Raw genomic sequence first — 56,403 nt, 5'->3', positions numbered from 1 at the left:
AGTGCCCGCTGCGCGCACCCCCTTGCAAGATCGGCTGTCGGGCGTGCTTCACTTGACGGTGCCCTTTGGGTAGTTCTGGCCCTTCGACACGGAAGAGTGGATTGAGATGCTCCGCTACACGCTGATGCGCCTCGGGATCTTCGTGGGCTGCCTCGTGGTCGTCTGGGGCCTCGTCTACTCCGGTGTGGCCCCGCGCGGGCTCGGCGCCTCCAACGGCATCTGGGTGGTGCTGCTCGCCCTCGTGGTCTCGGCGCCGATCAGCTTCGTCGTGCTGCGCAAGGAGCGGGACCGGGCGTCCGTGCGGATCGTGCAGAAGGTGGACCGCGTCAAGGCCAACTTCGAGGCCAACCGCAGCCAGGAGGACGTCGCGGACGACGCGGCGCGGGCGCAGGGCTAGCATCCCGAGAGCCTCTTGTCGGGGTTTGTAAGGCAATGTCCGCTGTGTGCCTGTCAAAGTAAGGCTTTGGGGATCTCAAAGCTCCGGTGTTAAGGTCTCCGCATGAAGTCATCAGCCGCGCCCGTCATGCCTGAGGGCATGCCCGTGTGCCCGCTGCTGGTGGCGCGTCTGCACGTCGACCTCTGCTGGTGCGCGTCCGCGATCTGTCGCCCCTGACGTTCCGCGACCTCCGTCCCCACGTCAGCCCCCGTGCACCCCTTACCAGCATGTCCGTGTCGACGAACTACCCTGGTGCGGATTTGTCATTCGTCGTGGTCTTTCAACCGCTCACGGAGTGCGACGAGGTTGTTCAGGCGGATGGCGGCGTCGGGGTGGGCGGGGCCGAGGGCCGCCTCGGTGATCTCCAGTGCCCGCTCCGCCAGGGGCAGGGCCTCGGCATGACGTCCCATCTCGTCGAGCGTGACGGCCAGGTTGCCCAGGCGGATCGCTGTGTCGGGATGGTCGGGGCCGAGCGTCGTCTCGGTGATCCGCAGCGCGCGCTCCGCCAGGGGCAGCGCCTCGGCATGACGCCCCAGCTCACTCATGCTCCTGGCAAGGTTATCCAGACGGGTGGCTGTGGCGGGATGGTCGGGGCCGAGCGTCGCCTCGGTGATCCGCAGCGCCCGCTCCTCCAGCGGCAGGGCCTCGGCATGGCGCCCCAACTCGCCCAGCGTGACGGCCAGGTTGCCCAGGCGGATCGCTGTGTCGGGATGGTCGGGGCCGAGCGTCGTCTCGGTGATCCGCAGCGCCCGCTCCACTGGCGGCAGGGCCTCGGCATGGCGCCCCATCTCGTCGAGCGTGACGGCCAGGTTGCCCAGGCGGATCGCGGTGTCGGGATGGTCGGGGCCGAGCGTCGTCTCGGTGATCCGCAGCGCCCGCTCCACCAGCGGCAGCGCCTCAGCATGACGCCCCAGCTCACTCATGCTCCTGGCGAGGTTATCCAGACGGGTGGCTGTGTCGGGATGGTCGGGGCCGAGCCTCGCCTCGGTGATCCGCAGCGCCCGCTCCGCCAGCGGCAGGGCCTCGGCATGGCGCCCCAACTCGCCCAGCGTGACGGCCAGGTTGCCCAGTAGCGTGGTTGTGTCGGGATGGTGGGGGCCGAGCGTTGCCTCGGTGATCCGCAGCGCCCGCTCCACTGGCGGCAGGGCCTCGGCATGGCGCCCCAACTCGCCCAGCGTCATGGCCAGGTTGCCCAGTAGCGTGACTGTGTCGGGATGGTCGGGGCCGAGCGCCGCCTCCGTGATCCGCAGCGCCCCTTCCTCGAGCACACGGTTACGAACGTGGCCGGACATGCGCTGGTGCCGGTCGTCGTCGCGGCCCGTGAGGGGCTGCTCGACCGGGAGGCGTACGACAACGCGGGCAGCTCGCCGGTGGAGGAGCGGGAGCGGGTGGCCGTCGCCGCCTGAACCGGCGCGTGACCGGTACCGGACCGACGCCTGCCACGCGGACCGTACGCTAAGCCGCATGGGTGCCGTGAAGACCAAGCGGATGCCGCGTGCGGTCCGTGAGCAGCAGATGCTGGACGCCGCCGTGCAGATCTTCGGGCAACGGGGGTACATCGCGGCGTCGATGGACGACATCGCCGAACTGGCGGGCGTCTCCAAGCCGTTGGTGTACCTCTACCTCAACTCCAAGGACGACCTCTTCACGGCCTGCATCCGCCGCGAGGCGCAGGCGCTCTTCGACGCCGTCCGGGCCGGCGTACGGCGCGAGGTGCCGGCCGACCGCCGGCTCTGGGACGGGCTGCTGGCGTTCTTCACCCACACGGCCCAGCATCCCGACGGCTGGTCCGTGCTGCACCTCCAGGCCCGCACCCACGGCGCGGCGTTCGCCGCCGAGGTGACGGCGATGCGCGCGGACATCGTCGCCTTCGTCACCCAGCTGATCGCCGAGGCCGCCCGCGACGCCCACCAGGACCCTCGGCTGCCCGAGTCCGAGTTCGCCGGGCTCGCCCAGGCGCTGGTCGGCGCCGCCGAGTCACTCGCCGACTGGGCCAACACCACCCCGCACGTGACGGCCCGACAGGCGACGGCGACCCTGATGAACTTCGCCTGGTCGGGACTCGGCGAACTCCTGGCGGGGCGGCGCTGGGCACCGCCGGGGGACTGAGGCGGTCGCAGGTCAGTGCCCGTCGGCCGGGGCGAAGGGCTGTACGGCCCCGGTGAGGTGGAGCCGGTCACCCCGGCGCAGCTCGAAGCGCCCGCCCTCCGCGGCGTACTCCACCGTCCCCGGCAGCGGCAGCGGCACCGGTGCCCGGAACTCCGCCCGCACCGGCACCGCCTCGGGGGTGCCGTGCGCGGCCAGGCAGCGGGCCACCGTCCACATGCCGTGTGCGATGGGGCGCGGGAAGCCGAACAGGCGGGCGGTGAGCGGGTGCAGGTGGATGGGATTGAGTCACCGGAGACGGCGGCGTAGCGCCGCCCGATGCCGGCGCCGAACCGCCATTCCGCCCCGCCGGGCAACGGCTCGCGTCCCTGGGGCGCGGGCGCCGCCGAACGGCCGTGCGGCCCGTGACGGTTGGGCCGCGCTGAATCACCGAGGCCGGCAGTGCTGTCGTCGGGCGCCGCGCCTCCGTCGCGGCGTGCCGACCGGTCGTCGGACGCTGCCATCCCCTCGTCGCCCAACCCCACCGTCGTCCCCGGTGCCCACGTCGCCCGTGCGATGGCGTGCCAGATGCGTGCTTCGGGAATCCCAGACCAGCTCCCCGGCGACGCGGGCCTCGGTCACCACCGTCGCCTCCGTTCCGCGGCGGTGCGGGGCCAGGCCCGCGATCCGCACGGCGAGTTCGTACGTGCCGTCGACCGGGAGGGGCGTGTGGCGGCTGACGTCGATCGAGGTGTGTACCAGGCCGAGCAGCGGCAGCGGAAAGCCCCGGCCGCCCATCAGCCGCATGGTCAGTGGGAAGGCCAGGACGTGCGGATAGGTGAGGGGGAGCGCGTCCTCGCCGGTGGGGAAGCCGCAGACCCGCTCGTACGCGGCGAGCCGGTCCAGGTCGACGCGGACACCGGGCCGGACCAGCCGGGTGCGGGGGAAGTCGGCGTCGGAGCACGGGCGTTGGAAGGGGGAGCGGATGGCTCCGGTCATCAGAGGGAGGTGGTCAGACATGGTCATACCGGTTTCCTCGCCCCCTCCACCCTGCTTTACTCCTCAGTAACGTTACCGGAGGTAAGTTCAAGCGCCGCAAGGCCTCCGGTACTCCACATCCCCGGCGCCGGAACATCTTCGAACCCGCACAACCTCCCCACGTGGGAGCCGTACCATCTGCCACCTGACCGCCGGGGACGCCCCCAGCACGCCCCGCCGGTGAACGCCTCCGTACGCGCCGCGCGTACCTCATGCAGCGGAGCCGTACCGCGCTGCAGGCCTCAGGAGTTGCCATGCCCATCTCGTACTCTTCCTCGCCCGTACCGCATCAGACGTCGGCGTCGTCGCTCGAATACGACCCGGACGGCGGGCCGGTCCTCGTCGAGCCCGAGATACGGCGGCTGGACGGCGAGGTGCGGGAGGTGGCCGTACCGTCGCTGGTGCCGCCGGTGTCCCACGGCTCGCTGGCCGACCTGCCGTTCGAGAACGCGGCCGTGGCGCCGGACCGCCCCGTCCTCAGCCGCCGCGGCGACGACGGTAGTTGGACGGACGTGACGGCGGCGGAGTTCGCCGCGCAGGTTCTCGCCGTGGCGAAGGGCATGATCGCCGAGGGCCTGGTGCCGGGCGACCGTATCGCGATCATGGCGCAGACGTCGTACGAATGGACGCTCCTCGACTTCGCGGCCTGGGCGGCCGGGCTGGTGAGCGTCCCCGTCTACCCGACCTCGTCCGTCTTCCAGACCCGCTGGATCCTCCAGGACTCCGGCGCGGTCGCGCTGGCGACCGAGACGGCCGGCCAGGCGGCCGCGCTCGGGCCCGAACTCCCGCACCTGCCCGATCTGCGGCACCTGTGGGTCATCGAGAAGGGCCACGTGGACCGGCTCGCGGAGCTGGGGCAGCCGGTGCCGGACACGGAAGTCGACGTACGCCGCGGGATGCTGGGCCCGGACACCCTGGCGACCCTCGCCTACACCTCGGGCACCACGGGTCGCCCCAAGGGCTGCGCGCTGACCCACAGCAACTTCCTGGCGGAGGTCGACAACGCGATCGAACTCCTGTACCCGGTCTTCAAGGCGCGCACGAACGAGGAGGCGTCCACCCTCCTCTTCCTGCCGCTCTCCCATGTGTTCGGCCGGATGGTGGCCGTGGCCTGCGTGCGTGCCCGGGTGCGACTGGGGCACGCCCCCAGCCTGAAGGCGGAGGACCTGCTGGCCGACCTGGCGGCCTTCCGGCCGACCTTCCTGCTGGCCATCCCGTACATGCTGGAGAAGGTCTACAACAGCGCCCGCGCCACCGCCGAACGCGGCGGCAGAGCAGCGGCCTTCGACCGCGCGGCGAAGATCGCGCGCCGCTACGGCGAGGCCGCGGTGGCCCGGGCGAGCGGCACCGGCTCCGGCCCCGGCGCCTCCCTGAAGGCGTCCCGCGCCTTCTACGACCCGCTGGTCTACCGCCGGATCCGCAACGCCCTCGGCGGCAAGATCCGTTACGTCGTCTGCGGCGGCTCCCCGCTCGGCCGCGACCTGACCGCGTTCTACGCGGGCGCGGGCATCGACGTGTACGAGGGCTACGGGCTGTCCGAGACGACCGGTGCGGCGACCGTGACACCGCCGCTCAAACCCCGGCTCGGCACGGTCGGCTGGCCGCTGCCCGGCACCCGGGTGCGGATCGCGGCGGACGGCGAGATCCTGCTCGCCGGCGGCCAGGTCTTCCGCGGCTACTGGGACGCGCACGCGGGCGGAGTGGTCCCGGCGTCGCCGGACGGCTGGTTCCCGACGGGTGACATCGGCCGGCTGGACGACGACGGCTACCTCGTCATCACCGGCCGCAAGAAGGAGATCCTGATCACCGCGGGCGGCAAGAACATGGCCCCGGCACCGCTGGAGGACTGGCTCCGCTCGCACCCCCTGATCTCCCACTGCCTCGTCCTCGGCGACCGCCGCCCCTACATCACCGCGCTGATCACCCTCGACATCGACGGCATCACCCACTGGCGGCAGATGAACGGCAAGCACCCGGTGCCGCCCGAACTGCTCGTCGACGACGAGGACCTGCGGACGGTCCTGCAACGCGCGGTCGACGAGGCCAACAGACTCGTCTCGCGCCCCGAGTCCATCCGCCGCTTCACCGTCCTGCCGACCGACTTCACGGAGGGGGCCGGCCATCTGACCCCCTCGATGAAGCTCCGCCGGGAGGCGATCCTGCGGGACTTCGCAGGCGAGGTCGAGGCCCTCTACAGCGAGTGACCCAGGTCCCTTCCACCTTGTCCAGGACCGCGACCTCCGTTCCGTCCAGGCGGTCGCGGTCCGCGAAGACATCGATGCGCGTGATGCCGGTGGCGGTGACCGTGAGAGCGAGCAGGAAATCCATTTGCGGCCGGGCGGGTGGGGGCTTGTAGCGTGACCCGCATGTGTGGCATCGGGATCGGCATCGCAGTGATCGACCGCGGGCGCGACTAGCCGGCGGACTTTCGGCCGGGGGCAGCGCCTCGCGCACCTCCGTGATCACCCCTCGAAAGGAACCGCCGCCTCAGCGAGTCAGCGCCGGGCGGTGTCACTTCGTGCTGCCCGGCCTCACCCCGAAGCCGCGGAGATCCTGTTGCGCACCCCGCATCCCGGCCGCCATGAGCTGGGCCAGAACTTCCTGATCGACCCCACCACCATCGACACCCTGGTCCGGCTGGTCGCCGGCACCGAAGGCCCGATCATCGAGATCGGCACGGGCGACGGCGCCCTCACCCTGCCCCTGCAACGCCTGGGCCGCTCCCTGACCGGCGTGGAGATCGACGCCCGGCGGGCCGCCCGGCTGGCCCGCCGGGTGCAGCCCCCCACGTCGATCGTCCACGCCGACTTCCTGCGGTTCAGGCTGCCCACCGCGCCGTACGTCCTGGTCGGCAACCTGCCCTTCCACCAGACCACCGGCATGCTCCGCCGGATCCTGCACGCCCCCGGCTGGACCGAGGCGGTGCTGCTGGTGCAGTGGGAGGTGGCCCGCCGACGGGCGGGGGTCGGCGGCGCGACGATGATGACGGCCCAGTGGTGGCCGTGGTTCGCGTTCGGCCTGGCCGGCCGGGTCCCGGCGACGGCGTTCCGGCCCCGGCCGGGTGTCGACGGGGGAGTGCTGACCATGTCGCGCAGGGAGCGGCCGCTGCTCGCGTCCGCGGACCTGAAGCCCTACCAGGCGTTCGTGCGGCGCGTCTTCACGGCCCCCGGCCGAGGACTTCCGGCGATCGTCGCCGCGTCGCTGCCCCGCGCGTCCCGCCCCGAGGCCCAGCGCTGGCTACGCCACCAGCGCCTCCCCGCGAACGCCCTGCCCAGGCACCTCACCGCGGAGCAGTGGACACATCTGTACCGCCTGACATCCCGCCCGCTGTGATCCGGCGCCGCAAGGGCCTGCTCAGGCGTTTGTCCTCAGGCGTTCCCGTTCGGGCCTTTCTGCGGATTCCTCTCGGAATTCCCGGAGAATTCATCTTTGCGTAAAAGGCGAGATGCGCGGGAAAAGGCAGGAGCCCCGTCGCCGGATGGCGCGGGGCTCCTTGGGTATTGCACTCGATCCTGGATCAGAGGATCAGACCGGGGTGACGTTCTCCGCCTGCGGGCCCTTCGGGCCCTGGGTCACGTCGAAGGTCACGTGCTGGTTCTCCTCAAGGGACCGGAAGCCGGTCGCGTTGATCGCGGAGTAGTGGACGAAGACGTCGGGGCCGCCGCCTTCCTGGGCGATGAAACCAAAGCCCTTTTCGGCGTTGAACCACTTCACGGTTCCGGTAGCCATAAGCCCTCCTTGGGCCCAAAGGGTTGCCCTGCTCCAGAACCAGCAAGTGTGAAGATTGAGTTCTGCACAACTGCATATGTCCGAGAACGTCGAGAGCCCGCGGTCACATGCTCCGCAGGCTCTGTACTGCAAGGGAAACCAAACTGCAACTTGCGGCGAGCCTAGCACGCGGGCAGCCGAAAGCAATAGGGGCCAAGATCACGTCACCCGGATGTTTGAACGTCTTGTCGACGTTGACGTCAAGAGGGGGACCCCAGAAGGCTGCACCCTACCCCACTGGGTCTAGCCTCTCGATGTGGACATTTCTCGCACGCGGCCGCGCGTCGGTCACATCCAGTTCCTGAACTGCCTGCCCCTCTACTGGGGGCTCGCCAGAACGGGAACACTGCTGGACTTCGAGCTGACGAAGGACACCCCGGAGAAGCTCAGCGAGCAGTTGGTGCGGGGCGATCTCGACATCGGGCCGATCACCCTCGTGGAGTTCCTCAAGAACGCCGACGATCTCGTCGCCTTCCCGGACATCGCCGTCGGCTGCGACGGACCGGTGATGTCCTGCGTGATCGTCTCCCAGGTCCCGCTGGACCAGCTGGACGGCCGCCGGGTGGCCCTGGGCTCCACCTCGCGCACCTCCGTACGCCTCGCCCAGCTGCTGCTGGCGGACCGTTTCGGCGTGCAGCCCGACTACTACACCTGTCCGCCCGACCTCAGCCTGATGATGCAGGAGGCCGAGGCGGCCGTCCTCATCGGAGACACGGCCCTGCGGGCGAACCTGCTCGACGGGCCGAAGTACGGCCTCACCGTGCACGACCTCGGCGCGCTCTGGAAGGAGTGGACGGGGCTGCCGTTCGTCTTCGCCGTCTGGGCGGCCCGCCGGGACTACCTGGAACGCGAGCCCCTCATCACCCGCCAGGTGCACGAGGCCTTCCTCGCCTCCCGCAACCTCTCCCTGGAGGAGGTCACCAAGGTCGCCGAGCAGGCGGCTCGCTGGGAGGCCTTCGACGAGCGGGTCCTGGAGCAGTACTTCACCACCCTCGACTTCAGACTCGGCGACTCCCAGCTGGCGGCCGTGGCGGAGTTCGCCCGCCGGGTCGGACCGACGACCGGGTTTCCTTCGGATGTGAGGGTGGAGCTGCTGGGGCCCTGAGGGCGAAGGGGGCGAAGGGCGGAGGGTGGACCGGGTGCGGCCGTAGTGCGTCGATCCGGTCTCGCACGGGGGTGGCGCGGCCCTTGGCCGATACCCTGCGGGCAGTGGAGGCGTACGGGGGAGAGGGGGCGGCCATGCAGCCGCTCGGCGTCGACGAGCCCACGGCCATCGGGCCCTACCGGCTGCTCGGCCGGCTCGGTTCCGGCGGCATGGGCCGTGTGTATCTGGGCCGCAGCGCGGGGGGCCGTACGGTCGCGGTGAAGATCGTCCACCCGCATCTCGCACTCGACGAGGAGTTCCGCGCCCGCTTCCGCCGTGAGGTGGAGGCCGCGCGGCGGGTGGGCGGCGCGTGGACCGCGCCGGTGCTGGACGCCGATCCGCAGGCGCCGGTGCCGTGGGTGGCCACCGCGTACGCCGCCGGGCCGTCGCTCGCCGCGGCGGTCACGGACGGCGGTCCGCTGCCCGCACATTCGGTACGGGCACTGGGGGCGGGTCTCGCCGAGGCGCTGGCGGCGGTGCACGAACTGGGGCTGGTGCACCGGGACGTCAAGCCGTCCAACGTGCTTCTCACCCTGGACGGGCCGCTGCTGATCGACTTCGGGATCGCACGCGCCCTGGAGGGCACCGCGTCGCTCACCTCGACCGGGGTCTCGATCGGCTCGCCCGGTTACATGTCGCCGGAGCAGATCCTGGGCAAGGGCGTCAGTGGTGCGGCGGACGTCTTCTCGCTGGGTGCGGTGCTGGCGTACGCGGCCACCGGCGAGCCGCCCTTCCCCGGGGACTCCTCGGCCGCGCTCCTCTACAAGGTCGTGCACGAGGAGCCGCGACTCGACGCCCTGGAGGGGGAGCTGCGAGAGGTCGTCGAGGGGTGCCTGGCCAAGGAACCCGGCGCGCGGCCGGCCCCGGCGGAGGTGGCCCGGCGGTTCGCGCCGGAGGGGGCGGCCCGGCTGGTGGCGGCAGGCTGGCTGCCGGGGGCGCTGGTGGAGCAGGTGAGCCGGGGAGCCGTACGGCTGCTGAATCTGGAGGCGGCGAAGGATTCTTCGGGTTCTGCGTCCTCTCCGGGCACTTCGGGGCCGGTGGACTTCGGTGGCCCGGCGACCGGCGGGGGGCCGGGACCGGGGGGCGCCGGGGGTTCGGCTGGGGTCGCGGGGTCCGCCATCGGAGCGGGGCCCGGAGCCGTCGGGGGCCCGGGTGTCGACGCCGGTTCCGCCGTCCGTGGGGGCTCCGCCGTGGGCGTGGGTGCTGCCGTGGGGGCGTTCGGGCCGCCGCCGGTGATGCCGGGAGCGGTGCCAGATGCGCGTGCGGCGGAACCGGAGGACAGAGGTCCGGACTCGGGCAGGCGGCCCGGCAAGGTCACCGTGAGCGTCGCCGCGACGGCCGCGCCGGAGGCCGGCGGGCGGGGCCGGCGAGTGAGCTGCACGGTGGTGCTCGCCGTCGCCGGTGCCTTCGCGGCCGTGACGGTCGGCTCGGTCCTCCTTCTCGACCTGCTGCCCGGCGGACGCCCGGACGGCGCGGACAGCCCCGGCAACGACGCCGCCTCTCCCGCCCCCACCGCCGGCACGAGCGGCCCGTCCGACATACCGGCCCGCTACCTCGGCACCTGGGAGGGCCAAGGGACCGCCCTCGACGGCAATTTGCCCGCGGGCACCTTCCGGGTCACCGTGCAGCGGGCCGAGGTGGGCGAGGAGCTGGGCCGGCTCCGGCAGACCGACCAACTGGGCGGCGTCTGTGTCGACGTACTGACACTGAAGCAGGTGACGGAGAAACAGCTCGTCGCCGAGTCGGTCGGTGTGAAGGACAACCACGGCGGCTGCAACCAGGAGCCCACGACGGTCCGCCTCGTCCCCGTCGGCGACGACCTGAAGTACGAGTCGGACAGCGCGGGTTCGGGGAATCCGGAAGCGCGGATGTCGAAGCTGCGGTAAGACTCCGGCGGGTCGGGCGGGCGAGTGGCGAGTGGGGTGAGCGGGGTTGGGTGAGGGGCTGGTGGTCGCCGCCGCCCTGGGCTGGGGCGTGGTGGCGGGCGCGCTGCTGCCGCGAGCCGCGTACCGCTTCTGCGTGCCGCCCGACGAGGCGTGGCGGGACCGGTGTCCGGACGGGCATCCGGTCCAGGGGTGGATCGGACGGGCGCGGTGCGGTGAGTGCGAGGGCGGTCGGTACGGCTCCGGCGGGCCGTTCCTCGTTCTGGTCACCGCCCTTCTGTGCGCCTCCCTCGCCGCCGTCACCGGCCCCCGGCCCGAACTCGGCGTCTGGCTGCTGGCCACGCCCGCCGGTGTGCTGCTCGCGGTCGTCGACGTGCGGGTGCGGCGGCTGCCCGACCCGGTGACGCTGCCGCTCGCGGCCGGCACCCTCGCCCTGCTCGGGGTGGCCGCGCTGGTGCCCGGACACGCCGGTGACTGGGGCACCGCCCTGCTGGGCGCCCTGGCTCTCGGCGGCTTCTACCTCCTGCTCTTCCTGATCAACCCCGCCGGCATGGGCTTCGGCGATGTGAAGCTGGCGCTCGGGGCGGGGGCGGCACTCGGCTGGTACGGGTGGGGTGCCGTGCTGCTGGGGACCTTCGCCGCCTTCGTGTGCGGGGCGGTGTACGGCGGCGCCCTGGTCGTCGTGCGGAAGGCGGGGCGGAAGACCGCGATCCCCTTCGGGCCGTTCCTGCTCGCGGGCGCCTGCGCCGGGTTGCTGCTGGGCGCGGCGGGCTGAGGGAGCGGCGGGCTGGCGGAGCGGTGGTCTGTGGGCGGGGCGGCGGGCTGAGGGAGCGGCGGTCCGTGGGGCGGGGCGGCGGGCTGGGCGCGGGGTGGGAAAACCGCTGGCGTAGGGTGGTTGGGTCCGTCCACAACCCTTGACGAAAGGGACACCCGGTGACCGAGAAGGCCGACCTCCAGTCCGTCCTCGAACGTGCCGCCGAGGGCGGGCGGATCACCCCCGAGGAGGCGCTCGACCTCTACCGCGACGCCCCGCTGCACGCGCTGGGCGCCGCCGCCGACGCCGTACGCCGCCGTCGGTACGCGGGCACCGAGCACATCGCGACGTACATCATCGAGCGGAACATCAACTACACGAACGTGTGCGTCACGGCGTGCAAGTTCTGCGCCTTCTACGCCCCGCCGAAGGACAAGGCGAAGGGCTGGACGCGCGACCTCGACGACATCCTGCGCCGGTGCGCGGAGACCGTCGAACTGGGCGGGACGCAGGTCATGTTCCAGGGCGGTCACCACCCCGACTACGGCGTCGAGTACTACGAGAGGCACTTCGCGGCGATCAAGAAGGAGTACCCGCAGCTCGTCATCCACAGCCTGGGGGCGAGCGAGGTCGAGCACATGGCCCGGATCTCCAAGGTGACGGTCGAGGAGGCCATCCGGCGGATCCACGCCGCCGGGCTGGACTCCTTCGCCGGCGCCGGCGCCGAGCTGCTGCCCGCGCGGCCGCGCAAGGCCATCGCCCCGCTCAAGGAGAGCGGTGAGCGGTGGCTGGAGATCATGGAGACGGCGCACGGGCTCGGCGTCGAGTCCACGTCCACCATGCTCATGGGGACCGGCGAGACCAACGCCGAGCGGATCGAGCACATCCGGATGATCCGTGACGTACAGGACCGCACGGGCGGCTTCCGTGCCTTCATCCCGTACCTGTACCAGCCGCAGAACAACCACCTGAAGGGCCGCACCCAGGCCACCATCTTCGAGTACCTGCGGATGATCGCGATCGCCCGCCTCTTCCTCGACAACATCGCCCACATCCAGGGCTCCTGGCTCACCACCGGCAAGGACGCCGGGCAGATGACCCTGCACTACGGGGCGGACGACCTCGGCTCGGTGATGCTGGAGGAGAACGTCGTCTCGGCGGCCGGTGCCAAGCACCGCTCCAACCTGCTGGAGATGATCGAGATGATCCGCACCGCGGACCGTGTGCCCGCGCAGCGGAACACGACGTACGAGCACCTCGTCGTGCACGACGACCCGGCGAACGACCCCGTCGACGAGCGCGTCATGTCCCACATCTCGTCCACCGCGATCGAGGGCGGCACGGCTCACCCCGAGCTGAAGCTGCTCGCCTCCAACTGACTTGCTGACCCTTCACGCGGACTCCAGGGGGCGGGCCCTCGCCGTGCGCGGCGAGTGGGTACTCGAGGCCGGTCCCCTGGAGGAGCTCACCCGCGCCCATCCGCTCGCGCGCGTGCGGCGGTGGCCCGGCATCCTCACCTCGGGACTGGTCAACATGCACGGGCCCGAACTGCTGGAGCAGGCCTACCACCCGGACCCGCGCGAGGCCGACGAACTCGGCACCGAGCCGGTGACCGGGGACGCCCTGGCCGCACTCGGCATGGACGAGGCGCGGTGGGGTGCGAGCGCGCGGCGCGGAGTGCAGCGGATGCTGGCGCGCGGGACCGTCGTGGTGGCGGGGACGTTCGGCAACCGGGCCGTCGCCGCCGCCGTTCGGCGGTCCGGGATCGGCGTGACGGGGCGGCTCGGGGTGCCGGACGGAGTGCCCTCCCTCGACCCGTTCAGCTCCGGGCTGCCGGTGGACTTCCCGCCCGCGCGCGAGAGCGGTTCGGCGGCGCGGTTCGCCGTGTTCGACGTGCGGGACGAGGCAGAACTGGCCGAGCGCGGGGGCGGAAGCTGTGTGGCGACCGTGGTGGCGGGACGGATCGTGTTCCGGCGGAAGTAGGCCGGGGCGGCTCGTGTTCCGGAGCAAGCAGGGCGGGCGGCGTCGTCGCCCGTGCGATGCCGCGCCCCGCTCCCTGAGCGGGTGCTGCAAGAATGGTCTTCGTGACCCGCGCTTCCCTGAACAAGCAGCCGCACGAAGTCGCCTCGATGTTCGACGACGTGGCGGAACGGTACGACCTGACGAACGACGTGCTGTCGCTCGGCCAGGACCGGGTGTGGCGCCGGGAGGTCGCCCAGGCGGTCGACGCGCGCCCCGCTCAGAAGGTGCTGGACCTGGCCGCCGGTACGGCCACCTCCTCGCTGCCCTTCACGCGTGCCGGTGCCTACGTCGTGCCCTGCGACTTCTCCCTCGGCATGCTCCAGGTCGGCAAGCAGCGCCACCCCTGGCTGCCGCTGACGGCCGGCGACGCGACGCGGCTGCCCTTCAAGGACGACGTGTTCGACGCCGTCACCATCTCCTTCGGGCTGCGCAACGTGCAGGACACGGATGCGGCGCTGCGCGAGATGTACCGGGTGACCCGGCCGGGCGGACGCGTGGTGATCTGCGAGTTCTCGCACCCGACCTGGCGGCCGTTCCGCACGGTCTACACCGAGTACCTGATGCGGGCGCTGCCGCCGGTGGCCCGGGCGGTCTCGTCCAACCCGGACGCGTACGTCTATCTCGCCGAGTCCATCCGCGCCTGGCCCGACCAGCCGGCGCTGGCCGAGCGCCTGGGCAAGGCCGGGTGGTCGAGGGTGGCGTGGCGGAACCTGACGGGTGGCGTGGTCGCTCTGCACCGGGGGTTCAAGGCCTGAGCCGTGGGGGCGTCCCCGCGGGCCGGTCCCACGGGCTCTTACGGGTGGCCTGTCTCCGGCCGGGGGAGAGGCGGGCTCACCTGATCGCCTCGAACGTGTCCCCGGGCTGGCCCAGCTCGCGTTCAATGCCGCCTCGCGGTGGCCTCGGCAGCCGCGGCTCGCGTACGCCCGCGCCTCCGCCGCCCTCGCCTTCTCCGAGGTCGAACCAGACGCTGACCACCGCGCCGTGCGGCACCTCGACGCCGGGCGGCGGGTACTGCCGTACGACATAGTCCACGACGGTGAGATGGAAGTCGGGCCGGTCGGGCGTGGCGAGCAGTATTCCCTGTGCCTTGGCCGCCTCACGGGCGTCCATGGCCATCAGGCCGACGAACCTCGGCACGCGCACTTCGGGTGTCTTGGGTGTTATGCGCACAGATGTCACCCCCAGAGGTACTGGCAGCGTAACCGCCCGAGGGTGCTGTCCGGAAGCGTCAAGTGGCTTTCTGTAGCTGAGTATTACCCTAAGTCACAGCTTCAGTCGGAAGCAGTGCCCCAACTTGTCCGTCTTGGGGCTGCTGAAGGTCTCGGCGAGCTGCATACCGAGTCGCTCGGTGACCGCGATCGACCGGGTGTTGCCCGCGCTGACCATGGCCACCACGCTGCCGACGCCCACCGCGCGCACCCGCTCCAGGGTCATCCGCGCGGCCGCGGTGACGTATCCCTTGCCCCAGTGCTCCCGGCCGAGCCGCCAGCCGATCTCGATCTCGCCCTTCGGGCCCCACTCCCGTGGCCACGGCTGGGCGCCTGTGAAGCCGATGACCCGGTCGTCGGCGTCGAGCATGGTCCACAGGCAGAAGCCCAGTTCGGCGTCGTGCCTGCGCTGGCGGGCGGTGAGCTCCTCGTAGACGGACAGCTCGGCGGACCTGCCGCCGTGGAACTCCATGACCTCCGGGTCGTCGAACACCCGGTGCCAGGCCACGGCATCCTCGTCGGTGGGGACGCGCAGCCGTACCACGGGGAGAGCTCGGTTCACTGGGTATCCCTTCGGCCGGTTGATCAATTCTGCTGAATAGACTGCCCATGTCCAGTGCCGGTCGGCACACAGATTTCGAACTTGGGGAGATCCCGCCGTGGCCGAGTCTCTGACGGACAACACCGCCGATGTGATCGTCGTGGGCGCGGGCCCGGCCGGGTCGGCGACGGCGTACCACCTCGCCAAGGCCGGTCTGGACGTACTGCTCCTGGAGAAGACCGAGTTCCCGCGCGAGAAGGTGTGCGGCGACGGGCTCACCCCGCGCGCCGTCAAGCAGCTCGTGGCGATGGGCGTCGACATCTCCGAGGAGGCCGGCTGGCTGCGCAACAAGGGCCTGAGGATCATCGGCGGGGGTGTGCGGCTGCAGCTGGACTGGCCGGATCTCGCCTCCTTCCCCGACTACGGACTCGTCCGCAAGCGCGACGACTTCGACGAGCAGCTCGCCCGGCAGGCGCAGAAGGCGGGCGCGCGGCTGTACGAGCGCTGCAACGTCGGCGCGCCGATCGTGGACGAGCGCACCGGACGCATCACCGGTGTGCACGCGAAGCTCGGTGACACCGGTGAGAAGCGCGAGGTCACCTTCCACGCGCCGCTGGTCGTGGCCGCCGACGGCAACTCCACCCGCCTCTCCCTCGCGATGGGCCTGCACCGCCGCGAGGACCGCCCGATGGGCGTCGCTGTCCGTACGTACTTCACCTCCCCGCGCCACGACGACGACTACCTGGAGTCCTGGCTGGAGCTGTGGGACCGCCGCGGGCCCGGCGAGGACCGGCTGCTGCCCGGCTACGGCTGGGTCTTCGGCATGGGCGACGGCACCTCGAACGTCGGCCTCGGCGTGCTCAACACCTCCAACTCCTTCAAGGAGCTGGACTGGCGCGAGGTCCTCAAGGCCTGGTGCGCCTCCATGCCCGAGGACTGGGGCTACACCCCGGAGAACATGACCGGCCCGATCCGCGGCGCCGCCCTGCCGATGGCCTTCAACCGCCAGCCGCACTACACCCGGGGCCTGCTGCTCGTCGGCGACGCCGGCGGCCTCGTGAACCCCTTCAACGGCGAGGGCATCGCCTACGCCATGGAATCCGGCCAGATCGCCGCCGACGTCATCGTCCAGGCGCACGCCCGCTCGACCCCCGCGGGACGCGAACTCGCCCTCCAGCGCTACCCCCGCGTCCTCAAGGACACCTACGGCGGCTACTACACACTGGGCCGGGCCTTCGTGAAGCTCATCGGCAACCCGAGGGTGATGAAGATCGCCGCCCAGCGCGGTCTGACGCACCCCGTCCTGATGAAGTTCACCCTGAAGATGCTCGCCAACCTGACCGACCCGACGGGCGGCGACGCGATGGACCGCATCATCAACGGCCTGAGCAAGGTGGCCCCGAAGGCCTGATCGGCCGTTACCACCGGAGGGTGCCGGTCTGTGACAAGGCCGGCGCGGAGAGAGCCGGTCCCTGATGATCCGGTGTGAGGGTGCCGTGGTCGGCCGGGAATCGGGCTTCCGGCCCCCGCGGCGGACCCCTACTCTCCCCTTCCCATGACAACGGAACACGCGCAACGGCCGACGCTGCCAACAGCAGCCGTCCGGACAGACCCGCAGACACTTTCTCGCCGGGACCGGCGCCGGAGGAGCGGCCCTGGTCTTAGGGGCCGCCGGCCGCGCGACCGCCGCTTCGGCAGGGAGGCGGGTCGCCGTGCTCGGTGGCGGCGTGTCCGGCCTCAGCGCCGCGCACGAGCTCGCCGAGCGCGGCTACGCCGTGACCGTCTACGAGTACTACGACGCCCTGGGCGGCAAGGCCCGCTCGATGGACGTCCCGGGCACCGCGGCAGGCGGACGGCGGCCACTTCCAGGGAGCACGGGTTCCGGTTCTTCCCCGGGTTCTACCGGAACCTGCCCGACACCATGCGTCGCATCCCCTACGCCGGCAACCCCGACGGCGTGCGCGGCAACCTGCGCAACGGCACCGAGGCCCTGTCCGCCCGTGACTCGGGCCGCCCCGACCTGCACTTCCCGCTCCGCCGCGTCACCACCCCGCCCGCCCCCGGCACCCTCACCCTGTCCTGGATCCGCGACCAGCTGCTGTCCGTCCTGGACCTCGGCACCCGCCTGCCCGCCCACGAGGCCGCCTACTTCGTCAACCGTCTGCTCGTCCACCTCACCAGCTGCGACGCCCGCCGCGAGGACCAGTGGGAGAGGACGTCCTGGTGGGACTTCATCCGAGCCGAGGAGATGAGCCCCGAGTACCAGGCGCTCCTCGGCATCGGCCAGACCCGCAACCTGGTCGCCACCCGCGCCGAGGTCGCCTCCACCCGCACCGTCGGCCGCGTCATCATCGAGGGCCCTGCTGCTCTGGGGGCTCCTCGGGCCCGGCATGGACGGCCCCGACGCGGACATCGACCGCGTGCTCAACGCCCCCACGAGCGAGGCCTGGATCGACCCCTGGGAGAGCCACCCGCGCTCCCTGGGCGTCGAGTTCGTGCTCGGCGCCCAGGTGCGGGAGGTGCTGTACGCGGGCGGCCGGGTGCGAGGGGTCCGCGTCTCGGCCCGCGACGGCGGCGACGAACGTACGGTCACCGCCGACCACTACGTCTGCGCGCTCCCCGTCGAGCACGCCCGGCTGACGTGGGGACCGGCCCTGCGCGCGGCCGACCCGCGGCTGGCCCGCTGCGACGCGCTGGAGACGGACTGGATGACCGGGGTGATGTTCTACCTCCGCACGCCCACGCCGGTCGTCCACGGGCACGTCAACTGCCTCGACTCACCCTGGTCGGTGACCGCCGTCGGTCAGGCGCAGTTCTGGGACGTACGGGACTTCTCGCGCGACTACGGCGACGGGCGGGCGCGCGACTGCCTGTCCGCGATCATCTCCGAGTGGGACAAACCCGGCATCCTGTACGGCAAGACGGCCCGTGAGTGCACGAAGGAGGAGGCCGTCGCCGAACTCTGGGCCCAGCTGAAGGACGGCGTGAACGACGCCGGCAGGACCACGCTCAGGGACGAGGACCGGCTCGGGTGGTTCACGGATCCGGCGGTGACCGGTCTGGGCGGCCCTGAGCCGCGCAATCGCGAGCAGCTCCTCATCCACCCCACGGGCACGCTCCACGGCCGCCCCACGGCCCGCACGGCGATCCCGAACTTCTTCCTCGCCGGCGACTACGTCCGTACCGACGTCGACCTCGCCAGTATGGAAGGCGCCAACGAGTCCGCCCGACTTGCCGCCAATGCCCTACTCGAAGCGGACAATTCGCCCGCGGAGCGCTGCCCCGTCTGGGAGCTGTACCGACCGCCGGAGCTGGAACCCCTCAAGCGCGTCGACGCCCTGCGTCACCGGCTCGGCCTGCCCAACACCTTCGACCTCGGTTGACGTCGGTCCGCGAGAGCAGAGGCGGACGGGGCCGCCGCCCCCGAGCGGCCGCGGCCCCATCCGTACCTCAATGCGCCTTTTGTGTGGTGGTGAGGCGGGTTCGCGTCAGAGCACGCGCACCGCACCCGACGCCGGGTAGCCGGAGAGGTCCTGGATGACGACGCCCTTCGAGGGGTTGGCCGCGTCCAGGTACTGGCCGTTCCCGATGTACACACCCACGTGGTACGCCGAGCCCTTGCCACCCCAGTACAGGATGTCGCCGACCTGAAGGTTCGACAGGGAGACGTCCGTGCCGGCCATCGACTGGTCCTGCGACACGCGCGGAAGGTCCACACCGACCTGCTTGAACGCCGCCTGGACCAGGCTGGAACAGTCCCAGGCGTTGGGGCCGCTGGCGCCCATGACGTAGGCGTCGCCCAGCTGGGCCTGAAGGAAGCCGATGACGGTCGCGACGCTGCCGCCGGACGGCACGGTCACGGTGTCGTCGGCGCCGGAGGCCGTGGAGAGGGTGGCCCGCTCGGCATCGCGTGCGGCGCGCTCCGCGGCGGCCTGGCGCGCTTCCTCGGCGGCCTTCTTGCGGGCCTCCGCCTTCTTCTTGGCCACGGCCAGGTCGGCCTTGGCCTCCTTGGCGGCCTGGGCGGCGGCCGCGTCACGCTCGGCCTGCAGCTCGTAGTTCGCGGCCGCCAGCTGCGTGGCGTCCGCGGACTGGGCGACCTGTGCGGACAGGTCCGCCGTGAGGGTGGGCAGTTCGATGGTCTGCGTCACCGGCTCGGCGGCATTCGCCGAAGCCGACGCGCCGGCCACTGCCACGGTGCTGAGGATGCCACCGGCAACTCCGGCCCGCATCGCCATCTTCGAGGCGCTGCGCTGGCGGGGTTTCCGGTGGCTACGTATGTGAGCGGTGTGGGACATGGGAATAACCGGTATCAGGGGCTCCTCCATACCTTCAAGGAACGTGTGGTCCGCCACAGTTGTTCAATCGGCGGCCCGAATCCTCGGCGCGTCACCCTTTATTGACGCCGTAACGGACATTGTGGACGTCGCCCATCAAGCCTGTGATCATGGGCTTTCTTCGTTACGTCCGAATTGCCCGCCACCTACCACTGGTTGGGACGGATGGCCAACCCCGCTTCTCAGGCGCCTCTCATGAATGTGGCGGAGGTCACGGAACGGTTACCGGAGTCAGTGCGTCCGGTGCACGGAGTCCGACGCCCTCGAGTTCGTGAACGCGTGCACGCGTCCACATCCCGTTCCGGCCTCCCTCCGATGTGTGAACGAGGTCCCCTACCAGGCCTCGGCGACCAGCTCCAATTTGCATGCAAGGGAAGTCTCTTGATATGGAGACGCCGCTTCCGAACTGTGCTGACTAGCGGAAATGTCACCACTGGTGATCAGTTGAACGCCTCACGTGCGAAGATCGCCGATCATCCGACTTCATGATCGTTCATCAGGTGGTGGAGATCACAAAGCTTGTGCAATACCCCGTGTCGCAGATCACAGAGCGGCAGGCATAGGATGCGAGGCAGTTGGGCTTGTGACCTGCTTCACATGTTCTCGATCTTCGCCGGGACTGGCGGGGCTCCTGGAGCAGGTGAGCAGGGAGTGAGTCCAGTGCAACCCGCAGCAGTCAATGCCGACTGAGAGGAGCGAGGAGCGGTGAACGCGTATGCGCCCATCCTCGTACTGGGAGCCCTCGGGGCAGGCTTTGCGATCTTCTCCGTGGTCATGGCCACGCTGATCGGTCCGAAGCGGTACAACCGCGCCAAGCTCGAAGCCTATGAGTGCGGTATCGAGCCGACCCCCACGCCGGCCGGCGGCGGGCGCTTCCCCATCAAGTACTACCTGACGGCGATGCTCTTCATCGTCTTCGACATCGAGATCGTCTTCCTCTACCCGTGGGCCGTCACCTTCGACGCCCTGGGTGTGTTCGGGCTCGTGGAGATGCTGCTCTTCGTGCTCACCGTCTTCGTCGCCTACGCGTACGTGTGGCGGCGCGGCGGCCTGGAATGGGACTGAGGGGCCTTTAGTCATGGGACTCGAAGAAAAGCTGCCGAGCGGATTCCTGCTGACCACCGTCGAGCAGGCCGCGGGCTGGGTGCGCAAGGCGTCCGTCTTCCCCGCCACGTTCGGCCTCGCCTGCTGTGCCATCGAGATGATGACCACCGGCGCGGGACGCTACGACCTGGCCCGGTTCGGCATGGAGGTCTTCCGCGGGTCACCCCGCCAGGCGGACCTGATGATCGTGGCCGGCCGGGTCAGCCAGAAGATGGCGCCGGTGCTGCGGCAGGTCTACGACCAGATGCCGAACCCCAAGTGGGTGATCTCCATGGGGGTGTGCGCCTCCTCCGGCGGCATGTTCAACAACTACGCCATCGTCCAGGGCGTCGACCACGTCGTCCCGGTCGACATCTATCTCCCTGGCTGCCCGCCACGGCCGGAGATGCTGATGGACGCCATCCTCAAGCTCCACCAGAAGATCCAGAGCTCCAAGCTCGGCGTGAACGCCGAGGAGGCGGCCCGGGAGGCGGAGGAAGCGGCGCTCAAGGCACTGCCCACGATCGAGATGAAGGGGCTGCTGCGATGAGCGACGCGGACAGCGGGGCGTCGAACGGCGTCAACCCCGAGAAGGACCTCTCCGCCTCCAACCTCCCCGGCCAGCGCGGCGAGGGCGGTGAGGAGATCCGCGTCCAGCGCGGCATGTTCGGCGCCGACAACGGCGGCGACACCTCCGGCTACGGCGGCCTGGTCCGCTCGGTCCGGCTGCCGGGACCCGCCAGTCGCCCCTACGGCGGCTGGTTCGACGAGGTCGCCGACGAGCTGGAGGGCGCCCTGGAGGAACAGGGACTGCTCCCCGAGAACGCCATCGAGAAGACGGTCGTCGACCGGGGTGAAGTCACCTTCCACATCGAGCGCGAGCACCTGGTCCGCGTCGCCCGCACCCTGCGCGACGACCCGGCCCTGCGCTTCGAGCTGTGCACCGGCGTCAGCGGCGTCCACTACCTCAGCGACAAGGGCCGCGAGCTGCACGCCGTCTACCACCTGCGCTCGATCACCCACAACAGGCTGATCCGCCTCGAGGTCAGCGCGCCGGACAGCGACCCCCGCATCCCGTCGCTGGTCGCCGTCTATCCCACCAACGACTGGCACGAGCGCGAGACCTACGACTTCTTCGGGATCGTCTTCGAAGGTCACCCGGCCCTGACGCGGATCATGATGCCGGACGACTGGCAGGGCCACCCGCAGCGCAAGGACTACCCCCTCGGCGGCATCCCCGTCGAGTACAAGGGCGCCCAGATCCCGGCTCCGGACCAGCGGAGGTCGTACTCATGAGCACGCAGCACGCAACTCCGCGTGAGACCACCGAGGGCACCGTCTACACGGTCACCGGTGGCGACTGGGACGAGGTCGTCCAGTCCGCGGCCCGCGCCGACGACGAGCGCATCGTCGTCAACATGGGGCCTCAGCACCCGTCCACCCACGGCGTGCTCCGCCTGATCCTGGAGATCGAGGGCGAGACGGTCACCGAGGCCCGGTGCGGCATCGGCTATCTGCACACCGGAATCGAAAAGAACCTGGAATTCCGCACGTGGACGCAGGGCACCACCTTCGTCACGCGCATGGATTACCTGACGTCCTTCTTCAACGAGACCGGCTACTGCCTCGCCGTCGAGAAGCTCCTCGGCATCGAGGACGAGATCCCCGACCGGGCCACGATCATCCGGGTGCTCCTGATGGAGCTGAACCGGCTCTCCTCGCACCTGGTGTGCATCGCCACCGGCGGCATGGAGCTCGGCGCCACCACGATCATGATCTACGGATTCCGTGATCGTGAAATGATTCTCGACATCTACGAGCTCATCACGGGCCTGCGGATGAACCACGCGTACATCCGCCCCGGCGGACTCGCCCAGGACCTGCCACCCGGCGCGGTGGACCAGATCCGCGAGTTCGTGAAGAAGATGAAGAAGAACCTCCCGGAGTACGACAAGCTCGCCACCGGGAACCCCATCTTCAAGGCCCGTATGCAGGACATCGGCTATCTGGACCTGGCCGGCTGCATGGCCCTCGGCGCCACCGGCCCGATCCTTCGCTCGACCGGCCTGCCGCACGACCTGCGCAAGTCCCAGCCGTACTGCGGCTACGAGACGTACGACTTCGAGGTCCCGACCGCCGACACCTGCGACGCCTACGGCCGCTTCCTGATCCGCCTGGAGGAGATGCGCCAGTCGCTCAGGATCGTCGAGCAGTGCCTGGACCGGCTGCAGCCCGGGCCGGTCATGGTCGGCGACAAGAAGATCGCCTGGCCCGCCCAGCTCGCCCTGGGCCCGGACGGACTGGGCAACTCGCTGGACCACATCAAGAAGATCATGGGCACCTCCATGGAGGCCCTGATCCACCACTTCAAGCTCGTGACCGAGGGCTTCCGCGTGCCGCCGGGACAGGCGTACACGGCGGTCGAGTCGCCCAAGGGCGAGCTGGGAGTGCACGCCGTGTCCGACGGCGGCACCCGTCCCTTCCGGGTCCACTTCCGCGACCCGTCCTTCACCAATCTGCAGGCCATGGCGGCGATGTGCGAGGGCGGCCAGGTGGCCGACGTCATCGTCGCCGTCGCGTCCATCGACCCCGTGATGGGAGGCGTCGACCGGTGACCACCTCTTCTTCGGAGCGGGGCGTCAGCCTGGGCATGCCGGAACTGCCCGCGCCCGACTACCCGGACGACGTTCGAGCCCGGCTGGAGGGGGACGCGCGCGAGGTCATCGCCCGCTACCCCGACTCCCGGTCCGCCCTGCTGCCGCTGCTGCATCTCGTGCAGGCGGAGGAGGGCCATGTCACGCGCACGGGCATGCAGTTCTGCGCGGACGTACTCGGCCTGACCACGGCCGAGGTCACCGCGGTCGCGACGTTCTACACCATGTACCGGCGCAGGCCGAGCGGCGACTACCAGGTGGGTGTGTGCACCAACACCCTCTGTGCCGTGATGGGCGGTGACGCGATCTTCGAGGCGCTTCAGGAGCACCTCGGCGTCGGGAACGGCGAGACCACCGACGACGGCAAGGTCACCCTGGAGCACATCGAGTGCAACGCGGCCTGCGACTTCGCGCCGGTCGTGATGGTCAACTGGGAGTTCTTCGACAACCAGACCGTGCAGAGCGCCAAGCGCCTGGTGGACGACCTGCGCACGGGAGTGCGGGTCGAGCCGACCCGCGGTGCGCCGCTGTGCACGTTCAAGGAGACCGCCCGGATCCTGGCGGGCTTCCCCGACGAGCGGGACGGGGCCGTCGAGGCCACGGGCGGCGCCGGACCCGCGTCGCTGGTGGGCCTCCGCCTGGCCAGGGGAGAGGCCGCACCCGCGCGCGTGGTCCATCCGCGGGAGGGCGGCCCGCACGAGGAACCGCAGGACGCCGTTCACGAGCCGTCACCGGCGGAGCACCTCAGCTCGCACGACGCACCGCAGAAGACATCGGCGTCCGACCCCTCCCACCCGGCAGGGCCTACCGCCGAGGAGGGGGAGTGATGACGTTGGCACCCGAGCTGAAGGACACGAGCCCCGAGAAGCTGCTCGCACCCGTGCTGTCGTCCTTCTGGGACGAGGACGGGTCCTGGACGCTGGACGTGTACCGCAGGCACGACGGCTACGAGGGACTCCGCAAGGCGCTCGCGATGACGCCCGACGACCTCATCGCGTACGTCAAGGAATCCGGGCTGCGCGGCCGTGGTGGCGCGGGATTCCCGACGGGAATGAAATGGCAGTTCATTCCCCAGGGAGATGGAAAGCCGCACTATCTAGTTGTCAACGCCGACGAATCGGAGCCCGGGACGTGCAAGGACATCCCGCTCCTCTTCGCGAACCCGCACAGCCTCGTCGAGGGCATGATCATCGCGTGTTACGCCATCAGGTCGTCGCATGCCTTCATCTATCTGCGTGGTGAAGTCGTCCCCGTGTTGCGGCGGTTGCACTCGGCCGTCGCTGAGGCGTACGCGGCGGGTTACCTCGGCGAGAACATCCTGGGCAGCGGGCTCAACCTCGACATCACGGTGCACGCCGGCGCGGGCGCGTACATCTGCGGTGAGGAAACTGCGCTGCTCGACTCGCTCGAAGGCCGCCGGGGTCAACCGCGGCTCCGTCCCCCCTTTCCTGCCGTGGCGGGCCTCTATGCGTGCCCGACTGTGGTGAATAACGTCGAATCGATCGCCTCAGTTCCCGCCATCCTGAAAAACGGCAAGGAATGGTTCAGGTCGATGGGGAGCGAGAAGTCGCCCGGCTTCACGCTCTACTCGCTCAGCGGTCACGTCGCGAGTCCCGGCCAGTACGAGGCGCCGCTCGGCATCACGCTGCGCCAGCTCCTCGACATGAGCGGCGGGATGCGGCCCGGCCACCGGCTGAAGTTCTGGACGCCGGGCGGCTCCTCGACCCCGTTGCTCACCGACGAGCACCTCGACGTCCCTCTGGACTACGAAGGAGTGGGCGCCGCGGGTTCCATGCTCGGCACCAAGGCCCTGCAGTGCTTCGACGAGACGACCTGCGTCGTGCGCGCCGTGACCCGCTGGACCGAGTTCTACGCCCACGAGTCCTGCGGAAAGTGCACGCCCTGCCGTGAAGGGACCTACTGGCTGGTGCAGTTGCTGAGGGACATCGAGGCCGGCAAGGGCGCGATGAGCGACCTCGACAAGCTGGCCGACATCGCCGACAACATCAACGGCAAGTCCTTCTGCGCCCTCGGTGACGGTGCCGCCTCGCCGATCTTCTCCTCGCTCCAGTACTTCCGCGACGAGTACGAGGAGCACATCACGGGCCGTGGCTGCCCGTTCGACCCGGCCAAGTCGACGGCCTGGGCCGACCACCGTACGGAGGTGAACGCATGACTGTGACCACGAGCGCTCCCTCCGGTGGGGGAGAGGCGGCGGTTCCGCCGGAAGACCTCGTCACGCTGACGATCGACGGCGCCGAGATCAGCGTGCCCAAGGGCACCCTGGTCATCCGGGCCGCCGAGCAACTCGGCATCGAGATCCCGCGGTTCTGCGACCATCCCCTCCTCGACCCGGTCGGTGCCTGCCGCCAGTGCATCGTCGACGTCGAGGGCCAGCGCAAGCCGATGGCGTCCTGCACCATCACCTGCACCGACGGGATGGTGGTCAAGACCCAGCTGACGTCGCCGGTCGCCGAGAAGGCGCAGCACGGTGTGATGGAGCTGCTGCTCATCAACCACCCGCTGGACTGCCCGGTCTGCGACAAGGGCGGCGAGTGCCCCCTGCAGAACCAGGCGATGTCCCACGGCAACGCCGAGTCCAGGTTCGAGGGCCGCAAGCGCACCTTCGCGAAGCCGGTGCCGATCTCCACGCAGGTGCTGCTGGACCGTGAGCGCTGTGTGCTGTGCGCGCGCTGCACCCGGTTCTCCAACCAGGTCGCGGGCGACCCGATGATCGAGCTGCTGGAGCGCGGCGCGCTGCAGCAGGTGGGAACCGGCGAGGGCGACCCCTTCGAGTCGTACTTCTCCGGCAACACGATCCAGATCTGCCCGGTCGGCGCGCTCACCTCGGCGGCCTACCGGTTCCGCTCCCGCCCGTTCGACCTGGTCTCCTCGCCGAGCGTCTGCGAGCACTGCTCCGGTGGCTGCGCCACCCGCACCGACCACCGGCGCGGCAAGGTCATGCGGCGCCTCGCGGCGAACGACCCCGAGGTCAACGAGGAGTGGATGTGCGACAAGGGGCGCTTCGCGTTCCGGTACGCACAGGTGAAGGACCGCCTGGAGACACCGCTGCTGCGGAACGCCGAGGGTGAGCTGGAGCCCGCCTCCTGGCCGGAGGCGTTGCAGATCGCCGCCCAGGGGCTGCTCGCCTCGCGTGGCCGCACCGGCGTGCTGACCGGCGGCCGGCTCACCGTCGAGGACGCGTACGCGTACAGCAAGTTCGCGCGCGTGGCGCTGGACACCAACGACATCGACTTCCGCGCGCGCGTGCACAGCGGCGAGGAGTCCGACTTCCTCGCCGCGAGGGTCGCCGGACGCGGGCGGGACCTCGACGGTACGGGCGTCACGTACACGCTTCTGGAGAAGGCGCCCGCCGTCCTGCTGGCCGGGTTCGAGTCGGAGGAGGAGGCGCCCGGCGTCTTCCTGCGGCTGCGCAAGGCATGGCGCAAGCACGGCCAGAAGGTGTTCTCGCTGGCCACGCACAGCACGCGCGGTCTGGAGAAGGCAGGCGGCACGCTGCTGCCCGCCGCGCCCGGCACCGAGACCGAATGGCTGGACGCGCTCGCGAGCGGCGTCGGCCTGGAGGACGACGGTGCGGTGGCCGCGGAGGCGCTGCGCGCCGAGGGCGCGGTGATCGTCGTGGGCGAGCGGCTGGCCGGCGTGGCCGGTGGCCTCACCGCCGCCGTACGGGCCGCGTCCGCCACCGGTGCGCGGCTGGTGTGGATCCCGCGGCGGGCCGGGGAGCGCGGTGCGATCGAGGCGGGTGCGCTGCCGTCGCTGCTGCCGGGCGGGCGCCCGGCGACCGACCCGCGCGCGCGGGACGAGGTCGCGACCGCCTGGGGCGTCGCAGAACTCCCGCTCCGCTACGGCCGGGACACTGGCCAGATCGTCGAGGCCGCCGCGAGCGGTGAGCTCCAGGCGCTGCTGGTGGCCGGTGTGGAGGTCGCGGACCTCCCGGACCCGGCACGCGCGCGTGAGGCGCTCGGCGAGGTGGGCTTCCTGGTCTCGCTCGAACTGCGGCCCAGTGAGGTCACGGAGCTCGCCGACGTTGTCCTGCCGGTCGCCGCGGTGGCCGAGAAGGCGGGCGCGTTCCTCAACTGGGAGGGCCGGGTCCGCTTCTTCGACGCCGCGCTCAAGCCCGACCAGATGAGCCGCCGCCTGGCGCCCACCGACGCGCGCGTCCTGCAGATGCTCGCCGACGCCATGGACGTACACCTCGGGCTGCCGGATCTGCGGACCGCGCGTGCGGAGCTGGACCGGCTCGGTGCCTGGGACGGGCCGCGGGCCACCGAGCCGCTGGAAACCGCGGGCGTACTGCCGCGGCCGGCCGCCGGGGAGGCCGTACTGGCCGGCCACCGGCTGCTGCTCGACCAGGGCCGGCTCCAGGAGGGCGACGAGGCACTGGCCGGGACACGGCACGCCGCACGCGCGCGCTTGTCGCCCGCCACGGCCGCCGAGGCGGGGGTCAAGGAGGGCGACGTGCTCGCCGTGACCGGCCCCGTCGGCACGGTCCAGCTGCCGCTCCAGATCACCGAGATGCCCGACCGAGTGGTCTGGCTGCCGCTGAACTCCGCGGGTGGGGGCGTCGCCTCCGACAGCGGGGCGCTGCCCGGCTCCCTCGTCCGCATCGGCCCGGCGACGCCCGCCGGTGAGGCCCCCAAGGAGGTGGAGGCATGAGCCCGTACTTCGTCGCAGCTGAAGACCTCTCCATGTTCGGCCGCGACCCGTGGTGGCTGGTCGCCGTCAAGGCCGTGTTCTGCTTCGCCTTCCTGATGGTGACCGTGCTGTTCTCCATCGTTTGGGAGCGCAAGGTCGTCGCCTGGATGCAGCTGCGCATCGGCCCCAACCGGCACGGCCCCTGGGGCATGCTCCAGTCGCTCGCCGACGGCATCAAGCTGATGCTCAAGGAAGATCTCGTCGTCAAGCGCGCCGACAAGGCGGTGTACATCCTCGCGCCGATCGTCGCGGCCATCCCGGCCTTCATGGCGATCGCGGTGATCCCGTTCGGCCCGGCGGGCAACGAGATCTCGATCTTCGGTCAGCGCACCACGATGCAGCTGACCGACCTGCCGATCGCGATGCTGTACATCCTCGCGGTCGCCTCGGTCGGCATCTACGGCATCGTGCTGGCGGGCTGGAGCTCCGGCTCCACCTACCCGCTGCTCGGCGGTCTGCGCTCCTGCGCGCAGATGATCTCGTACGAGATCGCCATGGGCGCCGCCTTCGCGTCGGTGTTCCTCTACTCGGGCTCGATGTCGACGTCGGCGATCGTCGAGGCGCAGGCGGACCGCTGGTTCGTGATCCTGCTGCCGGTGTCCTTCGTGATCTACATCGTGACGATGATCGGCGAGACCAACCGCGCCCCCTTCGACATGCCGGAGTCCGAGGGCGACCTGGTCGGCGGGTTCAACACCGAGTACTCGTCGATCAAGTTCGCGATGTTCATGCTCGCCGAGTACATCAACATGGTGACCGTCTCGGCCGTGTCCGTGACGCTCTTCCTGGGCGGCTGGCGGGCACCCTGGCCGGTCAGCACCTTCTGGGAGGGCGCCAACCACGGCTGGTGGCCGATGCTCTGGTTCGTCGTCAAGGTGCAGCTGCTGCTGTTCTTCTTCATCTGGCTGCGCGGCACGCTCCCGCGTGTCCGCTACGACCAGCTGATGAAGCTCGGCTGGAAGGTTCTCATCCCGGTCTCCGTGGTCTGGCTGATGCTGGTCGCGACCGTGCGGACGCTGCGGAACGAGAACTACGCCTTCGCCGACATCGCCCTCTACGTGGGTGGCGGTGTCCTCGCCCTGCTGCTGCTCTCGTTCGTCGTGGACTTCTTCCGCGACCGCTCCAAGTCGGCGGAGCCGCCCGCCGAGCAGCCCGCGTTCGACCCGATGGCCGGAGGATTCCCGGTGCCGCCGCTGCCCGGACAGGAGCTGCCACCGGTGCCGAGGCGCCGCTCGCGCCGTGAGCGGGAGCTGATTGTCAGTGGTGGTCCCGATACTCAGAGTGATGGATCTCTGGGCGGATCTACGGATGGAAAGGAGGCGTCCGATGGCTGAGGAACCCAAGGAGACCAAGCCCGGTTTCCAGAACCCCGTGGCCGGCTTCGGCGTGACCTTCAAGGCCATGTTCAAGAAGCGGCTGACCGAGCAGTACCCGGAGCAGCAGAAGACCACGGCCCCACGGTTCCACGGACGGCACCAGCTCAACCGCCATCCGGACGGCCTGGAGAAGTGCGTCGGCTGCGAGCTGTGCGCCTGGGCCTGCCCCGCCGACGCCATCTACGTGGAGGGCGCGGACAACACCGAAGAGGAGCGCTACTCGCCGGGCGAGCGGTACGGCCGGGTGTACCAGATCAACTACGCCCGCTGCATCCTGTGCGGCCTGTGCATCGAGGCGTGCCCCACGCGCGCGTTGACGATGACGAACGACTTCGAGCTCGCCGACTCCAGCCGCGCCAACCTCATCTACACCAAGGAGCAGCTGCTGGCCGGCCTCGAAGAGGGCATGGTCGACTCACCGCACGCCATCTACCCCGGGATGGACGAACAGGACTACTACCGGGGCCTGGTGACGGAGGCCGCGCCCGGCACGGTGCCTCAGGTCGCCCTCTCCAAGGGCGAGACGCCCCAGGAGGCGGCCTCGACCTTCGGTGACGCAGAACCCGCCTCGGAGAAGGTGGTGGGACGATGACCGCACAGCTCGCCGCGTACACCACCTCCACCGGAGAGGCCGTCCAGTTCTGGATCCTCGGCACGGTCGCGGTGATCGGCGCCCTGTGCACCGTCTTCATGAAGAAGGCCGTGCACAGCGCGCTCTGCCTGGCCGGCACCATGATCATCCTGGCGGTGTTCTACCTGGCCAACGGTGCCTACTTCCTGGGCATCGTGCAGATCGTCGTCTACACCGGCGCGATCATGATGCTGTTCCTCTTCGTGGTGATGCTGGTCGGTGTCACCGCGGCGGACTCCCTGAAGGAGACCATCAAGGGCCAGCGCTGGCTTGCCCTGATCTGTGGCCTCGGCTTCGGCGTCCTGCTCGTCGGGGGCATCGGCAGCGCGTCCCTGACGGAGTTCGACGGCCTCGGCCAGGCGAACGCCGGGGGCAACGTGGAGGGCCTCGCCGCCCTCATCTTCACCAAGTACGTCTTCGCGTTCGAGCTCACCGGCGCCCTGCTGATCACGGCCGCCGTCGGCGCCATGGTGCTCACCCACCGTGAGCGCACGGAGCGCGCCAAGACCCAGCGTGAGCTGGCCGAGGAGCGCGTCCGCGAGGGCAAGCACCTGCCGCCGCTGCCGGCGCCCGGTGTGTACGCGCGGCACAACGCCGTGGACATCGCGGGCCTGCTGCCCGACGGCACCCCGTCCGACCTCACCGTCAGCAAGACGCTGCGCGAGCGCGGACAGATCCGGGACGTGTCCACCGAGGCGCTCAACGACCTGCGGGCTCTCGAACAGCGCGCGGAGGGGCGGCTGGGGCGGGACGAGATCGATCCGCCGACGTTCAAGCGGACCGAGGAGGCGTCGAAGTGAACCCCGTCTACTACCTCTATCTCGCCGCCCTGTTGTTCACGATCGGCGCGACCGGCGTGCTGATCCGGCGGAACGCGATCGTGCTGTTCATGTGCATCGAGCTGATGCTCAACGCCTGCAACCTCGCGTTCGTCGCCTTCTCCCGGATGCACGGCAATCTCGACGGCCAGATCATCGCGTTCTTCACCATGGTCGTCGCCGCGGCGGAGGTCGTGGTCGGTCTCGCGATCATCGTGTCGCTGTTCCGCTCCCGCCACTCGGCCTCGGTCGACGACGCCAGCCTGATGAAGCTCTAAGGGGTCGCTGAAGTGGAGAACCTGATTGCGCTGCTGATCGCGGCGCCCCTGCTCGGAGCGGCCGTCCTGCTGTGCGGCGGCCGGCGGCTCGACGCCGTCGGCCACTGGATCGGCACGGTCCTCGCGTTCGTCTCCTTCGCCCTCGGCGCGGTCCTCTTCGCCGACCTGCTGGGCAAGGGCGCGGAAGAACGGACGCTGACACAGCACCTGTTCAGCTGGATCCCCGTCGAAGGCTTCCAGGCCGACGTCGCCTTCCAGCTCGACCAGCTGTCGATGACGTTCGTCCTGCTGATCACGGGCGTCGGCTCGCTGATCCACCTGTACTCGATCGGGTACATGGAGCACGACGAGCGGCGCCGCCGCTTCTTCGGCTACCTGAACCTGTTCCTCGCGGCGATGCTGCTGCTCGTCCTCGCCGACAACTACCTCCTGCTGTACGTCGGCTGGGAAGGCGTCGGTCTCGCCTCCTACCTGCTGATCGGTTTCTGGCAGCACAAGCCCAGCGCCGCCACCGCCGCGAAGAAGGCCTTCCTGGTCAACCGCGTCGGCGACATGGGCCTGTCGATCGCGATCATGCTGATGTTCACGACCTTCGGCACGTTCGCGTTCGGGCCGGTGCTCGGCGGCCACGAGGAGCCTGGCCTCGTGGGCGACACCTCCGAGGGCATGCTCACCGCGATCGGCCTGATGCTGCTGCTCGCCGCCTGCGGCAAGTCCGCCCAGGTGCCGCTGCAGTCCTGGCTCGGGGACGCGATGGAGGGCCCGACCCCGGTCTCGGCCCTGATCCACGCCGCGACGATGGTGACGGCGGGCGTGTACCTGATCGTCCGCTCCGGAGCCCTGTTCAACGCCGCGCCCGACGCCCAGCTGGTCGTCACGATCGTCGGAGCGGTCACGCTCCTGTTCGGTGCGATCGTCGGTTGCGCCAAGGACGACATCAAGAAGGCGCTGGCCGGCTCGACCATGTCGCAGATCGGCTACATGGTCCTCGCGGCCGGCCTCGGCCCCATCGGCTACGCCTTCGCGATCATGCACCTGGTGACGCACGGTTTCTTCAAGGCCGGGCTGTTCCTCGGCGCCGGTTCGGTGATGCACGGCATGAACGACGAGGTCGACATGCGCAAGTACGGCGGCCTGCGCAAGTACATGCCGATCACCTTCGTCACCTTCGGCCTCGGCTACCTCGCGATCATCGGCTTCCCGGGCCTGTCCGGCTTCTTCTCCAAGGACAAGATCATCGAGGCGGCGTTCGCCAAGGGCGGCACCGAGGGCTGGATCCTCGGCGCCTGCGCCCTGCTCGGCGCGGCCATCACGGCGTACTACATGACGCGCGTGATGCTGATGACGTTCTTCGGCGAGGAGCGCTGGCGGCACACCGCTACGGCCTCCCCGGCCGAGCCGGACGTGGAGCCGGCCGCCGAGACACGCGGTGCCCACGACGAGCCCCACCCGCACGAGTCGCCCAGGAGCATGACGATCCCGATGATCGTGCTCGCCTTCGGGTCGGTGTTCGCGGGTGGGTTCTTCAGCATCGGGGAGCGCTTCGTGCACTGGCTGGAGCCGGTCACCGGCTACGAGCACGGGCACCCGCCGGTCAGCGCGCTGACGGTCACGCTGTCCACGGTGGCCGTGATGGTGATCGGTGTCGCGGTCGCGTACGCGCAGTACGGCCGGCGCCCGGTCCCGGTCGTCGCCCCGCGCGGGTCGCTGCTCACCCGGGCCGCCCGCCGTGACCTGCTCCAGGACGACTTCAACCACGTCGTCCTGGTCCGTGGCGGCGAGCACCTGACGCGGTCCCTGGTGTACGTCGACCACACCCTGGTCGACGGAGTCGTCAACGGCACGGCGGCCTCGGTCGGCGGCCTGTCCGGTCGGCTGCGCAGGCTGCAGAGCGGCTTCGCGCGGTCGTACGCGGTCTCGATGTTCGGCGGCGCGGCGGTTCTCGTCGCCGCGACCCTGCTGATGAGGGCGGTCTGATACCGATGTCCTTTCCTCTGCTGACAGCGACAGCGGTGCTCCCGGCGCTGGGGGCGATTGCCACGGCCGCCGTCCCGGCCGCGCGGCGCACCGCCGCCAAGTGGCTGGCGCTGCTCGTCTCGCTCGCCACGCTCGTCCTCGCCATCACGGTGCTGGTCCGCTTCGACCCGGACGGCGACCGCTACCAGCTCACCGAGTCGCACGCCTGGATCGCCGAGTTCGGCGTCCGCTACGAGCTGGGTGTGGACGGCATCGCGGTGGCGCTCATCGCGCTCACGGCACTGCTGATCCCGTTCATCATCCTCGCGGGCTGGCACGACGCCGACCCGCTGGAGACCGGCAGCAAGCGCTGGCGGCCCACGCAGGGCTTCTTCGCGCTGATCCTGGCCGTCGAGGCGATGGTGATCATCTCCTTCGAGGCCACCGACGTCTTCCTCTTCTACATCTTCTTCGAGGCCATGCTCATCCCGATGTACTTCCTCATCGGAGGCTTCGGGGACCGTGCCCACGAGCACGGCGAGCAGGTGGCCTCGACGCAGCGGTCGTACGCCGCGGTGAAGTTCCTGCTCTACAACCTGGCCGGCGGTCTGATCATGCTGGCCGCGGTGATCGGCCTCTACGTGGTCGCCGGGAACTTCTCCCTCACGGAGATCGCCGAAGCCCGGGCCAACGGCTCGCTGGAGATGTCGACCAGCACAGAACGCTGGCTGTTCCTCGGCTTCTTCTTCGCCTTCGCGGTGAAGGCGCCGCTGTGGCCGCTGCACACCTGGCTGCCCAACGCCATGCAGGAGTCCACCGCCCCGGTCGCCGTGCTCATCACGGCGGTCGTGGACAAGGTGGGCACCTTCGCGATGCTCCGCTTCTGCCTCCAGCTGTTCCCGGAGGCCTCGAAGTGGGCGACGCCGGCCATCCTCGTACTGGCGCTGATCAGCATCGTGTACGGCGCACTGCTGGCGGTCGGCCAGCGGGACATGAAGCGTCTGATCGCGTACGCGTCGATCTCGCACTTCGGCTTCATCATCATGGGCATCTTCGCGATGACCAGCCAGGGCCAGTCGGGCGCGACGCTGTACATGGTCAACCACGGCATCTCGACGGCCGCGCTGATGCTGGTGGCGGGCTTTTTGATCTCGCGCCGCGGCTCGCGGCTCATCGCGGACTACGGCGGGGTCCAGAAGGTCGCCCCGGTGCTCGCCGGCACCTTCCTGATCGGCGGCCTGGCGACCCTGTCGCTGCCCGGTCTCGCACCCTTCGTCAGTGAATTCCTGGTCCTGGTGGGCACGTTCGCGCGCTATCCGGTGATCGGCATCATCGCCACCTTCGGCATCGTGCTCGCCGCGCTCTACACCCTCGTCCTGTACCAGCGGACGATGACGGGCCCGGTGAAGCCGGAGGTCTCCGCGATGCCGGACCTCAGGGTGCGGGAGCTCGTGGTGGTCGCCCCGCTGGTCGCGTTGCTGATCTTCCTGGGCGTCTACCCGAAGCCCCTCACGGACATCGTCAACCCGGCGGTGAAGCAGACCATGTCCGACGTACACAAGCAAGACCCCCGGCCCGAGGTGGAGGCGGCCAAGTGAGCGCAACAGCCGTCCACAGCCTGTGGACAACCGCGGCGGATCCGATCGCCAAGATCGACGCGCCGAAGATCGAATACGCCCAGCTGTCTCCCATGCTGATCGTGATCGGCGCGGCGATCATCGGCGTGCTGGTCGAGGCGTTCGTACCGCGCAAGTCCCGCTACTACGTACAGATGTTCTTGTCCGCCGTGGGTCTGGCCGCCGGTTTCGCGGCGGTCGTCGCCCTCGCGGCGGACGGGTACGGCACCACGAAGGCGCAGATCGCGGCGATGGGCGCGGTCGCGGTCGACGGACCGGCGCTGTTCCTGCAGGGCACGATCCTGCTGACCGCGCTGGTCGCCCTGTTCACCTTCGCCGAGCGGCGGCTGGACCCCGCCACACATGGCAACCGCGTCGACTCCTTCGCCGCGCAGGCGGCGTCCGTGCCCGGCAGCGACAGCGAGAAGGCCGCGATCAAGGCGGGCTTCGCCACCACCGAGGTCTTCCCGCTGCTGCTCTTCGCGGTATCCGGGATGCTGCTCTTCCCCGCGGCCAACGACCTGCTGACGCTGTTCGTCGCGCTGGAGGTATTCTCGCTGCCGCTGTACCTGATGTGCGCGCTGGCCCGCCGCAAGCGGCTGATGTCGCAGGAGGCCGCGGTCAAGTACTTCCTGCTCGGCGCGTTCGCCTCCGCGTTCACGCTGTTCGGGATCGCGATGCTGTACGGCTACTCCGGCTCGATGTCGTACGGCACGATCGCGCAGGTCGTCGACGGCACCATCACCGACATCACCCCCGCCCTCGCGAGCACCATGGGCAACGACGTGCTGCTGCTGCTCGGCACCGCGCTGATCGTGATGGGGCTGCTGTTCAAGGTGGGCGCGGTCCCGTTCCACATGTGGACGCCGGACGTGTACCAGGGCGCGCCGACGCCGGTGACCGGCTTCATGGCGGCGGCGACGAAGGTGGCCGCGTTCGGCGCGCTGCTGCGGATCCTGTACGTCGTGCTGCCCGGCCTGCGCTGGGACTGGCGGCCGGTGATGTGGGGCGTCGCGATCGTCACCATGCTGGGCGGCGCGATCGTCGCGATCACGCAGACCGACATCAAGCGGCTGCTGGCGTACTCGTCGATCGCACACGCGGGATTCATCCTCGCGGGTGTCATCGCCACGACGCCGGACGGTGTGTCCTCCGTGCTCTTCTACCTGCTCGCGTACTCGTTCGTGACGATCGGGGCGTTCGCGGTGGTGACGCTGGTGCGGGACGCGGGCGGCGAGGCGACGCACCTGTCCAAGTGGGCGGGGCTCGGACGCCGGTCGCCACTGGTGGCGGCCGTGTTCGCGATCTTCCTGCTGGCTTTCGCCGGCATCCCACTGACCTCCGGGTTCGCCGGGAAGTTCGCCGTGTTCAAGGCGGCGGCGGAAGGCGGGGCCGCCCCGCTGGTGGTGATCGGCGTGATCTCGTCGGCGATCGCCGCGTTCTTCTACATCCGGGTGATCGTCCTCATGTTCTTCAGCGACCCGAAGCCGGAGGGCCCGACGGTCGCGGTGCCGTCGCCGCTGACGGTGACGGCGATCGGGGTGGGCGTGGCGGTCACGCTGGTTCTGGGTGTGGCGCCGCAGTACTTCCTGGAGCTGGCGGGGAGTGCGGGGGTGTTCGTGCGCTGACGCCTCCCGTCCACGGCGGCCCTCCTCGTTGATCGGGGAGGGCCGTTCTGCTGCCTGGCGCGCCTGAAGCCGATCACCTTAATCGCATGTTCGATCGGTTACAGAGTGAGCCGGAGGAAGCCTGTGGATAACTCCGGGGCTGTCGGTGCGGGCGCCTATCGTGGACGCAGTGGTCGAGATTCGACGTACGGGGGCACGGCGATGGGTGGGACAGGCGGGGTAGGTGCCATGACGGCGGTAGCTGAGAGTGAGGCGTTGGCTGCGCTCCACAAGGTGTTCGGGTACGAGGCCTTCCGTGGGGAGCAGGAAGCGGTCATCGAGCATGTGGTGGCCGGTGGCGACGCCGTCGTACTCATGCCGACCGGTGGCGGCAAGTCGCTCTGCTACCAGATTCCGGCACTGGTCAGACCGGGCACGGGCATCGTCGTATCGCCGCTCATCGCGCTGATGCAGGACCAGGTCGACGCGCTGCGGGCGCTGGGTGTGCGGGCCGGCTTCGTCAACTCCACGCAGGACTTCGACGAGCGGCGGGTGGTGGAGGCCGAGTTCCTCGCCGGTGAGCTGGATCTGCTGTATCTGGCGCCGGAGCGGCTGCGCCTCGACGCCACCCTGGATCTGCTGTCGCGCGGGAAGATCTCCGTCTTCGCGATCGACGAGGCGCACTGCGTGTCCCAGTGGGGGCACGACTTCCGGCCGGACTATCTGACGCTGTCGCTGCTCGGCGAGCGCTGGCCCGACGTGCCGCGGATCGCGCTGACGGCGACGGCCACGCGGGCCACCCACCAGGAGATCACCCAGCGGCTGAACATGCCGGCGGCCCGGCACTTCGAGGCGAGCTTCGACCGGCCCAACATCCAGTACCGGATCGTGCCGAAGGCGGACCCCAAGAAGCAGCTGCTGAGCTTCCTGCGTGAGGAGCACGCGGGCGACGCGGGCATCGTGTACTGCCTGTCGCGGAAGTCGGTGGAGTCGACGGCCGAGTTCCTCACCAGGAACGGCGTCGAGGCCGTGCCGTACCACGCCGGGCTGGACGCGGGTACGCGCGCCGCGCACCAGTCCCGGTTCCTGCGGGAGGACGGGCTGGTCGTCGTGGCGACGATCGCCTTCGGGATGGGCATCGACAAGCCGGACGTGCGGTTCGTGGCCCACCTGGACCTGCCGAAGTCGGTGGAGGGGTACTACCAGGAGACCGGCCGCGCCGGGCGCGACGGACTGCCGTCCACGGCCTGGATGGCCTACGGCCTCAACGACGTCATCCAGCAGCGCAAGCTGATCCAGTCCGGCGAGGGCGACGAGGCGTTCCGGCGGCGGGCGGCCGCGCACCTGGACGCGATGCTGGCGCTGTGCGAGACGGCACAGTGCCGCCGGGGCCAGCTGCTCGCCTACTTCGGCCAGGACCCGGACGCGGCCGGCTGCGGCAACTGCGACACCTGTCTCACGCCGCCCGAGACCTGGGACGGCACCGTCGCGGCGCAGAAGGTGCTGTCGACGGTGGTGCGGTTGCAGAGGGAGCGGGGGCAGAAGTTCGGCGCGGTGCAGATCGTCGACATCCTGCTGGGCAAGCGCACAGGCAAGGTGATCCAGTTCGACCATGACCAGCTCTCGGTGTTCGGCATCGGTGAGGAGCTGAGCGAGGGCGAATGGCGGGGCGTGGTCAGGCAGTTGCTCGCCCAGGGGCTGCTCGCGGTCGAGGGGGACTACGGCACGCTCGTGCTGACCGACGCCAGCGGCGGGGTGCTGCGGCGGGAGCGGGAGGTGCCGCTGCGCAAGGAGCCGAAGAAACCGGAGAGTTCGCGGGCGGGATCCTCGTCGTCCGGGCGCGGCGAGCGCAAGGCGAAGTCCGCCGTGGCGGAGCTGCCCGAGGAGCTGCTGCCGGCCTTCGAGGCGCTGCGCGCCTGGCGCGCGGAGCAGGCCCGGGAGCAGGGCGTCCCGGCCTACGTCATCTTCCACGACGCCACCCTGCGGGAGATCGCCACCGCGTGGCCCAGGTCGGTGGAGGAGCTCGGCGGCATCAGCGGAGTCGGAGAGAAGAAGCTGGTGACGTACGGGGAGGGCGTGCTGGCGGTGCTGGCGACCCTGGACGGATCGCCCGGACGGGCGCCGGCGTCCGCGGGGGATGGCGCGGCCGACTGGCCCGAGCCGGATGCGGAGCCGGAGCCCGAGCCGGACGACTGGATATAGCCGACTGGATATGGCCGACTTGGTATAGGGACGGGCTGCGGTCTCCCGGGCGCGCGGGCCCTCTCCCCCCCCGGTCCCCGCGTCATCCCGCCCGAGCCGCTCGCCTCGGCGTCGAAGAGGGGCCTGTTGACGGCGCCGACATGGGGCTCGTCGGCGTCGAGCTCGGGTCCGTCGGCGTCGAGGCGGGACGCATTGGTGTCGGGGTGGGATCCATGGACCGGGCCGGGTGACGCTCCCGCGAGGGCGGGAGTGCCGCTACGACAGTGCCGTCAGCCCGGGAGCGAAGGTGATCAGCAGGGGCAGCAGCGGCACCAGAGCCGCCGCGGTCGTCGTCAAGGCCCGGTGTCTGCGGTCGAGCCGGGCGGGCGGCTCCAGGAGGCGGTCCACGCGTTCGCCCAGCAGGCGGTGGCTGGAGGCGCAGGAGAGGACCCCCCGGTGCTGGTTGAGTTCGATCAGGGCCAGCGCGGTGGTCAGGTGGCCGCAGCGGCGGGACGCCGTGTCGTCGGCGGAGAGTTCCACCAGGCGGTGGGTCTGGTCGCAGAAGTGGGTGAAGAGGGGGACGCGCGGGAAGCCGGTGGCGAGCGCGGTGGACAGGTGCAGCAGCCAGTCGTGACGGGCGCGGGCGTGGCCGCGCTCATGGGTGAGGACGGCGTCGAGCTGGTGGTCGGTGAGACGGTGCAGCGCCCCGGTCGTGACGATCAGCTGGGGCGGGCTGCCCGGCATCCACCAGGCGTCGGGATACTCGTCCTCCAGGACGAGCAGCGGCCCCCGGGCGGCGGGCAGACCGGCGGGCAGGTCGGGGGCGCGTTCCCGCAGATGTGCGCGGGCCTGGCCGCGGCGGCGCCGGGCCTCGAACAGCTCGCGCACGAGCATCGCCGTCGTCCACGCGGCACCGCAGGCCAGCAGCAGGGTCAGCGCGGCGGCCCAGGGCGGCGCCGCCGACAGGTCGTAGGCGGCGGCCACGCGCGGCGGGGCGGGCGCGAAGACCTGGTCGCGCACCGTCTGGAAGACCGCCGCCGCGCCCAGGACCAGGGCGGTCAGACAGCACAGCAGGACGGTGGCGACCAGGCACTGCCACACCCACAGCCCGACGACGGGCTCCCGTTCGGGCCAGGCGGCGCGCACCAGCGCACGAGGGGCCGGTACGGCGGCCGCCAGAGCGACGACGCTCAGCAGGAGCAGGCAGACGGTCATGCCACGGGCTCCGGATCCTGGTCGGGAGTGGGGCGGCTTCGGGTCGGTGCGGTGCGGTGCGGTGCGGGCGGCTGACGCGCGCCGTGGACCTCCCGCCCGCGTCACGTGCCGCACGCCTCACAAGCTCAGCCGCACGCACGCACCCGCGTCACGCGCCACACGAGCCCGCGTCGCGCACCGCGCACACCGCCCGCCGCCAGTATGACGGTGACGGGCGGCCGGAGTCAGCGCCGAAGCCGTCGCTGTCGCGGAAACCTCACCCCGCCACGACGCGTCCCGTGACCTCGCCGAGCCCCACGCGCACGCCGCCCGCGCCCGGAGCCCAGGCCGTCATCGTCACGACGTCGCCGTCCTCCAGGAACGTCCGCTTGCCGTCGGGCAGTTCGAGGGCGTCGCGGCCGTTCCAGGTCAGCTCCAGGAGTGAACCGCGTTCGCCCTCGCCCGGTCCGCTCACCGTGCCCGAGCCGTACAGGTCGCCGGTGCGCAGGGAGGCGCCGTTGACGGTCATGTGGGCGAGTTGCTGGGCCGCGGTCCAGTACATGGTGGAGAACGGGGGCTCCGCGACGACATGGCCGTTGAGGGCGACGGAGATGCGCAGGTCGTAGCCGCCGGGCTCCTCCTCGGTGTCGTCCAGGTACGGCAGCAGGGGGTGGGTCCGCCCGGGCGGGGCCACCCTTGCCGCGTCCAGCGCCTCCAGCGGGGTGATCCACGCCGACACCGAGGTGGCGAAGGACTTGCCGAGGAACGGGCCGAGTGGGACGTACTCCCAGGCCTGGATGTCGCGGGCGGACCAGTCGTTGAGCAGGCACAGGCCGAACACGTGATCGCGGAAGCCGGACAGCGGCACGGGCGTGCCCATCGCCGAGGGGACGCCGACCACGAAGCCGACCTCGGCCTCGATGTCCAGGCGGACGGACGAACCGAAGACCGGCGCGGCGTCGGCCGGGGCCTTGCGCTGGCCGGAGGGGCGGACCACGTCGGTGCCGGAGACGACGACCGTGCCGGAGCGGCCGTGGTAACCGATCGGCAGATGCTTCCAGTTGGGCGTGAGGGAGTCCGCCGCGTCGGGGCGGAAGATCTGGCCGACGTTCCGGGCGTGGTTCTCGGAGGCGTAGAAGTCGACGTAGTCCGCGACCTCGAAGGGGAGGTGCAGGTTCACCGAGGACAGGGAGTGCATCAGGGGCGCGAGGGACTCGCGGTGGGACGGCACGGTGACCCAGGCGGTCAGCGCGCGCCGGACGTCAGACCAGGCCGTGCGGCCCGCGGCCAGCAGCGGGTTGAGGGTCGGGCGTGCCAGCAGCTCGGCGTACGGGGAGCCGAGCGCCAGTGCGGCCGCGCCGGCGTCGAGGACGTGGTCGCCGAGGCGGACACCCACCGTCCGTTCGGCGGACCCGGCGGGTGAGAACACGCCGTACGGAAGGTTGTGCGGACCGAAGGGGTCGCCCTCGGGGACATCGAAGGGGGGCATGGGGTGCTGCCTCACTTTCGTACGCGCGGTCCATGCGGTCGTGGATCACGTTACGGCTGCGGCACCCGTCTTGGGCAGTGTCCGATAGGTGCGGAAGCTCCTTGATATCCGGAAAGGTGTATCGCGTCGGCGCATCGGAAACTCGTCCCGCCGATCCGTCACAACGACCGCCCCCGATCCGTCAGTGCGGTGAAAGCAAGCATCACACCGGCCACTGACAACAGGAGGCGGCATCATGCAGGCACGGATGACCAACCCGGCGTACGTCCTCCCGGGCGCGCTGAAGGGTATCGGGACCCTCTTCCAGGCCATCGGGGAGAGCGGGCTCGACCAGGAGGTCGCGGAGCTCGTCGGACTGCGGGTCAGCCAGATCAACGGCTGCGCCGCCTGCGTCCACGGACATGTGAACAATCTGCGCAAAGCGGGCGTGAGTGAGGAGCGCATCGCCTCGGTCGCCGCCTGGCGGCACGCGCCCTTCCACAGCGACGCCGAGCGCGCCGCGCTGACCCTCGCGGAGACGGTGACGCGGCTCGCGGACCGCTCGGAGGAGCCGGTTCCGGACGCGTTGTGGGACGAGATCGCCGACCACTTCGACGAGAAGGAAGTGTCGGCGCTGATCCTGACCGTCGCGCTGACGAACATGTTCAACCGCATCAACGCCACGATCAAGGAGCCGGCAGGCACCACGTGGGGGTGAAAAGCAGACAGTGGGAAGGTAGTTGGGAATGAACGGCGGGGGTGCGGTGTCCGTATTCTCTGATCATGGCCGCACCCACCGCATATGCCGCGCGCACCGAGTACGCGCGCACCGACTACGCCCTCATCGCCACTGACCTGGACGGAACGCTGCTCCGCGGCGACGACACGGTCTCCGACCGTTCGCTCGCCGCGCTCGCGCGGGTCTCGGCGGCCGGTGCCCGGCATCTGGTGGTGACCGGACGGCCGGCGCCGCGAGTGCGACCACTGCTGGAGGTCGTGGGCGGCGGGGGGCTCGCGGTGTGCGGGCAGGGCGCGCAGTTGTACGACGCCGGCGCGGACCGTCTGCTGTGGTCCGTCACGCTGGACCGGGAACTCGCGGAGACCGCGCTCGGAAAGATCGAGGCCGAGGTCGGCCAGGTGTACGCGGCCGTCGACCAGGACGGCGTCGACGGGCTCACCCTCATCGAGCCGGGGTACCTGATGCCGCACCCCACGTTGCCCGCGGTGCGCATCGATCGCCGCGACGACCTCTGGTGCGCGCCGATCAGCAAGGTGCTGCTGCGCCATCCGACGCTGTCCGACGACGAGTTGGCGGCGGTGGCCCGCATGGTGGTCGGCTCGCTCGCGACCGTCACCATGTCCGGTCCCGGGACGGTCGAGCTTCAGCCGTGCGGGGTCACCAAGGCGACGGGGCTGGCGCTGGCGGCACGGCAACTGGGCGTGAGTCCGGAACAGACCATCGCCTTCGGGGACATGCCCAACGACATCCCCATGTTCGACTGGGCCGCGCACGGCGTCGCCATGGCCAACGCCCACCCCGAGCTCAAGGCGGTGGCCGACGAGATCACCCTGTCGAACGAGGACGACGGCATCGCCGTCGTCCTCGAACGGCTGCTGGCCAGGCCTCAGTACGCGCCGAAGACGTTGTCGATCGAGCCGTAGCGGTCGGCCGCGTAGTTGCAGGCGGCGGTGATGTTGGCGACCGGGTCGTACGGGTCGTACGCCGTGCCGGGCACGTGGTAGGCCGCGAAGGTGGGGTCGATGACCTGGAGCAGGCCCTTCGACGGGGTGCCCTTGGCGGCGTTGGAGTCCCAGTTGTTGATGGCGTTCGGGTTGCCGGACGACTCGCGCATGATGTTGCGGTAGATACCGTTGTAGGAGCCCGGGATCCCCTGCTGCGCCATGATGTCGAGCGACTGGCGGATCCAGCCGTCGAGGTTGTTCGGGTACGCCGTGACGGAGCTGACGGCCGTGGGCGTGGCGGCGGACGCGGTGGTCGCGCCGATGAGCGGCAGGGCGAGCAGGGCGGCGCCGGTACCGGCGACGGCGAGCTTGCGAGCGATGCGGGCAGTACTGGTACGGCTCTGCTGACCGTTTGCAGTCATGGGGACTGTCCTCTCCGGTGCCTGCGAGGTGAGCTGTCGGGTTCGGGTTGGGAGGTGCCCGGCCGCCCTCATGCGAGTGCGACTTCACCCCGAGCCGTTCCGGTGTGCCGTGGCGTGCGGCGTCCGGTCCGGCGGCTTACCTGGGTCCCCCGCTCCTGCCGTGCGGTGAGTGAGTCCGTCATGGGTGGCGCGGGCGGCGGCAGGATTCGGCGTTCCGCCCGACTGGCCGGGAACGTATGCGAGAGCACATGTCCGAAACAAGTGGTCGTTTCACATATCGCGGGATTTGATCTTCGAAGCGCCTGTTTGCCGCTCTTGATCCTTTGCGGTTGAAAAGAGTCAACTCGGCCATGTGCCAAGGCGGATCGCCGCGTCCATGTAAGGGACTCGTGAAGGCGTGCGAGTGAGCCAACTCACGCGAGTGCAGAAGAATCGCAAATCGGGCAATAGGCCCAAGTCCTAGTTAACTGGCGGCCCGTGGAATTCGCTTCTCCCAGGTGCGGTGGAAGGTCACCTCGGCACCAGAGGTGCAAATCACCTCATTTGAGGTCAAAAAGTACTCCGCGGTGCAGGCGATCTCCGACCGTGTGCGGATCGTGGTGTCCCAGGCGAGCTCCGGGCGGTGCAGCCGGATCGTCCAGTCCGAGCGGGCGCGGGCGGACAGCGGATCCTCCTCGCCGATGGCGTACGCCTCCAGCGCCTCCTCGGTGACCTCCAGCCCGTCCGGGTACACGCGCGTACCGCCGTGGCGTGGTTGGTCGAGCTCCAGCCGCCACTCGCCCTTGGCGACGTCGCGCACGACCATTCGTCCGGGGCGCGGTTCGTCGAGGGTGGCCGGGTGGGCGACGCCGAGCGGTTCGGACTGCTCCGGCTCCTCGAAGGTGACGGGCGGGACGGCCGCACACGCGCGTACCGGCAGTTCGAGAGCGCTGCCGGACGGGTCCAGGGTGAAGCCGGCCGCGGAGTCCGGCTGGGGCCAGATCCAGGGCCAGTACGCGGAGGCGAGCGAGAGGCGGATGCGGTGGCCGGGTGGGAAGGCGTACCCGATGCCGCTGAGCCCGAAGGTGACGTCCTCGGTGGCCCCAGGGGTCCACGGCACGGTCCGGTCGCGTCCCTCGCGCGCGGAGAGGTCCATCACCCCCCGGGTCACCAGCGTCGAGGAGCCGTCCGGCGCCACGTCGCACACGCGCGCGACCACCTGCCCGCGCGGCACCTCCGAGGTCAGCCGCAGTCGCACCCGCGGCCGCCCCAGCACCCACGTCTCCTCCGGCACCGCGAACTCGAAGCTCGCCCCGCGCGCGTCCTCCTCCCGCTGGTCCGGCGGCAGGTCGGCCTCGTTGCCGATCGGGAGGAAGCGCCCCGCGTCGATGCCCGTGTGCTGGGGTGACCGGACGAGTACGGGCTCGCCCTGGAGGGCGTACGTGACCGTCGACACGTGGGGTGAGGGCCAGGCGGGCTCACCGACCCAGCGGCCGGGCAGCGTCTCGTACCCCGTCGCCGGGGGATGCGCGTCCATGACGTACGAGCGCAGCACGGGCTCGGACATCACCCCGGTGTCCCTGCCCTTCAGCCAGTGGTCCCACCAGCGCAGGGTCTCCTGGAGGAAGCCGATCGCCGGGCCGGGCGGCAAGGCGCGGTCGGGGTAGTGGTGCGACCAGGGCCCGATCAGGCCGCGGACGCGGTCGGACGGGAGGTGTTCGACCAGACGGAGCACCGTGTCGCGGTACGGGTCGTGCCAGCCGCCCACCGCGAGCACGGCGGCGTCGACGGCGCCGTGGTCCTCGCGGACGCCGTCGTGCCGCCGGTGGTCGTCGCGTAGAGGGTGGTCGAGCCAGGTGTGGACGAAGGGGTCGACCTCTTCGAGGCGTCGCAGCCACATGTCCCGCCAGGCGTCGCCGACGTACCGCGGATCGGGCGGGCGGCAGACGAAGGCGAGCATGGTCGCCGCCCACGCGTGCATGTCCACCGCGAGGACGGAACCTCCCATGCGGTGCGCGTCGTTGTCGTAACGGTCGCCTGTGGAGCAGACGGTCACGATCGCCTTGAGCGGCTCGGGCGCGAGCGCCGCGATCCGCAGGGAGTTGAAGCCGCCCCAGGAGATGCCGAACATGCCCACCTTGCCGTCGCACCAGGCTTGCGCGGCCAGCCAGTGCACCACCTCGACACCGTCCGCCAGCTCCGTCGCCGAGTATTCGTCCGTCGGCATGCCCTCGCTGTTGCCGTGCCCGCGCACGTCGACGCGGACGGAGGCGTAGCCGTGGCCGGCGTACCAGGGGTGACGCTGGTGGTCGCGGGGCGCGGTCCAGTCGGTCAGGCGGTACGGGAGGTACTCCAGGAGGGCCGGTACGGGCTCGTCGGTGATCGGGCGCCATACGCGCGCGTACAACCGGGTTCCGTCGGGCAGCGGGATACGGAGGTCCTCGTGAGTCGTCTCGTAGGGGAAGGACGTACGGATGTGCATGAGCGTGACCCCAGGTACGGCTTCAGTGGACCGGGTGCATCGTGCGGCGCGGCCGGCGCGCGGCGGCCGTCACCGCCGGGCCGGCGGTGCGGTGCGTCGCCCGCGGCGTGCGCGCGGACTCCGCGGCGTGCTTGCGTCCGGCCGGGTGACGGCGGCCGGTGGCGTACCGGGCCGGGCTCTCGGGGCCGGTGCCGACGGCGGTGCGGAGCAAGGGGCACCTCTTCCGGCAAAGTCGATAAATACCTGCTCATATCAAGTGATCAAAAACATACCCGCCGTGATCCGATACCGCCTGAGGTGTACCGGTGGGCGGCCTCGGTGATCGAAACGTGACCGGATACGCTGACTTGAGTGAAGGCAGCGACCTATCGACATTCCGCGTAATCGCCAGTGGACACCAGCAGACAGGAGACCCCTCGTGACCGTCGTCGGGCCGTTCGGGCTGAGCGTGCGGGACCAGGCTCTGGAAGCCGATGTCCAGGCCGGATTGGCTGCTGTCGAGGAAGGGTTGCTCGAAGCCACCAAGAGCGAGGTCCCGTTCATCACGGAGGCCGCGCAGCATCTGGTGCGGGCCGGCGGGAAGCGGTTCCGGCCGCTGCTCGTGATGCTGGCCGCCCGGTTCGGTGACCCGTACGCACCCGGAATCGTGCCCTCCGCCGTGGTCGTGGAGCTGACGCACCTCGCGACGCTCTACCACGACGACGTGATGGACGAGGCCGAGGTACGGCGCGGGGTGCCGAGCGCGAACGTCCGCTGGGGCAACTCCGTCGCCGTCCTCACCGGTGACTTCCTGTTCGCCCGCGCCTCGCACATCCTGGCCGACCTCGGACCCGAGGCGGTACGGGTGCAGGCCGAGGCGTTCGAACGGCTGGTGACCGGTCAGATCCTGGAGACCGCGGGCCCGTCGGACGGGCGGGACCCGGTCGAGCACTACCTCGACGTGCTGGCCGGCAAGACGGGATCGCTGGTGGCGGTGTCGTGCCGGTTCGGGGCGCTGATGTCCGGAGCCGACGAGTCGGTGGTGGACGTGCTCACCCAGTACGGGGAGCGCCTCGGCGTCGCCTTCCAGCTCGCGGACGACGTGCTGGACATCGCCTCCGACTCGCACGAGTCGGGCAAGACGCCGGGCACGGACCTCCGGGAGGGCATCCCGACGATGCCCGTGCTGCGGTTGCGTGAGCGGGCCGCCCGGCTGGGCCTGGCGGAGGACGTCGCGCTGTGCGAGCTGCTCGCCTCCGACCTCACCGACGACGCGCGGCACGCGGAGGCGCTGGCCGCGCTGCGGGTGCATCCGGCGCTGGAGCAGGCGCGGCGCGACACCGTGCGGTTCGCGGAGGAGGCGCGGGCGGCGCTCGCCCCGCTGCCCGAGTGCGACGCGAAGGCGGCGCTGACGGAGCTGTGCGACGCCGTGGTGCACCGGGCCGGATAGCGGTCCGGCCCGTTCGCCCGTCCGGGCGTCGAGGGCCGGCTGTCCGGCCCTCGTGACCCCCGTAGTACTCGTGACTCCCTCTCGTACCCCTACGGGTCGGGGGAGAAGCCGTCGTGTCGTGTCATACCCCAGCAGTACGCGGAGTTGGCTCCCGGGTCTGACGCATCTTGCCGCCCGGTTTGGTCAGATGGAGAACAAGGAACACACCACTCCTCACCGATCCGGGTGAGAATGGCGGCTCAGGGTGGGACCCCTGCGAGGACGCGACGAGGCAGCCGCCGCCGACGACGGAGGTAAGGCACACATGGCACCGTACGAATCCGACGACACCACGGCCGTGGCCGACGCGGACGAACTGCGCGCGGCACGGCGGCGCAAGGCCGCACGGTACGTCGTCCCGGCGGCGGTCCTGGGATTGGCGGCGGGCACCATCGGGCTCGTCCCCGCGCTGGCCGACTCCGGCAGCCCCGACCTGCCGAAGATCACCGCGGAGGAACTCATAGAGAAGATCGCCGCGTCGGATGTGCAGCAGCTGTCCGGCACGGTGAAGATCAGCACCGATCTGGGACTGCCCGACCTGGGCGGCCTGGAGGGTGACCTGATGTCCGGCGCGACCCCGTCCGGCGGTGAGGGCTCCTCCGCCGATCCGTCGGCCAAGCTGACCGAGCTGGCCACCGGCACGCACACCCTGCGCGTCGCCGCCGACGGCCCCGACAAGCAGAAGCTGTCGCTGCTGGAGAACGCCGCCGAGTACAGCATGATCCACAACGGCAAGGACGTCTGGGGCTACGACAGCGCGTCCAACGAGGTCTACCACGGCACCGCGGACGAGGGCACCGAGCGAGACGCGGAAGAGACCCCGGCGACGCCCAAGGGGCTGACCGAGGAGGCGCTGAAGGCGGTCGACGACACCACGTCCGTGACCGTCGACGGCACCGCCCAGGTGGCCGGCCGTGACGCCTACAAGCTGCTCATCGAGCCGAAGCAGTCCGGTTCCACGGTGGGCGCGATCAGCGTGGCGGTGGACGCGAAGACCGGGATGCCGCTGAAGTTCACGCTGACCCCGGCGAGCGGTGGCTCCGCCGTGGTGGACGCGGGCTTCACGCAGGTCAGCTTTGCCAAGCCCGCCGCGTCGACCTTCGACTTCACCCCGCCCAAGGGTGCGAAGGTTACCGAGGAGGGCAGCGTGGAGGCGCCGGAGCACTCCTCGCAGCGGCCCGAGGAGGAGCTCGCCAAGGGCCTCGAAGGGCTGAACGTCATCGGCGAGGGCTGGACCTCCGTCGCCGTCCTCGACTCCGGGGCCGAGGGCGCGGCCTCCGGTGCCGGACGCGGTGACATGGGTGAGCTGGGCGCCGCGGGCGGCTTCCTCGGTTCCCTGGGCGACGAGGTGAACGGCAAGTTCGGCTCGGGCACGGTCTTCAAGACCCGCCTGGTCAACGCGCTGATCACGGACGACGGCAAGGTCTACGTCGGCGCGGTCACCAAGGACGCGCTGGTGAAGGCGGCCGACTCCGCGAAGTAGGCAGGGGCTGAGCGCCGGCTCCGGGCCTGAGCCCGGGGTCGGTGCCGGGGCGTGGGTCAACTGAACGCCGCGTTGGTTTAGGAGGGCGTGCGAGTCCGTGGCTTCGGGGTGGAACGGGCGTCCTTGGAGGACGCGTTCGTGGCGCTGACGGGGGAGGGCTTCGATGTCGCAGGCTGGTCGCCACCTCCCGCCGCGGCCCCCTCAGGACCTTCGGTCTGTTGCGCAGCGAGCTCGCCATCACGTTCCGGCGCCGGCGCACGCTCGCGCTGCTCGGCGTGCTGGCCGCCGTGCCCGTGCTGGTCGGCATCGCCGTGAAGATCGAGACCAGCGACGGCTCGCCCGTGGCCGGCGGTGGCGGCGAGGGCCCGGCGTTCCTCACGCAGATCACCAACAACGGGCTGTTCCTGGTCTTCACCGCCGTCGCCGCGACCCTGCCGTTCTTCCTGCCCATGGCCGTGGGTGTCGTCGCGGGCGACGCGATAGCCGGTGAGGCGAACGCGGGGACCCTGCGCTATCTCCTGGTCGCCGGCCGGCCGTACCCGTCTGCTGCTCACCAAGTACGCCACCGCGACGGCCTTCTGCCTGGCGGCCGCCCTGGTCGTCGCCGTCTCGGCGCTGGCCGTCGGGGCACTGCTGTTCCCGCTGGGCGACCTGACGACCATCTCCGGGACGCGGATCGGCTTCGCCGAGGGACTGGCCAGAGCCCTGCTGATGGCCCTGGTCGTCGCCGCCTCACTGATCGGCGTCGCGGCGCTCGGCCTGTTCGTCTCGACGCTGACCAGCAGCGGTGTCGCGGCGATAGCGACGACCGTCGGTCTGCTGATCACGGTGCAGATCCTCGATCAGATACCTCAACTGCACGCGATCCAGCCATAGTTCTTCTCCCACTACTGGCTGTCCTTCGCCGACCTGATGCGCGAGCCGGTCTACTGGGACGAACTGAGACGCAACCTCGGCCTCCAGGCCCTCTACGCGGCCGTGTTCGGCTCGGCGGCGTGGGCGCGGTTCATGGCGAAGGACATCACCGCATAGCCGCCAGGGCTACGCGGCCTCGTACGGGAAGCGAGCGAGCGGGGCCTCCTGCGCGAAGAAGGTCTTCGCGCGGGTGAGGGCCTCGGTGTCCTTCAGTACGTCACCGGGCTTGCTGCCGTTGCCGAGCAGGACTCCGCCGAAGCGCATCCCCATGTACGCGGCCGAGTTGCTGAGGGTGCCGATCAGCGGGTCGGCGACCTCGGTCTCCTCGTGCGCGAGCGCGGTGACACCCCAGAGGGTGCGGTGGGCCGGCGTCGCCTTGAAGTCGACGCCGGGGGTGCGCAGCCAGCCCGACCAGTAGTCGAGGTAGCGCTTGACGTGCGCGGACACCGAGTACCAGTAGAGCGGGGAGACGATGACGATGTCCGTCGCGGCGAGCGTGGCGTCGAGCAGCAGTGCGACATCGCCCTCCGTGGGACGGACGTGGTCGCTGTCGTGCCGGAGGTCCTCGAAGTCGGGCAGGGGGTGCGCGGCGAGGTCGATCCACCGCTGCTCGACGCCGGCGGGGAGCTGCTCGGCGGCCGCGCGGGCCAGCAGCTCGGTGTTGCCGTCACGGCGGCTGCTGCCCAGCACGAACAGAAAGCGTCGGTCCATGGTGTCCCCCAGTGGATTCCGGATGGGCGGCGTACGACGATGCATGTCCGTGCAGTATATGCACACGCATACAGATTTCGTCCACCGTCCGCGGGGCGTCGGAGGTGTGGATCGGAGAGGGCCGGGCTCAAGGTGCCTGGGTCAGCGGACCGCCGCCGTCAGCCGGACCAACGCCCGGGTCTCGCGAGGCGGGCGTCCGCTCAGATCGCCCAGCCGCCATGCCGGCACCCACGGCACGCGGTACACGTCGACGACCGACTCGATGAGCCTGATCTGCTGGGAGAGCGGGCGCGGCAGCCGGCCCGGCGCGTCCGCGACCAGGACGACGGCGTCCAGGTCTAGCCCGGCCGGCGCCTCCCCGCGCCGGAACTCCTCCATGGCATGGATGACGGAGGCCAGCCCGGTCGCGTGCGTGCGGGCGACGAGCAGCACCGACTGCGGGTCGGCGGGGCCGGGCCAGGCACGTCCGCAGTCCCGACCGCCGTACACCGCGGCCAGGGTGGAGACGCCCGACCCGCCGTGCGTGCCGACCCAGGAGAAGCGCCGGACCGTGCGGGAGGGGGCGGGGGAGGGCTCCGGTGCCGGTTCCGCGGCCACCGGTCCGCGGATCCAAATCTCCGGGCCCTGTGGCGCACCCGTCCGCATGTCCGCCCCTCTCCGCCGTCCGCCGGCGATCGTCGTCCATCGATCTTCGCGCGGCGCCGCGGAGCTCCGTGACCGGGGTGCCGGGTCTTGGGACGAGGCTGTGACGCCCCGGTGACGCGTGTATCGGGCGAAATCGGTGAGACTCGACGGTAGGGTCCGCCGAGGCGTGGACGCCGGCGAGTGAGGGAACCGATGTCTCGACCAGGGCGCGAGAAGAAGCGGGAACAGCAGGACCAGGGCGTGGGTGCGGTGATCGACGTCCGCGTCCCCGGCGCGGGACCGGACACCCGTGGCCCGGTCAGCGCCTCGATCGGGGGTGTCCCGGTCGCCCCCGTGCCCGGCGAGGAACTCCAGCGGACGGTACTGAACCACCTCCACCGCATCGCCCTCGCCACCGGCCGACCCGTCCTCGCCACCGTTCACGACGAGCGGATCGGGTACGTCGTACCGCTTCAGGTTCACCCGGACGGGTCGAGTTGTTTCACGGCGGATCCCGTGCCGACGAGTGCGGCGGGGGATGCCGCGGCGGTGCCGGCGGGCGCGGGGCAGGAGGCCGTGCCTGCGCCGCCGCGATCCGCTGCGGCGGGCCGGCCGCAGGGTGCGGTGTCCGAGTCGGCGGGCCCGGAACAGGGAGCCCTGCCCCCGGCCCAGCGCCCCGCGCCCCCGCACCCGCCGCAGGCGCCCGATCCGGCCGCATCCCGTCCGGCGAAGGCGCCCGACCTCGCTCAGCCTGGTCCGGCGGAGGCGCCCGCCTCGGCCGCGTCCCGTTCGCCGCAGGCGTCCGGCCCGGCTCAGTCTCGTTCGCCGCAGGCGCCCGGCCCCGCTCAGCCTGGTCCGGCGGAGGCGCCCGCCCCGGCCGCGTCCCGTTCGCCGCAGGCGCCCGGCCCCGCCCAGCCTGGTCCGCCGCAGGCGCCCGGCCAGGGTGCCTCCCGTTCGCCGCAGGAGCCGGTGTGGCCGGACGCTGCCCGGCTCCCGCAGGACAACGTCACGCAAACGCTGCGTACTCCGCCGGTTTCCGGGCCCACCTCCGCGCCGACCTTCCGGCTGCGGGCGATCCAGGAGCCGCGGCCGCTGGGCGAGTTCGGGCCGCCGCCCGTCATGGGCGCGCGGCCGCACCCGGAACCGCTCGTCGCGCCGGAGCTGGGCGCGGGCCGCGAGCCCGACCCGAAGCCCACGCCGCCCCGCGGCTTCGACGCGGTCGCCGAAGCCATCCTCGGGCCGGAGGACGAGACCCCGCTCCCGACCTCCGCCCTCCTCGCCGAACCCACGGCCCGTATCGGCGAAGCCGTGAAGGCAGGGCATATAGACACCGCGGCGACCGTCGCGGAGCAGGCCCTGGCCGAGGCGTCGGCGGCGCTGCCGCCCGACCACCCCGAACTGCTCCGGCTGCTCGAACTCACCGCGTACGTCGCCTACCTGGCGGCCGAACCGGTCCGCGCCTTCCGGCTCTCCCTGGACGTGGCCCGCAGCTACCGCCGCACGCACGACGTGGAGGGCGCCTACGGGAACGTGCAGAGCGCGGCCACGGCCTGGCGGGCCGTGCGCGACCCCGCACTCGGTCTGGAGCTGGGGCGTGAACTGATCGGTCTGTGGACCGAGTTGGCCGCGGAGGCCGGCCCGGCCGCCGAGGACGTGGAGGAGCTGGAATCCGCCCACGCCCGCATGGACCGTCTCGCCACGCGCGCGGGCAGGACATCCGGAGGCTGAGCGGCACCGCGACGTCTGCCCGTCCGGGCTCGGGCCGACTGACCCGGGACCGTCCGTCCGGGTGCCGAGAGGCCCACCCCGCACCCACCTCTCCACACCCCTATTGCACGCAGAACTCGTTCCCCTCCGGGTCGGTCATCACCACCCATTCGCCGCCGGCCTCCTTCACCTCCCGCACCGCGCTCGCGCCCAGGCCCCGCAGTCGCTCCACCTCGTCCGCCCGCCGGCCCTCGCCGGGGTGCAGATCCAGGTGGAGCCGGTTCTTGCCGGTCTTGGACTCGGGCACGCGCTGGAACAGCAGCCGCCGTCCCAGCCCGGTGCCGCTCTCCTCCTCGCACGGATCGTCCGGATGCCGTACGGCGACCAGGTCCCGGAAGGCCGGGCGGCCGTGGAAGTCCACGGTGGCGGCGACCGGGAGCGCGCCGAGCTGGAGCAGCCGTTCGATCAGGGCGCTGTTGTCCTCGACCTCGTAGCCCAGCGCGGCGGCCCAGAAGTCGGCCTGTGCGTGGGGGTCGGCGGCGTCGACGACGAGCTTCCAGTGCACAGGTGTTGCTGCCTTGTCGGTCATGTAACCAGTGGTATTGGTTACATGACCGAGCGTCCATGGGAAGCGCCGACTCCACAGGCGGCTTCACCCGGCCTGACCCTGATCTCGTACGAGGGCAAGCCCTTCCGCTTCGACCCCGGCGCGCTCTGTCTGGAACTGCTCACCACCGGCGGCCCGGGCGACCTGGCCCGCTACGAGGTGCTGCACAGACCCGCCGACCTGGTGGCCTGGGCCGAACGCAGCCGGCTGCCGGCCGGACTCGACCTCACCGTCACCGAGGACGAACTCGCGCGGGCCCGTGCCCTGCGCGACGCCCTGACCGTGCTCACCACCGACCGCGCTCACGGCCGCCCGCTCCGCTCCCGCCAGCTGGACGTCGTCAACGCGGCCGCCGCGCTGCCCGCGATCGCCGCCCGCCTCACCGCGGACGGCATCCGCGCCTGGGTCCCGGGCGCCACCGGCACGGCCCTGCTGTCGACCGTGGCGCGTGACGCGATCGAGCTGTTCACCGGCCCGTACGCCGGCCGTGTCCGCGAGTGCGGCGCCCACGACTGCCGGCTGCTGTTCGTCGACAACTCCCGGCCGGGCCGGCGGCGCTGGTGCTCGATGGAGCACTGCGGCAACCGTGCGAAGGTCCGCGCCCACCGCGCCCGCGGGGCCGCCTCCTAGGCCTGCCCGGCGGCCTGCCGTGTCTCTCGATGGTCGTACGCCGCCCGGGCCGCCGCGATCTCCCGCTGATGCTTCTCGTCGGCGTCGTCGTGGTCCACGGTGCTCATCGCGGGCACCGCGTTCGCGCTGGCGTACGGGCCGCTGACCGTCGCGGCGACGGACGGTGGCGCGGCGGAGGAGCAGGGCCTGGCGGGTGGGCCGCTCAACACCGCGACGCTGTTCGGCCCCGCGATCGGGATCTCCGCGGTGACCGCCGTCTACGGCTTGGCGTCGACGACCGGATCGGGCCCTGAGGCCACGCTGTCCGCCTTCCGTACGGCGCTGCTGGTGCCGGTCGCGAGGGTGGCGACCGGCACGCTCCTCTCGACCTTCAGCCTGCGGACCGCCCGGCGCGCGGTGCGCAGGGCGTCCCAGGTGAGCAGCGTCAGCGCCAGCCAGACCAGCGCGAACCCGGCCCAGCGCTCGGGCGGCATGGCCTCGCGGAAGTAGACGACGCCCAGCAGGAACTGGAACACCGGGGCCAGGTACTGCAGCAGCCCCAGCGTCGACAGGGGTACGCGGATCGCGGCCGCGCCGAAGCAGACCAGCGGCAGCGCGGTCACGACGCCGGTCGCGGCGAGCAGCACCGCGTGCCCCACGCCCTCGGTGTGGAAGGTCGACTCGCCCCGGCCGGTCAGCCACAGCAGATAGGCGAGCGCCGGCAGGAACTGGATCGCGGTCTCCGCGGTCAGCGACTCCAGGCCGCTGAGGTTCACCTTCTTCTTCACGAGGCCGTAGGTGGCGAAGGAGAAGGCGAGGACGAGCGAGACCCACGGCGGGCGGCCGTAGCCGATGGTGAGGACGAGCACGGCCGTGAAGCCGACGCCGACCGCCGCCCACTGCACGGGCCGCAGCCGTTCCTTCAGCAGCAGCACGCCCATCGCGATGGTGACCAGCGGGTTGATGAAGTAGCCGAGGGACGCCTCGACGACCTGACCGTTGTTGACGGCCCAGATGTAGACGCCCCAGTTGACGGTGATGACGGCCGCGGCGATCGTGATGAGCCCGAGGCGGCGCGGCTGCCGCAGCAACTCGCCGGCCCAGCCCCACCGTCGTACGAAGAGCAGTGCGACGGCGACGAAGGCGAGCGACCACACCATCCGGTGGGCGAGGATCTCCACCGAGCCAGCGGGCTTCAGCAGCGGCCAGAACAGCGGGACGAGCCCCCACATCCCATAGGCCGCGACGCCGTTCAGCAGGCCTATGTGGCTCTCGCCCCTCGACTTTCCGGACACCGGCTCCTCCTTCGCGCTCCAGCCCTCCGCACGAAGGTAGCGCCGACCACCCTCGCCTGTCATGGCCGTATCGCCATACGGTCATGACAAGCGGGACGGGTGATGCGAAGTCAGCCCTTCAGTGCCGCCGTGATCGCCTCGGTGAGCGGGGTGGTCGGACGTCCGGCCAGGCGGGAGAGGTCGCCGGTGCGCACGGCCAGCTCGCCCTTCTCGATGGACGCGTCCACCCCGGCCAGGATCGCGGCGAACGCCTCGGGCAGCCCGGCGCCGGTCAGGATGCCCTGGTAGGTGTCGGCGGGGACCGGGCTGTACTCGATCTCCCTGCCGGTCTGCCGGCTGAGCTCGGCCGCGTACTCCGTGAACCCCCATGCCTCGTCGCCGCTCAGCTCGTACGTCTTGTTCTCGTGGCCCGCGCCGGTCAGCACCGCGACGGCGGCGGCCGCGAAGTCGGCGCGCGAGGCGGAGGCGACCCGGCCCGCACCGGCCGCGGTGACCACCGCGTTGTGCTCCAGGACCGGGGCGAGGTTCTCGGTGTAGTTCTCGTGGTACCAGCCGTTGCGCAGCAGCACGTACGGCAGGCCCGACGCCAGCAGCAGCTCCTCCGTGGCGCGGTGGTCGTCGGCGAGCGCGGCCGTCAGGCTGCCGGGGGCGCTCGTGTACGCGAGCAGCGCCACGCCGGCCGCCTCGGCGGCGTCGATCACGACCTTGTGCTGGGAAACACGGCCCTTGTCGAACTCGTTGCCGGAGATGAGCAGCACCTTGTCGCCCGCGGAGAACAGGGCGTCGAAGGTCGCGGGCACGTTGTAGTCGGCGAGCGCGATCCGCACCCCGCGTTCCGCGAGACCGGCGGCCTTCTGGGCGTCGCGGGCGACGGCCGTGATCCCATCGGCCGGGACCTGCTCCAGCAGCTGCTCGATGACGTGGCGGCCGAGGTGTCCAGTGGCTCCGGTGACGACGATGCTCATGGTGAGGCTCCTCCGTGGAGTGGGTGTGGCGGGGTTGACACTCACCCTAAGAGGGGCACTAACTGTTCGAAAGTACCCACTTTTGAGTAAGGTACCGGCATGACGGACAGCGCAAGGCAGCCCGGCAGTGAGGCGATGTGCCCGTACCGGCTGGTGCTGGAGCACGTCACCAGCCGCTGGGGCGTGCTGGTGCTGATCCGGCTCCTCGAACGCCCGCACCGGTTCAGCGAGCTGCGCCGGGCGATCGGTGAGATCCGGCAGGTCAGCGAGAAGATGCTCACCCAGACTTTGCAGACCCTGGAGCGTGACGGGTTTGTGCACCGCGAAGCCCGGCCCGTGATCCCGCCCCGCGTCGACTACTCCCTCACCGACCTCGGCCGCGAGGCCGCGGAGCAGGTGCGGACGCTGGCGTTGTGGACGGAGCGGCGGATGGGGGATGTGGAGCAGGCGCGGAAGGCGTACGACGAGGCCCGGGCCTGAGCCCGGGCCTGTGGTGCGTCTGTTGCGGAGCCTGAATCGCGCCTGCTGAGAGGCGGGTACCGCGCCGATGGGGAGGTTCAGCCGACGACGGTCCAGGTGTCGCCGCCGGTGAGGAGTGCGGCGAGGTCGCCCTTGCCGTTCTGTTCGATGGCGGTGTCGAGCTGGTCGGTCATCTGGGCGTC

General features: G+C 70.7%; 49 protein-coding genes, 5 pseudogenes and 1 riboswitch. Of the genes and pseudogenes, 37 read left to right on the top strand and 17 right to left on the bottom strand.

What is annotated here, in order from left to right:
* Positions 1-106: 106 nt before the first annotated feature.
* Entirely contained in the window at positions 107-397 is a 291-nt protein-coding gene (locus tag AB0O67_RS05940) for a DUF4229 domain-containing protein (protein ID WP_365446615.1), read from the top strand.
* 302 nt (positions 398-699) lie between these two features.
* On the opposite strand, the gene AB0O67_RS05935 is transcribed toward AB0O67_RS05940, so the two are convergent.
* A complete protein-coding gene (locus AB0O67_RS05935; RefSeq protein ID WP_365446614.1) occupies positions 700-1,704 on the bottom strand; it encodes a tetratricopeptide repeat protein in 1,005 nt (334 codons plus the stop codon).
* Here AB0O67_RS05935 and AB0O67_RS05930 point away from each other — a divergent pair.
* Both AB0O67_RS05930 and AB0O67_RS05925 read left to right on the top strand, forming a co-directional pair.
* A pseudogene (locus tag AB0O67_RS05930) lies at positions 1,705-1,842 on the top strand (dicarboxylate/amino acid:cation symporter); the annotation flags it as partial.
* Between the two features lie 58 nt (positions 1,843-1,900).
* Positions 1,901-2,545: a TetR/AcrR family transcriptional regulator gene (locus AB0O67_RS05925; RefSeq protein WP_365446612.1), complete on the top strand. Its 645-nt coding sequence runs from the start codon at positions 1,901-1,903 to the stop codon at positions 2,543-2,545.
* A 12-nt stretch (positions 2,546-2,557) separates the two neighbouring features.
* Here the strand turns inward: AB0O67_RS05925 and AB0O67_RS05920 are convergent.
* A pseudogene (locus tag AB0O67_RS05920) lies at positions 2,558-3,547 on the bottom strand (MaoC/PaaZ C-terminal domain-containing protein).
* Positions 3,548-3,813: 266 nt separating this feature from the next.
* On the opposite strand from AB0O67_RS05920, the gene AB0O67_RS05915 reads away from it, so the two are divergent.
* Together AB0O67_RS05915 and erm are read left to right on the top strand one after the other, a co-directional pair.
* Complete coding sequence (locus AB0O67_RS05915) at positions 3,814-5,763, top strand: AMP-binding protein (protein ID WP_365446610.1); 1,950 nt, start codon at positions 3,814-3,816, stop codon at positions 5,761-5,763.
* 304 nt (positions 5,764-6,067) lie between these two features.
* Complete coding sequence (gene erm / locus AB0O67_RS05910) at positions 6,068-6,892, top strand: 23S ribosomal RNA methyltransferase Erm (RefSeq protein WP_365446608.1); 825 nt, start codon at positions 6,068-6,070, stop codon at positions 6,890-6,892.
* A 192-nt stretch (positions 6,893-7,084) separates the two neighbouring features.
* On the opposite strand, the gene AB0O67_RS05905 is transcribed toward erm, so the two are convergent.
* Positions 7,085-7,288, bottom strand: coding sequence for a cold-shock protein (locus AB0O67_RS05905; RefSeq protein ID WP_189701348.1), 204 nt, complete (start codon positions 7,286-7,288; stop codon positions 7,085-7,087).
* 295 nt (positions 7,289-7,583) lie between these two features.
* Here AB0O67_RS05905 and AB0O67_RS05900 point away from each other — a divergent pair, with 295 nt between their 5' ends.
* The 6 genes from AB0O67_RS05900 to AB0O67_RS05875 all read left to right on the top strand — a co-directional run bounded on the left by AB0O67_RS05900 (position 7,584) and on the right by AB0O67_RS05875 (position 13,885).
* Positions 7,584-8,432 (top strand): menaquinone biosynthesis protein, encoded by an 849-nt coding sequence (locus AB0O67_RS05900; protein WP_365446606.1) that lies wholly within the window; start codon positions 7,584-7,586, stop codon positions 8,430-8,432.
* Between the two features lie 134 nt (positions 8,433-8,566).
* On the top strand, positions 8,567-10,357 hold the full coding sequence (locus AB0O67_RS05895) for a serine/threonine-protein kinase (protein ID WP_365446676.1): 1,791 nt from the start codon (positions 8,567-8,569) through the stop codon (positions 10,355-10,357).
* A gap of 46 nt (positions 10,358-10,403) precedes the next feature.
* Positions 10,404-11,129 (top strand): A24 family peptidase, encoded by a 726-nt coding sequence (locus AB0O67_RS05890; RefSeq protein WP_365446604.1) that lies wholly within the window; start codon positions 10,404-10,406, stop codon positions 11,127-11,129.
* A 158-nt stretch (positions 11,130-11,287) separates the two neighbouring features.
* Complete coding sequence (gene mqnC, locus AB0O67_RS05885; RefSeq protein WP_365446602.1) at positions 11,288-12,487, top strand: cyclic dehypoxanthinyl futalosine synthase; 1,200 nt, start codon at positions 11,288-11,290, stop codon at positions 12,485-12,487.
* Between the two features lies 1 nt (position 12,488).
* Positions 12,489-13,091 (top strand): hypothetical protein, encoded by a 603-nt coding sequence (locus tag AB0O67_RS05880; protein WP_365446600.1) that lies wholly within the window; start codon positions 12,489-12,491, stop codon positions 13,089-13,091.
* A 101-nt stretch (positions 13,092-13,192) separates the two neighbouring features.
* The gene (locus AB0O67_RS05875) at positions 13,193-13,885 is read left to right on the top strand and encodes a demethylmenaquinone methyltransferase (RefSeq protein ID WP_365446598.1); all 693 of its coding nucleotides are present in this window, start codon (positions 13,193-13,195) and stop codon (positions 13,883-13,885) included.
* A 76-nt stretch (positions 13,886-13,961) separates the two neighbouring features.
* On the opposite strand, the gene AB0O67_RS05870 is transcribed toward AB0O67_RS05875, so the two are convergent.
* Together AB0O67_RS05870 and AB0O67_RS05865 are read right to left on the bottom strand one after the other, a co-directional pair.
* On the bottom strand, positions 13,962-14,300 hold the full coding sequence (locus tag AB0O67_RS05870) for a PASTA domain-containing protein (RefSeq protein WP_365446596.1): 339 nt from the start codon (positions 14,298-14,300) through the stop codon (positions 13,962-13,964).
* Positions 14,301-14,393: 93 nt separating this feature from the next.
* On the bottom strand, positions 14,394-14,900 hold the full coding sequence (locus AB0O67_RS05865) for a GNAT family N-acetyltransferase (RefSeq protein ID WP_365446594.1): 507 nt from the start codon (positions 14,898-14,900) through the stop codon (positions 14,394-14,396).
* A gap of 97 nt (positions 14,901-14,997) precedes the next feature.
* On the opposite strand from AB0O67_RS05865, the gene AB0O67_RS05860 reads away from it, so the two are divergent.
* Together AB0O67_RS05860 and AB0O67_RS05855 are read left to right on the top strand one after the other, a co-directional pair.
* Positions 14,998-16,290 carry a geranylgeranyl reductase family protein gene (locus AB0O67_RS05860; protein ID WP_365446592.1) on the top strand — a complete coding sequence of 431 codons (1,293 nt, stop codon included), beginning with the start codon at positions 14,998-15,000 and terminating at the stop codon, positions 16,288-16,290.
* A 244-nt stretch (positions 16,291-16,534) separates the two neighbouring features.
* Positions 16,535-18,262, top strand: a pseudogene (locus tag AB0O67_RS05855) (FAD-dependent oxidoreductase).
* Between the two features lie 105 nt (positions 18,263-18,367).
* Here AB0O67_RS05855 and AB0O67_RS05850 read toward each other — a convergent pair.
* Complete coding sequence (locus tag AB0O67_RS05850) at positions 18,368-19,204, bottom strand: C40 family peptidase (protein WP_365446590.1); 837 nt, start codon at positions 19,202-19,204, stop codon at positions 18,368-18,370.
* A 714-nt stretch (positions 19,205-19,918) separates the two neighbouring features.
* On the opposite strand from AB0O67_RS05850, the gene AB0O67_RS05845 reads away from it, so the two are divergent.
* The 15 genes from AB0O67_RS05845 (at position 19,919) to recQ (ending at position 38,150) form a co-directional block, all read left to right on the top strand.
* The gene (locus AB0O67_RS05845; RefSeq protein ID WP_007383963.1) at positions 19,919-20,278 is read left to right on the top strand and encodes an NADH-quinone oxidoreductase subunit A; all 360 of its coding nucleotides are present in this window, start codon (positions 19,919-19,921) and stop codon (positions 20,276-20,278) included.
* A gap of 13 nt (positions 20,279-20,291) precedes the next feature.
* Complete coding sequence (locus AB0O67_RS05840) at positions 20,292-20,846, top strand: NADH-quinone oxidoreductase subunit B family protein (protein ID WP_030174336.1); 555 nt, start codon at positions 20,292-20,294, stop codon at positions 20,844-20,846.
* A complete protein-coding gene (locus tag AB0O67_RS05835) occupies positions 20,843-21,592 on the top strand; it encodes an NADH-quinone oxidoreductase subunit C (protein ID WP_365446587.1) in 750 nt (249 codons plus the stop codon). Before AB0O67_RS05840 ends, AB0O67_RS05835 begins: the two co-directional genes overlap by 4 nt.
* Positions 21,589-22,911, top strand: a complete 1,323-nt coding sequence (locus AB0O67_RS05830; protein ID WP_365446585.1) for an NADH-quinone oxidoreductase subunit D — start codon at positions 21,589-21,591, stop codon at positions 22,909-22,911. The genes AB0O67_RS05835 and AB0O67_RS05830 overlap by 4 nt, the downstream gene beginning before the upstream one ends.
* Positions 22,908-23,777, top strand: a complete 870-nt coding sequence (nuoE, locus tag AB0O67_RS05825; RefSeq protein ID WP_365446583.1) for an NADH-quinone oxidoreductase subunit NuoE — start codon at positions 22,908-22,910, stop codon at positions 23,775-23,777. The genes AB0O67_RS05830 and nuoE overlap by 4 nt, the downstream gene beginning before the upstream one ends.
* Positions 23,774-25,126 (top strand): NADH-quinone oxidoreductase subunit NuoF, encoded by a 1,353-nt coding sequence (nuoF, locus tag AB0O67_RS05820; protein ID WP_365446581.1) that lies wholly within the window; start codon positions 23,774-23,776, stop codon positions 25,124-25,126. Before nuoE ends, nuoF begins: the two co-directional genes overlap by 4 nt.
* Positions 25,123-27,627 carry an NADH-quinone oxidoreductase subunit G gene (locus AB0O67_RS05815; protein WP_365446579.1) on the top strand — a complete coding sequence of 835 codons (2,505 nt, stop codon included), beginning with the start codon at positions 25,123-25,125 and terminating at the stop codon, positions 27,625-27,627. Before nuoF ends, AB0O67_RS05815 begins: the two co-directional genes overlap by 4 nt.
* Positions 27,624-29,000 carry an NADH-quinone oxidoreductase subunit NuoH gene (nuoH, locus tag AB0O67_RS05810; protein WP_365446577.1) on the top strand — a complete coding sequence of 459 codons (1,377 nt, stop codon included), beginning with the start codon at positions 27,624-27,626 and terminating at the stop codon, positions 28,998-29,000. Before AB0O67_RS05815 ends, nuoH begins: the two co-directional genes overlap by 4 nt.
* On the top strand, positions 28,993-29,634 hold the full coding sequence (gene nuoI / locus AB0O67_RS05805) for an NADH-quinone oxidoreductase subunit NuoI (protein ID WP_365446575.1): 642 nt from the start codon (positions 28,993-28,995) through the stop codon (positions 29,632-29,634). Before nuoH ends, nuoI begins: the two co-directional genes overlap by 8 nt.
* The gene (locus tag AB0O67_RS05800) at positions 29,631-30,473 is read left to right on the top strand and encodes an NADH-quinone oxidoreductase subunit J (RefSeq protein ID WP_365446574.1); all 843 of its coding nucleotides are present in this window, start codon (positions 29,631-29,633) and stop codon (positions 30,471-30,473) included. The genes nuoI and AB0O67_RS05800 overlap by 4 nt, the downstream gene beginning before the upstream one ends.
* Positions 30,470-30,769 (top strand): NADH-quinone oxidoreductase subunit NuoK, encoded by a 300-nt coding sequence (nuoK, locus tag AB0O67_RS05795; protein WP_141309549.1) that lies wholly within the window; start codon positions 30,470-30,472, stop codon positions 30,767-30,769. The genes AB0O67_RS05800 and nuoK overlap by 4 nt, the downstream gene beginning before the upstream one ends.
* A 12-nt stretch (positions 30,770-30,781) precedes the next feature.
* Positions 30,782-32,746 (top strand): NADH-quinone oxidoreductase subunit L, encoded by a 1,965-nt coding sequence (nuoL, locus tag AB0O67_RS05790; RefSeq protein WP_365446572.1) that lies wholly within the window; start codon positions 30,782-30,784, stop codon positions 32,744-32,746.
* A 5-nt stretch (positions 32,747-32,751) separates the two neighbouring features.
* Positions 32,752-34,323: an NADH-quinone oxidoreductase subunit M gene (locus AB0O67_RS05785; RefSeq protein ID WP_365446570.1), complete on the top strand. Its 1,572-nt coding sequence runs from the start codon at positions 32,752-32,754 to the stop codon at positions 34,321-34,323.
* Positions 34,320-35,969: an NADH-quinone oxidoreductase subunit NuoN gene (gene nuoN, locus AB0O67_RS05780; RefSeq protein WP_365446568.1), complete on the top strand. Its 1,650-nt coding sequence runs from the start codon at positions 34,320-34,322 to the stop codon at positions 35,967-35,969. The genes AB0O67_RS05785 and nuoN overlap by 4 nt, the downstream gene beginning before the upstream one ends.
* Positions 35,970-36,170: 201 nt before the next feature.
* Positions 36,171-38,150, top strand: a complete 1,980-nt coding sequence (gene recQ, locus AB0O67_RS05775; RefSeq protein WP_365446566.1) for a DNA helicase RecQ — start codon at positions 36,171-36,173, stop codon at positions 38,148-38,150.
* Between the two features lie 255 nt (positions 38,151-38,405).
* Here the strand turns inward: recQ and AB0O67_RS05770 are convergent, their stop codons facing one another.
* Together AB0O67_RS05770 and fahA are read right to left on the bottom strand one after the other, a co-directional pair.
* The gene (locus tag AB0O67_RS05770; protein ID WP_365446564.1) at positions 38,406-39,344 is read right to left on the bottom strand and encodes a M56 family metallopeptidase; all 939 of its coding nucleotides are present in this window, start codon (positions 39,342-39,344) and stop codon (positions 38,406-38,408) included.
* A gap of 256 nt (positions 39,345-39,600) precedes the next feature.
* The gene (gene fahA, locus AB0O67_RS05765) at positions 39,601-40,812 is read right to left on the bottom strand and encodes a fumarylacetoacetase (protein ID WP_365446562.1); all 1,212 of its coding nucleotides are present in this window, start codon (positions 40,810-40,812) and stop codon (positions 39,601-39,603) included.
* A gap of 235 nt (positions 40,813-41,047) precedes the next feature.
* Between fahA and AB0O67_RS05760 the strand changes: the two genes are divergently transcribed.
* Both AB0O67_RS05760 and AB0O67_RS05755 read left to right on the top strand, forming a co-directional pair.
* On the top strand, positions 41,048-41,509 hold the full coding sequence (locus AB0O67_RS05760; RefSeq protein WP_365446561.1) for a carboxymuconolactone decarboxylase family protein: 462 nt from the start codon (positions 41,048-41,050) through the stop codon (positions 41,507-41,509).
* Between the two features lie 65 nt (positions 41,510-41,574).
* On the top strand, positions 41,575-42,453 hold the full coding sequence (locus tag AB0O67_RS05755) for a Cof-type HAD-IIB family hydrolase (RefSeq protein ID WP_365446559.1): 879 nt from the start codon (positions 41,575-41,577) through the stop codon (positions 42,451-42,453).
* On the opposite strand, the gene AB0O67_RS05750 is transcribed toward AB0O67_RS05755, so the two are convergent.
* The 3 genes from AB0O67_RS05750 to AB0O67_RS05740 form a co-directional block, all read right to left on the bottom strand.
* Complete coding sequence (locus AB0O67_RS05750) at positions 42,417-42,896, bottom strand: transglycosylase SLT domain-containing protein (RefSeq protein ID WP_365446557.1); 480 nt, start codon at positions 42,894-42,896, stop codon at positions 42,417-42,419. The genes AB0O67_RS05755 and AB0O67_RS05750 overlap by 37 nt on opposite strands.
* A gap of 3 nt (positions 42,897-42,899) precedes the next feature.
* Positions 42,900-43,082: riboswitch (cyclic di-AMP (ydaO/yuaA leader) on the bottom strand.
* 277 nt (positions 43,083-43,359) lie between these two features.
* On the bottom strand, positions 43,360-45,357 hold the full coding sequence (locus tag AB0O67_RS05745; RefSeq protein WP_365446555.1) for a CocE/NonD family hydrolase: 1,998 nt from the start codon (positions 45,355-45,357) through the stop codon (positions 43,360-43,362).
* Between the two features lie 22 nt (positions 45,358-45,379).
* A complete protein-coding gene (locus AB0O67_RS05740; protein ID WP_365446553.1) occupies positions 45,380-45,568 on the bottom strand; it encodes a hypothetical protein in 189 nt (62 codons plus the stop codon).
* Positions 45,569-45,775: 207 nt separating this feature from the next.
* Between AB0O67_RS05740 and AB0O67_RS05735 the strand changes: the two genes are divergently transcribed.
* From AB0O67_RS05735 to AB0O67_RS05720, 4 genes and pseudogenes are all read left to right on the top strand, one after another.
* Complete coding sequence (locus AB0O67_RS05735) at positions 45,776-46,786, top strand: polyprenyl synthetase family protein (protein ID WP_365446552.1); 1,011 nt, start codon at positions 45,776-45,778, stop codon at positions 46,784-46,786.
* 304 nt (positions 46,787-47,090) lie between these two features.
* A complete protein-coding gene (locus tag AB0O67_RS05730; protein WP_365446550.1) occupies positions 47,091-48,308 on the top strand; it encodes a DUF2092 domain-containing protein in 1,218 nt (405 codons plus the stop codon).
* A 60-nt stretch (positions 48,309-48,368) separates the two neighbouring features.
* Positions 48,369-48,482 (top strand): annotated as a pseudogene (locus tag AB0O67_RS05725) (ABC transporter ATP-binding protein); the annotation flags it as partial.
* Positions 48,482-49,340, top strand: a pseudogene (locus tag AB0O67_RS05720) (ABC transporter permease). The pseudogenes AB0O67_RS05725 and AB0O67_RS05720, both read left to right, overlap by 1 nt.
* Before the next feature lie 9 nt (positions 49,341-49,349).
* Here AB0O67_RS05720 and AB0O67_RS05715 read toward each other — a convergent pair.
* Both AB0O67_RS05715 and AB0O67_RS05710 read right to left on the bottom strand, forming a co-directional pair.
* On the bottom strand, positions 49,350-49,934 hold the full coding sequence (locus AB0O67_RS05715) for an NAD(P)H-dependent oxidoreductase (RefSeq protein ID WP_365446548.1): 585 nt from the start codon (positions 49,932-49,934) through the stop codon (positions 49,350-49,352).
* Between the two features lie 141 nt (positions 49,935-50,075).
* The gene (locus AB0O67_RS05710; protein WP_365446547.1) at positions 50,076-50,579 is read right to left on the bottom strand and encodes a DUF6668 family protein; all 504 of its coding nucleotides are present in this window, start codon (positions 50,577-50,579) and stop codon (positions 50,076-50,078) included.
* Positions 50,580-50,771: 192 nt separating this feature from the next.
* Between AB0O67_RS05710 and AB0O67_RS05705 the strand changes: the two genes are divergently transcribed.
* Positions 50,772-52,286 (top strand): tetratricopeptide repeat protein, encoded by a 1,515-nt coding sequence (locus AB0O67_RS05705; protein WP_365446545.1) that lies wholly within the window; start codon positions 50,772-50,774, stop codon positions 52,284-52,286.
* A gap of 100 nt (positions 52,287-52,386) precedes the next feature.
* Here the strand turns inward: AB0O67_RS05705 and AB0O67_RS05700 are convergent, their stop codons facing one another.
* Positions 52,387-52,854 (bottom strand): VOC family protein, encoded by a 468-nt coding sequence (locus tag AB0O67_RS05700; protein WP_365446543.1) that lies wholly within the window; start codon positions 52,852-52,854, stop codon positions 52,387-52,389.
* A 21-nt stretch (positions 52,855-52,875) separates the two neighbouring features.
* Here AB0O67_RS05700 and AB0O67_RS05695 point away from each other — a divergent pair, with 21 nt between their 5' ends.
* Complete coding sequence (locus tag AB0O67_RS05695; RefSeq protein ID WP_365446541.1) at positions 52,876-53,502, top strand: CGNR zinc finger domain-containing protein; 627 nt, start codon at positions 52,876-52,878, stop codon at positions 53,500-53,502.
* Here AB0O67_RS05695 and AB0O67_RS05690 read toward each other — a convergent pair.
* The 3 genes from AB0O67_RS05690 to AB0O67_RS05680 form a co-directional block, all read right to left on the bottom strand.
* On the bottom strand, positions 53,499-53,708 hold the full coding sequence (locus AB0O67_RS05690; RefSeq protein WP_365446539.1) for a hypothetical protein: 210 nt from the start codon (positions 53,706-53,708) through the stop codon (positions 53,499-53,501). The genes AB0O67_RS05695 and AB0O67_RS05690 overlap by 4 nt on opposite strands.
* A gap of 51 nt (positions 53,709-53,759) precedes the next feature.
* Positions 53,760-54,776, bottom strand: coding sequence for an EamA family transporter RarD (gene rarD / locus AB0O67_RS05685; protein ID WP_365446537.1), 1,017 nt, complete (start codon positions 54,774-54,776; stop codon positions 53,760-53,762).
* 110 nt (positions 54,777-54,886) lie between these two features.
* Positions 54,887-55,741, bottom strand: coding sequence for an SDR family oxidoreductase (locus AB0O67_RS05680; protein ID WP_365446535.1), 855 nt, complete (start codon positions 55,739-55,741; stop codon positions 54,887-54,889).
* Between the two features lie 99 nt (positions 55,742-55,840).
* Here AB0O67_RS05680 and AB0O67_RS05675 point away from each other — a divergent pair, with 99 nt between their 5' ends.
* Positions 55,841-56,221, top strand: coding sequence for a helix-turn-helix domain-containing protein (locus tag AB0O67_RS05675; RefSeq protein ID WP_365446533.1), 381 nt, complete (start codon positions 55,841-55,843; stop codon positions 56,219-56,221).
* The last annotated feature ends 182 nt before the right edge of the window (positions 56,222-56,403 follow it).

This window comes from Streptomyces sp. NPDC086077, from assembly GCF_040686175.1.
Lineage (GTDB): Bacteria > Actinomycetota > Actinomycetes > Streptomycetales > Streptomycetaceae > Streptomyces.
The sequence above is the reverse complement of the archived record's forward strand: the minus strand, read 5'-3'. Positions and strand labels throughout refer to the sequence as shown.

Bases quoted from the DNA above. Each gene is read 5' to 3' on its own strand.
- AB0O67_RS05760 (WP_365446561.1), top strand. From the start codon at position 41,048: ATGCAGGCACGGATGACCAACCCGGCGTACGTCCTCCCGGGCGCGCTG.
- AB0O67_RS05710 (WP_365446547.1), bottom strand. From the start codon at position 50,579: ATGCGGACGGGTGCGCCACAGGGCCCGGAGATTTGGATCCGCGGACCG.
- AB0O67_RS05835 (WP_365446587.1), top strand. From the start codon at position 20,843: ATGAGCGACGCGGACAGCGGGGCGTCGAACGGCGTCAACCCCGAGAAG.
- AB0O67_RS05755 (WP_365446559.1), top strand. From the start codon at position 41,575: ATGGCCGCACCCACCGCATATGCCGCGCGCACCGAGTACGCGCGCACC.
- AB0O67_RS05915 (WP_365446610.1), top strand. From the start codon at position 3,814: ATGCCCATCTCGTACTCTTCCTCGCCCGTACCGCATCAGACGTCGGCG.
- AB0O67_RS05770 (WP_365446564.1), bottom strand. From the start codon at position 39,344: ATGACCGTCTGCCTGCTCCTGCTGAGCGTCGTCGCTCTGGCGGCCGCC.
- AB0O67_RS05675 (WP_365446533.1), top strand. From the start codon at position 55,841: ATGACGGACAGCGCAAGGCAGCCCGGCAGTGAGGCGATGTGCCCGTAC.
- AB0O67_RS05680 (WP_365446535.1), bottom strand. From the start codon at position 55,741: ATGAGCATCGTCGTCACCGGAGCCACTGGACACCTCGGCCGCCACGTC.
- AB0O67_RS05815 (WP_365446579.1), top strand. From the start codon at position 25,123: ATGACTGTGACCACGAGCGCTCCCTCCGGTGGGGGAGAGGCGGCGGTT.
- AB0O67_RS05750 (WP_365446557.1), bottom strand. From the start codon at position 42,896: ATGACTGCAAACGGTCAGCAGAGCCGTACCAGTACTGCCCGCATCGCT.
- AB0O67_RS05925 (WP_365446612.1), top strand. From the start codon at position 1,901: ATGGGTGCCGTGAAGACCAAGCGGATGCCGCGTGCGGTCCGTGAGCAG.
- recQ (WP_365446566.1), top strand. From the start codon at position 36,171: ATGGGTGGGACAGGCGGGGTAGGTGCCATGACGGCGGTAGCTGAGAGT.
- AB0O67_RS05785 (WP_365446570.1), top strand. From the start codon at position 32,752: ATGTCCTTTCCTCTGCTGACAGCGACAGCGGTGCTCCCGGCGCTGGGG.
- nuoH (WP_365446577.1), top strand. From the start codon at position 27,624: ATGAGCCCGTACTTCGTCGCAGCTGAAGACCTCTCCATGTTCGGCCGC.
- AB0O67_RS05745 (WP_365446555.1), bottom strand. From the start codon at position 45,357: ATGCACATCCGTACGTCCTTCCCCTACGAGACGACTCACGAGGACCTC.
- AB0O67_RS05940 (WP_365446615.1), top strand. From the start codon at position 107: ATGCTCCGCTACACGCTGATGCGCCTCGGGATCTTCGTGGGCTGCCTC.
- AB0O67_RS05895 (WP_365446676.1), top strand. From the start codon at position 8,567: ATGCAGCCGCTCGGCGTCGACGAGCCCACGGCCATCGGGCCCTACCGG.
- AB0O67_RS05830 (WP_365446585.1), top strand. From the start codon at position 21,589: ATGAGCACGCAGCACGCAACTCCGCGTGAGACCACCGAGGGCACCGTC.
- AB0O67_RS05705 (WP_365446545.1), top strand. From the start codon at position 50,772: ATGTCTCGACCAGGGCGCGAGAAGAAGCGGGAACAGCAGGACCAGGGC.
- AB0O67_RS05695 (WP_365446541.1), top strand. From the start codon at position 52,876: ATGACCGAGCGTCCATGGGAAGCGCCGACTCCACAGGCGGCTTCACCC.
- AB0O67_RS05800 (WP_365446574.1), top strand. From the start codon at position 29,631: ATGACCGCACAGCTCGCCGCGTACACCACCTCCACCGGAGAGGCCGTC.
- fahA (WP_365446562.1), bottom strand. From the start codon at position 40,812: ATGCCCCCCTTCGATGTCCCCGAGGGCGACCCCTTCGGTCCGCACAAC.
- AB0O67_RS05700 (WP_365446543.1), bottom strand. From the start codon at position 52,854: ATGACCGACAAGGCAGCAACACCTGTGCACTGGAAGCTCGTCGTCGAC.
- AB0O67_RS05905 (WP_189701348.1), bottom strand. From the start codon at position 7,288: ATGGCTACCGGAACCGTGAAGTGGTTCAACGCCGAAAAGGGCTTTGGT.
- AB0O67_RS05850 (WP_365446590.1), bottom strand. From the start codon at position 19,204: ATGGAGGAGCCCCTGATACCGGTTATTCCCATGTCCCACACCGCTCAC.
- nuoI (WP_365446575.1), top strand. From the start codon at position 28,993: ATGGCTGAGGAACCCAAGGAGACCAAGCCCGGTTTCCAGAACCCCGTG.
- AB0O67_RS05715 (WP_365446548.1), bottom strand. From the start codon at position 49,934: ATGGACCGACGCTTTCTGTTCGTGCTGGGCAGCAGCCGCCGTGACGGC.
- AB0O67_RS05840 (WP_030174336.1), top strand. From the start codon at position 20,292: ATGGGACTCGAAGAAAAGCTGCCGAGCGGATTCCTGCTGACCACCGTC.
- AB0O67_RS05730 (WP_365446550.1), top strand. From the start codon at position 47,091: ATGGCACCGTACGAATCCGACGACACCACGGCCGTGGCCGACGCGGAC.